Source organism: Paenibacillus sp. MMS20-IR301 (genome assembly GCF_032302195.1).
Lineage (GTDB): Bacteria > Bacillota > Bacilli > Paenibacillales > Paenibacillaceae > Paenibacillus_AQ.
In genome coordinates, this window is record NZ_CP135275.1 from 4266741 (window position 1) to 4324411 (window position 57671).

The window sequence follows — 57671 nt, forward strand, 5'->3', positions numbered from 1 at the left end:
ATACTGAACAAGGTAACCGCCAGCAATACCGCGTAAATCAGTTTGTGCTTCAGCATGTATGTACTTAATCTCTTGAAAGCACCCTTCTGCTTCACATTATCAGCTCCTTAAAATTCTGTTCCCCGCACCTTCGCATACACTTTGCTGTCATGGAGCTCCCCGTCTGATTCACGGGTACTGCTGCGCAGGACCCCGTCCAGGGTAAAGCCGGCACGTTCGGCAACAGCCGCACTCCGCAGATTCCTTGCACTGCAGCGGATTTCAATCCGCTCCGCCCCAAGCTCTCTAGCGGCAAAGTCCGTAATCCCGTTCACCGCTTCCGTAATAAATCCGTTACCCGCCTGCGAGCTTCTGATCCAGTAGCCGGCTTCGAAGCAGCGGGTCTCCCAGTTGATATGATGCAGGCCGATGTTGCCGATGAAGCTTCCGTCATATTTGCTGTAAATCTGCATATTCAGCATGGAGCGCTTGAGATAATCGATCCTCGACTCCCGGACGTATTGCTCGGTCTCTTCCACCGCCGGCAGGCTCTGGGCAAACGGCATCCACGGCTGCAGCTCGTTCAGGCTCTCCCCGATTGCCGCATTCATCTCCGCCCCATCCCCGGACTGCGCGGCCCGGATAAGCAGCCGCTGCGTTTCAAAGCTCTCTGGAATATCCAGCATAACCGGTATAAAAGATTTCTCACTCATAATGATTTCAGCCTCCGCTACATATCGGTTTAGGTACATACAAAATAATCCAATTTACCAATGTTATTATAGGGTGTCCTCCCTTTTTTGCAAATTAAGAAAAATACACATTAACTTCATAGAAATGGAATCTGTAAATGCAGTCACTCTGCTTCTTTTGCCCTTATCCCTCAGTTTACAGAAATAGGGTTAGACCTCTCAGCGGCGGGAGGCGGATTTGCCTCTCGGTCTTGAGGCTGAAAATGGGCCTGTATAGCTGGAACGCCGGATCTCATAAGAAAAGCTACCTTCCTTTTATTGCAGGAAGATAGCTTTTCAGCTTATTTACTACCGTCGATTAGCCTGTCAGGTTTACGGTTATTCCATATCAGCACCATAGAGTAAATGCAAAAACTGAAGATCAGAAACAGTACACTCAAGTCCTTTATAATAAAATAAAGGATACTAATCAAAATTAGTCCTAGTGCATTAATGGCAATAAGTCGTATAAAGAGATTGTTTCGTGATATTACTGCAACAGCATAGTTCAGGAAACTGATCACAATATGGAAAAAGAATAATAACAGAAAAAATAACACAAATACAACAGCCTGACCTGGATCACTAACGTATGGAGTGCTTGAGACTAATGAATTGTTAACATTTATGACCAATGCACTGTAAAAAGCACTTAGTATAAAAGAGATTAAACAGAGATTAAATATCAATTCCTTCTTTAGCCGTTCTATGAGAGCACCTCCAAACCATCCAAATCGGCCCGCTTTGCTAAATAACGCAGCACAGCATTTCCTTCATTCTGTGATGCGTTAAGTCCCCTCGTGATACAGCGGCAGCTTCATCCCTGTAACGGCAAGGGTTACCTTCTCCGGTAAAATATAATCCTTCTCCAGATTCACATCATGCGACATATGGGTGTATACCGCCCTGCGCGGCTGCACAATGTTTAGCAGCTCGGCTGCCTCTGTCATATCGTAAACCGAACGTGTGGACAGCTCCGCCGCTTCATAGTAAAAGCTGGTTCCCAGCACCAGCAGATCCGCGCCATGCATCCGCTTCGTTTCCTCCGGCCCCAGGGAAATTGAGTCCGGGCAGTAGACCCAGACATAGCCGTTCTTCTCCAGCCGGTAGGCATAGGAGTAGCCGTTCTTGCCGTGGTTGACCCGCCAGGTGTCAATCTGCCAGCCGTCCAGCACCAGGCCGTCATCGCAGGCAACCATATCGATGTGCCCGCTAAGCCACGGATATTGGCGCTGTATCACAGGGATGACCTCCGCCGGAGCATAGAGCTCCCCCCGGTAGCCCATCCAGCGGCAGCTGTCCGCCCATTCCGGCAGTCCGCCGATATGGTCGAAGTGGGCATGCGTCACCAGCAGCCTGCGCATGCCGCGGTGCCCCAGCAGCTCCATCTGCCGCCGCCAGTCCGGCCCGCAGTCAATCGCCAGGAAACTACTGCCGTTATCTATAAGCACAGAAGAGCGCAGCCGGATATTGCGTCCGCTGGTTCTTGCCTCCGTGCAGGTCTCACAGTCACAATACACCCGGGGTACGCCCATGGCATCCCCGGTTCCCGTAAATATCAATGTATCCATAAGCCAGCCCTCCTTAGTTGCTCTAATATAGTACTCTACGCCGGTATCTTAACCCATTTATTATAAAACAGCCGCTGTTCCTTTGCATCCCGTACCTCACTTCTATAACATATTCTGCCCGCTTCCCGCAGACAAATAAAGAGCTGTCCTGCAGCATCTCCACCGCAGAACAGCTCTTCTCATAATCATCATATTCAGATTCCCGCCAGCACCTGATACCAGATGCCGCGCTTAGAGTACAGCGTCGTGCGGACTTCTTCCCAGCCGCCAAGGTAGCTGATATCGAACAGGCCGTCAGGCACCGGATACTCGCTCTCATGCTCAGCATATACCTGCCCGTTCACCGGACGGAAGCCGAATTTGGCGAATACCTCCTGCGCCTCCGGTGTACTCAGATAATCCACCAGCGCCTCCGCCGCCTGGCGCGTGCCGTGCTTATCTGCATATTTGTCCACCACAGCAGCCGGATTCTCAATCAGAATCGTACTCTGCGGGATGATGACCTCATACTTGACCCCTTTGGCAATCCGGGCCAGCAGCTCATTCTCATACGTGACGATTACATCACCCACACCGTATTCGAAGGCCGCCATCGACGCCCGTCCGCTTTTATCCAGAGATTCCACGTTCGCATGTATACTCTCCAGGAAAGCCTTCGCAGCAGCCGGGTCCTTCTTTCCTTCCTGCTCCTCAGACAGCTTCAGCCCAGCGCCATAGATCGCATTGATATCCCACTGCGCGCCGCCCGAGGTCTTCGGATTAGGGTACAGCACCTTTACCCCCGGCTTCGCCAGATCCGCGAAATCATGAATCCCTTTCGGATTGCCTTCCCGTGTTCCGAGCGCGACAACCGAACGTGTCACCATTCCGGCCTCACCGTGCTCCTTCCAGCTTTTCTCCACCAGGCCTGCTTTGACGAGCTTTTCTACATCACCTTCCATCGCGAGCAGGGTGACATCCGCCTCGAAGCCGCCGGCAATAGCCCGTGCCTGGGTTCCGGAGGCCTCATAGGACTGCTGGAATATAATTTTCTGTCCGGTCTCCGCCTGCCATTTGTCCGCGAATAAAGGCAGAATTTCACCCATCGCATCCTTCACCACACTGTAAGCACCAATGACAAGCGTCAGATCGCCCTGCGGGGCACCCTCAGCCGGGTCTTCCGCCGTATTGCCGTTACCGCAGCCCGCTATAATCAGTACCAGTACAGCCAGCATTAAGACAGCCGGCCATCCGTGCAGTTGTCTGCTCCTTCTGATAAGCTTCATACCGGCACACATCCTAGACTCTTATATTTTTAAATAAATACAGGCATTGGATCAATTTTCAGCCCGTTCTCCTGAATCCAGCTCCGCTCATCATTGAACAGGTATGCACGGTGCACAAGCACAGATATCTCCTGTCCGGGAGTCAGCGTATCCTTCTCCAGCGAGCGGTAGGTTACCAGCTTATGGCCGTTCACCTCTACCTCCACCAGCCATTCACTGCCGCGGAAATGCAGATGCTTCACGATGCCCTGCTCGGTGGCTGAAGCCATTTTGAATTCATGCAGCTGGCCTACCTCGATATATTCCGGACGGATCAGCGCCTTCGTAGGCTGGCCGCCGCCAGCCCCTGCGAAGCCCTTCAGCTCCGAGGCATTCTCTATCAGCGTCGATTCCCCGATAAAGGTTGCCACGAACGGTGTCTTCGGCTCCTTATAAATATCCCAAGGCGTCCCCTTCTGCTCTAACCGGCCCTGGTTAATGATCATAATCTCATCCGCCACCTCAATCGCTTCATCCTGGTCATGGGTAACGAAGATTGAGGTAATGCCTACCCGCTCTATCAGCTCCCGCAGCCAGGATCGCAGCTCCTGGCGGATCTTGGCATCAATTGCCGCGAACGGCTCATCCAGCAGCAGCAGCTGCGGCTCTGGCGCAAGTGCCCGGGCAAAAGCCACACGCTGGCGCTGGCCCCCCGAGAGCTGATGCGGATAACGCTTCTCGAAACCCGTAAGACCGGTCAGCTCCACCAGTTCAGCAACGCGGTCACGGATATCGGCTTTGTTCGCTTTTTTCACCTTTAGGCCAAAGGCAATATTCTCGAACACCGTCATATGCTTGAACAGCGCATAGTTCTGGAAGACGAAGCCGATCTCGCGCTCCTGGGGCGGAAGATTATTCACTGCTTTGCCGTGGAAAATAATCTCGCCGCTGTCCGGGGTCTCAAGGCCCGCCAGCATGCGCAGGATAGAGGTTTTGCCGCCGCCGCTCGGGCCGAGCAGCCCGATCAGATGACCCTTGGTAATGCCGAAATTGACATCCTTCACCGCATGAAAATCACCAAAATGCTTATTCAGTCCACGGACCTCCACATGCATACTAATGCCCTCCCTTTCTTCTCTTGCTCCATTCCATTAACAGCAGCAGACCCGCGGAGAATGCGGCCAGCACAAGCGCTATCCCGCCCGCAGCCGTAACATTGAAATTCTCGACATCCTGATAGACAAGCGTGGTTGCCGTCTGGGTTTTGTTCATAATATTACCGGAAACCACCAGCACTGCGCCGAATTCGCCCAGCGAGCGGGCCACCGTCAGAATCACACCATAGATTACAGCCCAGCGGATGGACGGCCAGGTCACCTTCCAGAAGGTCGTCCAGCCGTACGCACCAAGCGTCGATGCCGCCTCTTCCTGCTGGGAGCCGATCTCCTGCAGCACTGGCATCACCTCACGCACCATCAGCGGGAACGTCACGAACAGAGTGGCAATGACCATTCCGGGAAAAGCATACACAATCTTGAATCCGATTTGCTCAAATAGCGCCCCGGCCGCACTATCCGGACCGAGCAGCAGAACAATCATCAGCCCGCCGATAACCGGCGATACGGCATACGGCAGGTCAACAATGCTGTTCAGCAGGCTGCGCAGGCGCCGTCCCAGCCAGTCTGCCCGCACCAGATACAAGGCCATCATAATGCCGAACAGCGTATTCAACAGCGTGACTACAACCACTACCGAACCTGTCATCAGCAGCGCATGCAGCGCCTCAGGCCGGGTGAGGGCAGTCCAGAAGCCGCCCCAGCCCGAGCTGAAGGTATTGACTGTCATTTTACCGAGCGGTGCAGCAATTAAAAGGAAGAAGACGAGATACGTTAGTCCAATCCACAGTTTTCTCATGATCTTCTCCCCCGCATCTGCAGCAGGCTGATCAGCCAGAGAATGAGGAAGGATAAGGTCAGGAGAAGGATAGAAACCGCTGCAGCACCCACCGGATTATCACTCTCTACCTCCCCGAAAATAAACACGGAGGATACCAGCGTACGTCCCGGGATATTGCCGGCCACGAGAACGACAGCCCCGAATTCAGCGAGTGCCCGCGAGAAGGCCAGCATCCCGCCGCTAATCATCCCGGGCAGCATGGATGGAAGAATGATCTGCAGGAACACCCGGCTGGGCTTCGCCCCCATCGTATACGCCGCTTCTTCTTCCGAAGCATCCAGCTCCTCCAGCAGCGGCTGTACCGCCCGGATCACGAAGGGAAAGGTAACGAAGACCATCGCAATGACAATCGCCGGCTGGTGAAACACAATCGGAAGTCCCAGAGACTCCGCCAGCCCGCCGATCAGACTGCCCGGACCCAGCAGCAGCAGAATCATCAGGCCGCCAACCGCTGTCGGCAGAGCGAACGGGAGATCTACGAGGCTGTTCAGCAATGCCTTGCCGGGGAATTTGTAGCGGATAAGCACCCAGGCAATCATCGTGCCGAGCAGTACGTTAATCAGCGTAGCAATCACTGCCAGCTTGAGCGTTAACAAGACGGACTTCCAGGCAATCGGATCGCCGACAGCCTCAGCGAAAGCCCCGAAGCCTAGCGAGAACGAATTGTAATAGACCCCGAGAATCGGCAGAACAATCAAAATTACGAAATACAGCAAAACAGTGGTACGGAATCCCCAGGTCCAGCCTTTGTGTCTAATTAGCGAATTCAATGGTTAAGCCTCCCACCTCCGGCTATCCGGTCGGTATACTCGCCTTTACGGTTATAATTATTCCTATTAATATACTTGGTTTAAAGTTATCATTACTTTACCAAAGACCGCTTGCTGCCGTCAATTACTTTATCAGCTTTTGGGTTAAAGTATATGTAGCATCACTTTCAGTTAAGTAAGAGAGGGGATTATAGAATGCTCCATACCTTTGAGATTACCACCAGTAAACGGGATGAATTGCGGGATATCACCCGAGAGGTTCAATCCTATGTGAAGAAAAGCGGAGTGCAGAGCGGGATCATTATCGTGTACTGCCCGCATACCACGGCGGGAATTGCCATTAACGAGAATGCCGATCCGGATGTGAAGCATGATGTACTGATGCGGCTGAATGAGGTCTACCCCTGGGAGCATCCCAAATACCGCCACGCTGAAGGCAATACAGCCTCCCACTTGAAATCGATTACTGCCGGGCCGTCCCAGACCGTCATCATTGATGAAGGAGTATTGCTGCTGGGCCGCTGGCAGGGCATCTATTTCTGTGAGTTCGACGGGCCAAGACGCCGGCAGTGTCATCTGAAGATTATCGCGGGTTAGTGTATTTTCTTGCAGAAAAGCAGCTTCGCAGACTTCTGCGGAGCTGCCCTCTATACTATTGATAGTTTCTATAACACTTTCACCAATCAATGTTATACCAATGCAAAGCTCTAAAGTGATAAGTGCTAAAAAAAAACAGCTTTTATAAACTGCGGCTTAGAACCTTGACATGAGTTAATGCAGCTTGCTTCACATCCTCAAACCGGACCTTATCCTGAATATAATAAGAGATAAATCCGTGGGCGGACAGGAACAGGGTCAGCGGAACGCTCTGCCAATCCTCGGACACATATCCCTCTTCCTTCATATGACGGCGTACAATGCCTGCAAAGAGCTCGAAACATCGGCCCTGTTCTGCTCGGCAATATGCCAGCAGCTCTTCATCACGGATCATGAACATAATCTCGTATTGGTAAGGATGATCCAGCCCAAACCGGATAAACTCGATAATCAGCTGTTCAACCCGGCTCATTCCCTCCTCCGGAGGCAAGTTCATCGCCTGATTCAGCAGCGTGGCCACATGATTGAAATCTTCAACAACAATTGCATAGAACAGCTCAGCTTTTTCTTTGAAATGATAATAGAGGGAGCCGTGGCTGTACCCCAGGTGCTGGCCGATGCTGCGCATCGAAATGGCACGGTACCCTTTGGTTATAAAAAGATGCCTCGCCGCCTCCAAGATTCTTTCCCTCGACAACTCCTGCTCCACTGCTCTTCTTGCCATAATTTATTCCCCTTCGCTGTAGTAAAGCCGCCGCCCTTCTGTAACCAAGGCCTGCCCCTCGGTAAGATCAGTTATCCATGCCATGAATGCATCACCTTCATCGTTCGCCGGAAGACACAGCAGCGTAACCTTATCCGTAAATAAAGTCTCCCCGGTCAAGACGCCTCTGCCCCGGAGCGCATTCTCCACCTTGCCCAGCCAGGTATACTCGATTTCCACGAATACCTCCCGCCGCAGCACACGGGTAATCACTTCTCCGGCTTCAAGTGCCAGCACTGCACCGTCCGTATATGCACGGATCAGACCGCCTGCACCCAGCATAATGCCTCCGAAATAACGGGTGACGACAATCGCGACATTTTTAACCTTCTGGCTGCGGATTACCTCCAAAATCGGTTTACCGGCCGTTCCACTCGGTTCCCCGTCATCCGACTGTCTTTGGATCTCATCTCTCTCGCCAATCATATAAGCAGAGCAGTTATGTGTAGCATTCCAGTGCTGTTTCTTGATATCTTCAATAAACTGCACCGCTTGCTCTTCATTGTTCACCGGCATTACGTGCCCGATGAAACGTGATTTACGGATTACGATTTCCCGCGAGCCGGGAGCACGCACCGTCCGGTATTGTTCCAGCATCTGTTGTCCATTCCTTAATCTACATGTGATGACTTGATATATATTAGGAGCAGCCCGCGGTATTGGTTACCTATGGACTGCTCCCTGATGACTTACGCTAGTATGAATGATCTGCGGCTATGGTTAGAACTATTCTGTAAGTCTGGCTTCCAGCTCTGCCTTTTCTTTCTCGTAGCCTGGTTTGCCCAGTAGTGCAAACATATTCTTCTTGTATGCTTCTACGCCCGGCTGATCGAACGGATTCACACCCAGCAGGTATCCGCTGATGCCGCAGGCTTTCTCGAAGAAGTACACCAGATAGCCGAAGGTGTAAGGCGTCTGGTCAGGAATAGTAACGATCAGGTTCGGCACCTGTCCGTCAGTGTGCGCCAGCATCGTTCCCTGGAAAGCCTTCTTGTTAACGAAGTCCATTGTCTGGCCTGTCAGGAAGTTCAGTCCGTCCAGATCATCCGGATCATTCTCAATCGTTACGTGATGCTGTACCTGCTCCACCTGAATAACAGTTTCGAAGATATTGCGGTTACCCTCCTGGATGAACTGTCCCATGGAGTGCAGGTCAGTCGAGAAGTCAACGGAGGAAGGGTAGATGCCCTTGAAGTCCTTGCCTTCGCTTTCGCCGTACAGCTGTTTCCACCATTCAGATACAAAGTGCAGGGACGGCTCGTAGTTCACGAGGATCTCTGTAGTCTTGCCTTTGCGGTAGAGGGCATTACGTACAGCGGCATATTGATAGCTCTGGTTGGTAGCCACATCCGGGTTGTTGAATTCATCGGCTGCTGCTGCGGCCCCTTGCATCATTTCTTCAATGTTAATTCCGGCTACAGCGATCGGCAAGAGGCCTACCGGTGTCAGGACGGAATAACGTCCGCCTACATCATCAGGAATGATGAACGACTCATAGCCTTCTTCATTAGCCAGCTTCTTGAGTGCGCCCTTCTCCTTGTCTGTAGTTGCATAAATACGTTTGCGCGCTTCTTCCTTGCCGTATTTCTTCTCCAGTGCTGCACGGAAAATACGGAAAGCGATAGCCGGTTCGGTAGTTGTGCCGGACTTGGAGATTACGTTCACGGAGAAGTCTTTGCCTTCTACCAGATCAAGCAGATGCGTGATGTAGGTAGAGCTGATGTTGTTCCCGGCAAAATATACTTCCGGAGTGCTGCGTTTGTCCTTCGACAGGTTATTGTAGAAAGAGTGCGAAAGCGCCTCGATTGCTGCGCGGGCTCCCAGGTACGATCCGCCGATCCCGATAACGATCAGCACTTCAGAATCGCTCTGAATCTTCTTGGCTGCCTGCTGAATGCGGGCGAACTCTTCTTTGTCATACGCTGTAGGGAGATCAATCCAGCCCAGGTAATCGGAGCCGGCTCCGCTCTTATTATGCAGCTGTTCATGAGCCAGCTTCACCGGAGCGGCGAAGTAATCAATCTCTGTCTGGCTGAAGAAGGAAAGAGCTTTGGTGTAGTCAAAATTAATCTTCTTGGACATCGGTAATGGTAGCCTCCTGTTAATCTCTTTAGATTTGACACCGTTTGTTGCAACATTATTATCTAGGATACTTTAATTTGCCTTGACTGGCAAGGTCTTAAGGCATATCACCGGCTTCCGTAACAGGATTGCAAAAGTTTATGGAAGCGGTTGAATGCAGGCACTGTGATCCAGTTCTGTGGAACATGCCTGGGGCTTCTGATAGAATGTAGGGAAACTAAGCTTCAGCACTATGATTCCAAGAAAGCAAAGGTGGAACAGAAATGAAACAAATCGGGTTTATCGGACTGGGAACAATGGGAGCGCCAATGGCATCGAACCTGTTGCGAAGCGGCTTTAAGGTTACGGTATACAACCGCACAGCGGAGAAATGCCTGCCCCTTAAGGAAGAAGGCGCACAGGTTGCTGCGACTCCGCAGGAGGCGGCTGAGGGCATGGATGTTATTATTACCATGATCAGCAATGATGATTCGATCCGTGAAGTATTCTACAGTGAGGCCGGCATTCTGGCTGTCCTTAAGCCGGGAACCACCGTTATCGATTCAAGCACCATTTCCCCCGGCCTCGCCAAGGAGATTGCGGCGGCGGTAGAAGAACGGGGCGGCAGCTTCCTCGACGCGCCGGTAACCGGCAGCAAGCCCGCAGCCATCGACGGCACGCTGGTGTTTATGGTGGGCGGCAGTGCTGAAGTTATTGAAGCGCAGCGTGATCTGTTCGACTCCATGGGCCGGCTGCTGCTGCACATGGGCGGCAACGGCAGCGGGGCTGTAGCAAAGCTGGCCCACAACGCTATGGTCGGCATTCATAATGTAGCACTCGCGGAGGGCTTCTCCATCGCTGTGAAATCCGGTGTTCCCGCAGATAAGTTCCTGGAACTCGTGAAGAACGGCTCAGCAGGCAGCAAGCAGGCCGAACTTAAGGGACAAAAGATCATCGAGGGTGATTTCAGCAACCAGTTCTCCCTGGCGCTGATGCTGAAGGATCTCAAGCTCGCTTCCTCGCTAAGCGACTCCACTGGCGTACCATCCCCACTGCTTGGCGTAGCCAAGAGCATGTTCCAGGCCGGCTTTAATCACGGCTACGGCGACGAGGATCTGTCTGCAGTAGTTAAATCCTACGAAGAGTGGATTGGACAGAAGATCGGCGGCACAGAGAATCAGAAGAGCTCCAAGTGACATTGTAATAGGTAATATAGCAAGACGCAGCCGGTACAGGCTGCGTCTTCTGATTATAATAGTTAACGTAATGATTCAAATTAACAAGGAGGAAGTACATATGTTATCGATTGTATTAGCTGAGCCCCGGGATGCGGATACATTAGCCGAGGTTCAAAAACGCACCTTCGACCATGATGCCAGAACATTCCAGAACAAACCGGAAGACGGGCCGCCGGGTTATGACTCCAGTTCCTGGCAAAGTGAGATGATGTCCAAATGCCAGTATTACAAGCTGCTCGCAGAGAACGAAATCATCGGGGGAATGCTTGTCTACGCTGCAACTGACAACAGCCCTGAATATCATCTCAGCCGGATCTACATTGATCCGCTGCATCAGAACCGCGGGTACGGGCAGGAAGCCTTCAGCTTCCTGTTCAACACTTATCCCTCTGCGCAGAAATGGACACTGGACACCCCTTCCTGGGCCGTAAGAAACCACTACTTTTACGAAAAGCTCGGGTTCGTGCAGACCGCTGTAGTTGTGCTCGAAGACAGCGGGGAATCGCTGATTCAATATGAACGGACAGAACAGCGCTAGTGCCGCAGATTGCTCAGATGCATGAAGACCGGCTCCCCCCATCTGCACAGATCCGAAACCCTATAAATTCTTAATTACAACAAGAAATCCCGCCAGCATAAGCTGGCGGGATTTCCTTATTCCTGCAACTGCGATTACAAAACCGGGTAAGAACAGCAATAATCAGTTAAAGCGAATACTTCCAGGGCAAATTTGGAGTTTCCGGGAACATGGAAGGTCTCTGCTCCGTCAATATCCTTCCACACCTCGGTGCCGGGAAGCAGCACTTTCAGCCTGCCGGACAGAATTTCCATCGTCTCAGGACCATCTGTGCCGAATTCATACACTCCAGGCAGCATAATGCCGAGTGTCACCTTTGTTCCATCCTCCAAAATGACGGTACGGCTGGTAACTTTTCCATCGTAGTAAATATTGGCTGCTTTTTGAACTGTAGCGTTAGTAAACTGACTCATGTGCTGATTCTCCCCTTTTGTTTAATATAAGGAACTTTTATTCCGTCTATTATAGCAGGGCTTTTACGCGGCTGACTACATTTTCTACAGTGAATCCGTATTCTCTGATTACAGTATCACCAGGAGCGGAAGCACCGAAGGTAGTGATGCCGAGAATGTCGCCCTGATCGCCTGTATAACGCTCCCAGCCGAAGGTTTGTGCCATTTCGATGGCCAGACGGGCTTTGACTTCAGGCAGAATAACGGAATCGCGGTAAGCCTTATCCTGCTTCTCGAACAGATCCCAGCTCGGCAAGCTGATTACACGGACATCAATGCCTTCTTCAGCCAAAGCAGCCTGTGCCTTCACAGCCAGCTGAACTTCGGAACCGGTAGCAATGATCTGCGCCTGTGGTGTGCCGTTCTTGGAATCCGATACCACATAACCGCCGCGTTTGATGTTCTCGCGTACGCCTTCTACAGTACCTGGCAAAATCGGCAGGTTCTGACGGGTCAGCACCAATGCTACAGGATTTGCAGTATTCTCCATCGCATAAGCCCAGGCTGCTGAAGTTTCGTTGGCATCGGCCGGACGAAGTACAGTCAGACCCGGAATAATCCGCAGGGAGGCCAGCTGTTCAATCGGCTCATGGGTAGGACCGTCTTCGCCGACAGCGATACTGTCATGTGTAAGCACATAAGTGACCGGCAGCTTCATGATAGAAGCCAGACGGACAGCCGGACGCAGGTAATCTGTGAACACGAAGAATGTGCCGCCGAATACTTTGAGACCGCTGTGCAGTGCAATCCCGTTCATTGCTGCAGCCATACCGAATTCGCGGACGCCGAAATAGATGTTGCGGCCGTCATAAGATTCGGAAGTGAACTGGGATAGGCCGTTCAGGTGAGTCATAGTTGAGCTCTCCAGGTCGGCGGAACCCCCAACCAGCTGCGGAATGCCGGCTGTCAGACCGTTCAGGGCACTACCGGAAGCCACACGCGTGGATACTGCTTTGTCTTCTGCTTTGTAGAATGGCAGATTGGCATCCCAGCCTGCAGGAAGCTCTCCGCTGATTGCTGTTTCAAGCTGTGCCGCAAGCTCAGGATAAGCTTGTTTGTAGGCGGCAAATTTCTCGTCCCAGGCTTTGTTGGCGGCGATGCCCTTTTCCTTCACTTCAGCGAAGCTGGCACGTACTTCATCCGGTACAAAGAAATCTTCTTCATAGACCCATTTGTAGAATTCCTTCGTAAGCTTGGCTTCATCCGCACCGAGCGGGGAGCCGTGGGTACCGCCGTGGCCGCCTTTACCCTGCTTGTTCGGGCTGCCGTAGCCGATTACAGTCTTCACTTCAATCAGTGTCGGTTTGCTGCTGTCGCCTTGAGCTTCAGCAATGGCTTTGCCCAGTGCAGGCAGATCATTACCGTCTTCTACGCGCAGAACCTGCCAGCCGTAAGCTTCGAAACGCTGTGCAACATTCTCGGAGAAGGCCAGGTTCAGTTTGCCGTCAAGGGAAATATCATTGGAATCGTACATTACAATCAGTTTGCCCAGCTTCAGGTGGCCGGCAAGCGAAGCGGACTCGGAAGAGATTCCTTCCATCAAGTCGCCGTCGCCGCAGATTGCATACGTATAATGGTCGATTACATCATGGCCTTCTTTATTGTAAGTAGCGCCCAGCTGAGCTTCAGCCATAGCCATACCCACAGCCATACCAATACCTTGTCCAAGCGGACCGGTAGTAGCATCAACACCGGCAGTGTGGCCGAATTCAGGGTGTCCTGGTGTCAAGCTGCCCCATTGGCGGAACTGCTTTAATTCTTCCATCGGCAGGTCGTAGCCGCTCAGGTGCAGCAAGCTGTACAGCAGCATGGAGCCATGTCCGGCGGATAATACGAAACGGTCACGGTTTACCCAAGTCGGGTGATCCGGGTTATGAACCATAGTTTTGGCAAACAGCTGATAGCCCATCGGTGCAGAGCCCATCGGCATGCCGGGATGTCCGGAATTTGCTTTTTCAATCGCATCAATAGCAAGTGTACGGATCGTTGTGATGGCCAGGTTGTCCACCGTTGAGTTTTCCGCTTTATGAATGGCTTGGTCTTTGGCTTGCTCAGTCATTAAAATAATCCTCCTCTAAATCAAGAATGTCATTTTGACTATTATTGTATCACGTAAGTGGAAGCAATTCCAATTGTTTTTGTAAACGCTATGTTCGAACAGCTTATATTTTGCGGGTTCACCTCAATGTATACACGCTCCTTATACTAAGTTAGCAGCCTGGCTTGGCATAGCCGGGCCTTAATCAGCTACTTAGCCTTAAGTCTAGTTTCATTTAAGACTAAAGTTTGTTTTACAAAGCCCGTTTATACAGTAAGATGGAGATACCTCTTTACCACTTTTACCGGATTATCCATTACTTCCAGCAGAAAGGGAATTCGAAGATGACTGCAAATAGAGATATCTATATTGTGCTTACCGGAACGGGTACAGCCTTCAGCGGTATTATTAAATGGTTCACCAAGGCAGAGCTGAATCATGCTTCAATTGCCTTTGACAGTGAACTGCGCGAGGTCTACAGCTTCGGAAGAAAAAGAGTGCACAATCCGTTTATCGCCGGACTGATCCACGAGAATTTCATTCATCCGTTCTACAGCAGTGCAGACTGTGCCATCTATCAGCTTAGAGTCAGCGCTGAAGAGTATGACACGATGTACAATCATGTTCAGGGCATGATGCAGAATCAGGAGCGCTACAAATATCACTTGCTCGGCCTGGTCGGCGTACTGCTGAATATCCGCATCGACAGGGAGGATGCTTTTTTCTGCTCTCATTTTGTAGCCTCCGTATTTGAAGAAACCACTATTCATCCGGTTGCCAAACCCTCCTGCTTCGTCACTCCGGAGGATTTCGCTTCCTCCCTGTGCGCGCATAAAATATTCAGCGGCAAGCTTTCCTACTATATGCGCAGAAACAGCCGGGTGGCTGTTTTGGCTCCGAACCTACATAATACCAGCTCGCCTGTTCCGGGAACTGTAGCCGCGCGTATGCTCCGGCTAAATGAAGAACGGACCGAGGGGATCGTCTGACGATCACCCTCCGCCCGTCTGCACACTTCGTGAATGGATAACTATAAACTCTGATCAAACACATATAGTCTGTTCCCGTTATTTTACGCGATGGCTCTGATAATAGTCGGCCCAGTCGCCGAGAATCGTTACGGTTACCGAATCAACCTTAGCGGTGAACTGATTGGTGGCGGTAAAGGTGAAGGTAACCGGTCCGTCCGGCAGCTGTCCGAACGAAGGGTCTGACAATTCCCCGGTCCAAGCTGTCTTGTCACTGCCTGTCGGGCTAAGCTGCACCGTATATCCGCCGGTCATCCTCACCTCCACGGTATCCGGCAATCCGGTTGCCGCAGCCTGCAGCACAAACTTTTCCCCGGCCCAATACACGTTATACCCCCGCGGGCTTTCCGCATTCCCGCTTTTATTCACATTGTAGGCCTGACGGTTACTGTTCCACTCCTCGGTGTGCCGGACAGCCCCCTTAACACTTAGCAGATTAACCATCATATATTTCCGCGGTGATACATTGCTCCAGCCGAACCCGTCAAATACCTCAACTTCAACAGCATATTTCTCGTTCTCCGCGAGTACTCCTTCTGGCACCTGCCACGCTTGTGCAGCAGATACCTGTTCGCCCGATTGGGCTTTTACGGTACCGCTGGCCAGATTAATGATCCGCACTTTGTACCGCTGCTGCAGATCGCCGTCATCATCCTGGTAGCTCCACTTGATTACAGGCGTGAGCGTATTCACTATTGCCGGACTGGCTGGACTGGTGCCCGTTGGATAAGTGATGTCCGCCGCCGGAACCCGGTTGACAACTGTAATCGTCCGCTGCAATTCCCGGATCAGCCCGAGAGAATCTGTAACCACCTGCCGCAGTGTGAAGGTTCCGTTAGTAGTAAACTGCTTGGTGAAGTCCGCCTCTATGCTGGCCAAGCCTTCCGCTCCTGCCTGTGGTTTCAGGTAATATTTATAGCTGATGGCATCTCCTTGCGGGATATCCGGGTCGGTTGCGGTGCTTTGAATGTTTAGTTTATCCGTCCGGTAGATTGGGACTGTTGCTGCATTGCGGCCGGTATCGGTCATCAGGGTAAACCCCGGCTGCGGCGGGTTATCGATGATGAAGGCTTTTTCATTGGAGTAGTCTGACCATTTCCGCTTCGAAAAAGCCCGCCCCTGCACGGTGTACAGCATGAACCGCTCCAGCGTGGAATTAGGCACCTGATATTGCCGCACAGTTCCTGTGCTGTCATTATTCTCAGCAGTGTAGGCCAGCAAACCGCCTTTTTTGAAAAATTCTAGCCGGTAGCTTTCCTGCGGATCGCCTTCAGTGTCAGCGTAGATCCATTTAATCAGCGGGTCACCCTCAAGCTCAGCATCGATGACCGTAGGGTTTGCCGCTGCACCGCCTGGAGAAACCAGCGTCATGGATGGAGGTTTATTCTCGATTACACTTACCTTCAACGAAGCAATATTGGATTTATCTCCGATCGGGTCCACTGCCCAGTGCTCCAGCGTGTATGTTCCCAGCTCATCAAAGGTCAGACTGATATTGGGCGTTTGGTACATCGTAATTTTATTGTTGCTCCCGGTTACTTTCCAGTAGTATCGCAAGTTCCCTTGATCAGCAGAGTCCTCGTCAATATCAGCCGATGTAAAGGTTCGTGTATCATACTGATTGACTGACGCCGGGCCAGTAATGGCTGCTGCCGGGACATGATTCTTCACGGTGAACATCTGGGTCGCGTACGATTTCAAGCTGCCATCAGATACATTCAGCCGCATTTCCCAGCCGTCTGAGATCACATTTTGCGGAGAAAGCCCATAATCATTGATCACATCCTGGACTTTAAACACCGGGTTACGGCTGCTCCCCCTCCAATAATAAGGATCCTCATTCAGTCTGGTGTACCAGCCGTATTGCAGCCTATCCCCGTCTTCATCCGGATCGGGAGTGAGGTTATTAATGCTGATCACGGTATCGCGATAAACCTCATTTGGCATAGAGAAACTGGCTGCCGGCGGATGGTTAATAACCTGCACGGTTTGGCTATAAATGTTAGACCATAGCCCGCGGTTATCATGCACCTGCAAATTAATCTGGTATGACCCTACTCCATAGGCCGCAATATTAGGCGGGACTACAGCACCTCCCCAGGAGGCCCACACTTGATTTACGCCATCTTTGATGACCGTCCAGTAATATATGTCGAGCGGATCATTGTCCGGATCAAATGATTTATCTGCGATGATTGTTGCCTTGCTGTAAGACACATTCACCGGGTCAACAGTAAATAGGGCCACTGGCGGCAGGTTGCCTGCATTGCCCACACTTTGCTGCATCCAGTCACTCCATACGCCATAGCCGCTCGGGCCATCGATGTCCCGGACGCGGAGCCGGATTTCATAAACATCTGCAGACGGTAGTATGGATGGAGGTGCTCCTTCTGTCCATATCTCACTTCCTGCCCTGCGCCATTGCCATTGCCAGGTAACCAGTCCCTTAGTAGGGCTGCTTGTATGGTCGAGATCATATGAACTGTCCGTGAGCTGCAGATAACCGTTAACCAGCTTGGCCGAGAATAGCGCAACCGGTTTGCGGTGTACCATAAATGTCATGCTCGACAGATTATCCCGGCTCCATAGCCGGTATGCATCCAGCCGGTTGTCCTGAACCGGATTATCCCTGGCTTGAAATGTAGCTGTATAAGCCCCTGTAAACGGAAAGGAAGGGTACTGGCTCGAACGCCACAGCCCGCTGTCCCAGATCATCCCCGGCGAATTATCAAAAATAGACGGATCCTGATCATAACGGTAGCGCTCGGCATACTTCCCGTCATTTTCGTAATCCGAGTAAGTAGTGCTGATATCAATCGGCGTATTGATCAGATAGAAGGCCTTATTCCTAAGCCGGTTGACGACATTAAATGAAGTCGAAGCTTCAGCCTTCAGATTAAACGGATCGATAACTTTAACATTGACCGTATGATGGCCTATGGGGATGCTCTCGGATATCACATCGATCGGAATGCTGAAGCCTCTCGAGGATGCGGTATGATCCAGCTGAAATCTTCTGTAATACACATTTGGAATCTCGACAACTACATCTACGACATCATTGTCGGGATCTTGTACATACCCCTCCAAGTAAAAGGTGCTGAAGCCGGGCTCATTCATGAACGTCTGTCCTCCCTGCGAGGTCAGCGTCAGATTTGGCTTTTTATTGGTGGAGAGTGGAATAAGGAGCTCATCATTAATTGTATAGGGATGTACAACGTTTGGACCGGGGTTCATTCTGTCTGTAGTGGAGTAATACTCTGACATCGACAACAATAATCTGACTGCCACTGGTTTCTTCGTATTCTCCAGCCAGTAGAATGTACCTTCACTGAAATTACGATATTGATAATTGTATTGCTTATACGAGCCATAGGGTGTGGTAACAATAGTGAACGGGTTAAACCTCATCGTCTGCATATCATTAATGTAATTCGCATAGCCTGACAGATCACCATTTCCATAATATGGTGAACTGCTTCCTCCTCCTAAAGAAGCTAAGTCTTCTTCGCTGCCGTCACTATAAACGACGCTAAACCTTTGAGCATAACCAAACACATATCCATGATAATACCGACTGCCAGATCTTGGTTGTGATCCTAATGCTTCCCGATATGCCTCAATTCGTGATGGCATATAATTATTAGTCATATCAAAATATAATAGACGATTAACTTGATCGAATTTCATTTTGAAGGTATTGGCCGGGATATCAATGTGCATCGTGCTTGCATACCAGTCCGGGTCTCCGCTATAACTTGCCGGCCGGGAGGCCGTGTAGCTTCTGGCCGGGACAGCATAATCATTATATTCAATGACCTCACCGGCGGCTGACACTTTCCCGCTCTCCGTTCCCATCCATGGTAAGAGGACAATGACAAGGATAACTGCCGTGAAACGCCTGATCCAATTTCTCATTTCTCTTCTCCTTTACTTACCAGGCCCAATCGACCACAGGTGCGCGGTTATATACCTCAATTACTCGTTCTGCCAGGGGCTGCGGGGGTATGCTACTGTAAGAATCCCTTGAATTCCGGTCTGCGGCCGAGACAAATGCCTCTATGGTCGGCTGATCAAATTCCTCTGTAACGGTTAACCGCACCTCATACCGCCCCACCTTGGACAGAGATAGAGTTAAGGCGCTCAGATTGGTGTCGCTAAAAGTAACCCAAGAATTGTTTGTAAAGTCGCCGTCATTTTCTGCATCGTACCGGTACTCCCATTTCCGGTGGCCAATAAAATCGTAATCTGGAGAAAAGGACATATCAGTTAAGGCCGCTGGTGCTATATTTCCGTTCGCAGGATCACGGTAAATTTTGTTTGGCGCAGAAAAATAGACTACCGGAGGCTCATCCGGAGCAACCTCAAATATTATACTAGCCACATCCGAATACCCCACATTATTTTCAACAGTTACCGTGGCTTTATAGGTTCCGGCCTTTTTAATCACTATGTCTTTATCATCGGTACCCGTAAGCGTCCCGCTATACTTGATACCTGCTGCAGTTCCGCCGGAAACCGCCTGAATGGTAAATTTTGTTTTACTCTCATCAATCGGAAAATGCTCTGCCAGATTAGTACTGGCATTATGAAGCGTAATTTTACGGTTCTCCTTCTTGGTGCCGAGAATGGTGATGGCTGCTGTCGGAACAGGCGCCGTCACTTCAAGCTTCGCAGACGTTGCATTGCCTAACCCGCCATTATCCTTCACCTGAAGGTTAATCGATTTCCGCTTCCCTACTTGCGAGAGCGGGTACCAGGTATACCCGTATTCCCCTGTAACCGGCTCCACCGCATCTGTGGTTGTATATTTGTAACTCACGATGACTCCATCCGGATCATACGAATCCTTGCCGTACACCAGAAATTCCTGCCCGGCCATCACGGAATCCGGAATATCGAGTACAGCCACCGGCGGCTTATTGCCACCTGATGGAGCGGTCGGCAGATCTGCCGGAGTTTTGGAGACACCTACTTTAGCAGTCATGGTCTTGCTTAAGGAGCCGACACTGCCCGAGGGAGTGGTAACTGGTTTGATGAACCGGACAGTTACCGTTACCGTGTATTCCTGTTCGAAATCCCCGCCGGCAAACTTCGCTTTGGGGATGACGAGATTATCAAATGCCCGGCTGCTGGATAGACTCTTGGTTCCATCCTTTTTGATATTGTCTTTCGTAACATTGCTTTCCCTCGCCTTAAACTCCCACTCCATGATGTTGGATGTGTCAGTATAAGCCAGTAGATCACCACTTATTTTCAGTGTTACAGGAATATCTTTGCCCTCATCCTTCGCAGGGTTCGGGCTGGGGGCGACTACGCTTACTCTGCCGTCTAGGGTGGGTTCTGTGGGTGGGGAGTAGCTGAAAGATATGCTGCCGCTGTAGCTGTAGGTGGGGACTTTGGCTTCTGCTGTGTAGTAATAAGCAGCTTTAACTTCATATTTTCTTCCTTCAGCATGCCCTACCAGTGGGTGCGATGCATCTGCAGCTTGGTTTGTATATGACTGCCTTACTGTTTGACCACTTGATTCTACTCTAAATGGAATAGCATAGTTGACAATTACCTTACCATTTTTAAACTTTGGTGTTTCTTTTATATAACTTGAAGATAGTTCTGAATAAAAATGTGGTGTGATTGTATTTGCTACTATATATTGTGAATCAATAATGCTAGTTTGTGAGCCATCATACCATTTTAAATAATCCATGCTTTGAAGTGGTGCTGCTGAAACGACAGTTCTAGGAGGAATTGTTGAAGGTATCACATTATCCTCCGCAGGTTTATCATAAGTTTTCATTCCATTTGTCGCCTCATCATACTCATTGATTTGCCAGCGTATCCCGTCAGAGTATCGCCAAATAGAGTTACTCGGATTTGTGATATAGTATGCTTCGTAAGATCCCCGATAACCAGAAACATTTGAAATCATCTTTGTATTGGCAACACCATTCAATTTAAAAACTATTTTGCCATTTTCGACTGTCGCATTTCCATTTAATTGATTATTTCCAGAATATTCAAAACTCCTGATATTAATTGAAGCAGTTGCTACTCCGCTAGGCAAATCAAGGCTAAAAGATTTTACGGCATTGTCGTTTCCAATTAGCCCTGTACTTAAGGGTACTGAAACAGTCGCACTTTTTACTTCCGCTGCTACTGCTTCCCTATTCTCAGCAAAGGATGCAGTAAGAAGAGCGACCACAAAGATTAAAATCAGAATTTTCTTCATTCAGAAACCACATACTTTTCGATGAAGTTTTTTCCATAAAGCATTCGGATAACAAAATAGTCAAATTCACTTTCATAAGCATAAGCAAGATAAGAGGTGATTTTTTCACCTGGTTTTAAATCATAGGTCCACAACGCTTCCTTGCTATTCGTTTTTGATGCTAATTTTTCCGGCCAAAGCGCATCAGTTATCTGACCAGTTTTAAAGGTAAACGGAATCGTTATTGTGATGTCATTGCCGCCACCATGTAATTTCTTTTTAGTACCATTCTCCAAAGTCACTTTTGTCCAGATAAAATACTTTGGCTTGTCAATAATACTTGTGGAATTTTGGAATCCATAAAGCTGTTGTAATTTTTTAACTTCTGGAGATTTAAAATCATAAATCATAATCTTATGAAGCGTGTACTTCAAACCCTCTGACTCCAGCGTAACCGGCAAATTCATTCCCTTCTTTAATCCATATTTAGCCAGGTTGTCCGTCATAATTGGAGCCGCCGTCGGCTTCACCTCCGTTGCACCAACAGATCCCACATTCCCTACAATCGATCCTGCTAACAGCGAAGCTGCCAAAATTGCTTTCATCACTTTTTTCATATCAATCGCTCCTTTAGTAATTGGTCCAGCAATCAACGATTCAGCTTGTACTCCTGAACAGCCGGTACGGTGATGGCCTCCTGAACTTTGTTTCTTGTGATCAAAACCGGATGCTCCGTTTGAATGACGGCGATGACTGAGGGGCCTTGTATGTATTTGGTGATGCCGTAAGTATGGTCCTCATACAGAAACGGAAACGCGTCACCCGTTCCTTCATCCACAATGTCGAACTTAACGATCTTTACTTGAGCCCGGAGCCGGCTCCCCGTCAGGGGGGATAAGCCGTCGTCCAGTCCCAGATTGCTCTGCAGCGATTGGCGGAAGGTGGCATAAGCCTCATCCCGGTCGATGATCAAACGTCCTTGCGCCCGCGCTGCTTCATTCAACTCCTGTGATGCATCATGCACTGCCATATTGTTCGCATCCTTAAGCATGGTGCGCATGATGTCCCATTCCTGATTCTGAATCTGAAAAAACCACGAATAAATAAAGATCAGCAGCACAAACGCCAGCTTAATAATGTAATCCATAGATTGGCTTCATCCCTTAATTAATCGAGATATTCACTCATGATCGAGCCATGTCCATAATAACGTGCCGGCTGGGTAACTCCCGAGAAATTGTACGGAAACAGATGTACCCGGGGAGCTGTGATGTACACATCCAGCCGCTGCTTACGCTCCAGAATCACTTCCGTACTGCTGGTAATTTCAATGGAATTGCCCGGAAATCCGGCCGCCCTCAGGTTAGCGATAACCTCACTTTTCATAGCAGCAGTCACCATTCCTTCAGTAGCAGCCTTTTGTGTGATATAGGATGTGTTGGCTTTGACCTGCAGATCAAGTAAATAATCGATGTACGTAAAAATCGGCTGCAGAATAATAAACAGCACCAGCCATAGAAACAACGCCCGGAGGACGGTTGCCTTCAAACGCAGCGCCTCCTTCTAATACTGCTCTACAGCTTTGACATGGGTAATGATATCGTCCTGGCTGCTGCCTATAATGCTTGTAGCTCCTGCAATGAATATACCGGCGATAACAAAACCAATAGCCAGAAACAGAGCAACCGAAATTGAATCCTTTTTCATCCCGTTAAACCAGGGGAAGGTTAACCGTAAACTTTGCCAAGTCAGCCCCGGCTGGTTGAACCATGCCCACTGTTGGGATCACAGGTCTGTTATCATCTGCATCATTGACTACGTCCTGTACCAGCGGAACCAGAATTGCAATTACCATAGCTACACACAGGAATCCGATAGCGATAAACAAACCAGTGGAAATAGCGTCTTTTTTCATTGTTAATATCTCCCTTTTCATTTTATATTTTAAAATGCTGTTTGAATATACAAAAAATCCCTCTCACTGAAACATTCCTACACCGTTAAAATTGCCTTTAATCAGCATAATGTACTGCATTGCCAGCGAAACAATCATCAGGAAGGTCGCGATGGACGGAATTACATTGATGATGGTGGAGATGTCCCCGACTAAGGACCATTTTTTCAAATATTGATCACTGGAAATCTTGGTGATGATCTTGCCCTGCTCCCGCAAATAATTCGCCGCTTGCGTGTCATCATCCATCCCCTCTGTCGCCAGCAGAATGGAACGGATATCGTTAATGAAGGGATGATTATCCGGAAAAGTCCCGCAGAACCATTCAATCGCCCGCTCGGTACCCTCGTCCACTGCTTTTTCCGAGAGCTCATAGAGATCCTGACGGATATAGTTGAAGTGGCTCGCGGTCCCTGAGCAGAAGGCTCCAAACTCCACATACCCCCGCTTGCGCAGCCGGTTGTTCTCGTAGAGGCGGATGAAGGAGATCAGCTCACCGTCCTTTTGAATAAGTGTCTTCTGATGCAGCCAGAGAAGCAGCCAGCCTAGCGGCAGAAACCGCTGTGGACTAGTAATCAATAGGATAAGCACGGCTATCAGCAAGTCATAGACAGCAAATGGCTCTGAACGCACGAAGTCGCTTGCGGCTTGTATCAGTAAATAGATCAGTGCTGCCGAGTAACGGAACAGGGTAAGCTTCGCTGCTGAAATTGCCAGTCCGCTTTGATTCAGCAATTGCTGCAATCGTTCATTCTGCACCCGCTCCCCGAAAGTTCTCCACTTCACACCAAGACTGAGCATATAACGTTCCTGCCGGCTGCTGCTGCTGATAAATACTAATAAGGCAAGATACACAACACCTGTTACAGCGGTCAAAAGCAGTAATCTATCCATTATTCATCACCTTAGTGGTAGTCCAGCTTGGGTCTGGCGAGTATGGTACTGATCATGAACGAGACGAACAATCCCGCAATGATGATCATCATAAAAGTAAGGCCTACAGTTGTTTCAAACTGCAATTTGAAATAGACATCCGGCTTCAGCATGTACATAAACGTTCCGACAGAAGAGACCAGCACAATCAGATTCCCGTACAGTCCCAGACTGATCGCATCCCTGCTGCTTGCCTTAACCGTCAGAATGGTCTCCCGCTGCTGCTCCATTGAGCGGTTAAGCATCATCAGCGAGCCTTTGAGATAACGCGTGCCCTCCTTCTCGGAGTAGAGCAGATCTGAAACAAATTCAACAGCAAACGTCGTGCCGATCGCTCCGGCAAACCGCCCTGCTTCCATGTTCAGCTCCCGCTCATTGCTGTAATTGGCAAACGCCGCACCAAGCAGCTTCAGCGGAGTTTTGAGCACATTCTCATCAGCCAGTAAATCACTGGTCCGCGACAAAATCGAATCAGCTGAAAGATGCGTAAATTTGGTGGCGATTTTGATCACATCGAGCAGATCGTAGCTCCCCCTTACCTTCCGCTGTGCGTATCTGTATCTCAGGCGCAAATACGGAATGCTTGCCGTAATCACGGCCAGAAACAGCGGGAGCCTCCAGGCGCCCCGGACTGGCGTGCCTTCATTCAAGCTAATCCCCTCCAGGAAAGGATTGCTAAAGCTCATATGCCCCGGCAGCTCGCGCAGCGTCAGCAGACCCGAGATAAAAACAGCTGCGAACAACAGACCCGAACGGCTGACAAAGCGCATTACACTAATGCCCGGCTCATATTTCCTGTGGGCGAAATACAGCAGATCATCCAGGTGGCGGTACAGCCACATTTTTTTGTTGACCGTACTGACCTTTTTACCGAACAGGCTGATCCGCAGATTCATCTTGAAATCCAGCTTTTGGCCCCATTGCCGTAAATGCCGGTGGGTGAGCGGCTTCACCAGCAGCCATAGCCCGCAGGCAACCAGGAGATGAGCGGCAAATTGAAAACAATAGTACAGTAGCCCCACAGGCTTCTCCCTCCTTCATTCGTTCAAAACAATCTTGGATTTCAGACTTTCCTTCAGCGGATTATCCATCGGCTTCTGTGCAGCGAGATGTCCAAGCTCATTCAGCAGGCGCCGCGCTGCCCGGGCATTTTTTTTGAACATTTTCTGCATTAATGCCGGGGTAAGCTTATCATTATAGCTCCAGGCCGATTGCTCCGGCTCCCAGCGCATAATATCACTGGCAAATACCGAATTGCCGGCCTCTTCATAAAACACCTCGGAAATCCGCGACAGCCGCTTCTTCCCCTCCGGTACACTTTCCAGAATAAATACCAGCTCACAGGCTTTCAGCGCAGAGATCAGATGCCCCTTCAGACTGCCGCCAATCCGCGTCGATACGGCAAATGCGCCCTGGTAGGGAATATCCTCCGAATCCACCGTATGGAACGTACCCGTAATGCCGTCATACCCCTTCTCGCCGCTCCACAGATAGAATTCCCATTCGTTATAACGCATTTCAGTCATGTAGAGAATGTTCGGGTCATGCCGCAGTGACTCTACGCCGACTTCCATCAGCTCTTCATTGGAGGCCTGGATCGGAATGATCCGGTGCCCCTTAATCTGGTACGGCAGAATGGACTCCGGATGCTTCTCAATCATCACCACACCCATGCATGAGGAAGAGCCCAGCAGCTGTTCACCGACAATCGTGTTGGCAAAAGTGGTTTTACCGGAGCCTACCGCCCCGGCGATAATCGTGTTACGGAATGTGCCCGTAAGCGCACGGATCAGCTCAATCGCTTCCGCAGGGATACATTCTGTACCCGCCTGATCATCCAGGTCGAGAAATTCGACTACCTGCCGCCGCAGCGATATGGTGGTGAATCCGTCCCAGACCCGCGGAGAGACCCAGATAGCGAGACGGATGAAGCGGCCGGGCCAGAGCGGATCATCCATTTTGAATTCCACGGAAGGATTATCCTTGTTCAGCTTCTTGTTCGGATCACTTTTCAGAAGAGAGCGCTTAAGCTGCTCTACCCGGTCCAGTGAAGGCATCTCATAAGGATAGGCGACAAAGCGGCCTTGATGGTTATAAAAAATCTGCCGCCCGATCATCTGCAGGCCCGTAGATTCGCTATAAGCCCGGTCGGTGAACCAGCGGTACGCAGGCCCGAAGCCCTTCCATTCATGAAACAGCGCTTCAGCCGCTGTACGGTACGCTTCCGGCACCTTGCCTGTAAACGGGGTATGGCGCAGATACTTCTCAATCCCGTTCATGAAAAAGCTGACGGCCTGCGGATCACCGGTCAACGCTTTGGCATTCAGCTCAAAGTAGCTGTCATCCTCCCGCTCCAGTCCGGCATTCATTTCATTTTTCATTTTGTGCAGAAAAGCGAAGAAATCCTCTTTGCCGGGTTTGCTGGTACGCAGCAGGCTTCGCTTCAGTGAAAACAGCGGTTTGGATTCCGTAATCTCCGCTTCTATTATTCCTGATGGTACAACTTGCCCTGCCAGTCTTCCTGCTCCAGGATTCTGCGGGGTCCAGCCTGACGGAAGATGTCCCGGCTTAAACGGCCAGCGTTCTTCCAGCTTCTCGATCATTGAAATATCCCTCTCTTCCGGACTTCCAGCGCAAGTCCCAGTGATACAAGCAGCGCATGTACCTTATCATCCACATGCTGCAATTCTTTCTTGCCAAGCGGCAGACTCTCCATGAACGGCTGATAATAAGGCAGCTCCAATAAAATCTCACTGCCAAAGCGCAGCGCCAGATTCTTGGAAGAGGTCAGCTCCTCCACATTGCTGCGGTTAATCACCCACTGGAAGTCCTGCGGCTGCAGATTCATATGCCCGGCCAGCTCCAGCAGGGGCTGCAGCCGGTATTCATGACGGGGATGCGTAACAATCATCCGCAGTACGGATTTCTGCATGCCCACATACCACGCGGCACTCTCGGGGATCGAGCCGAAATCGGCAATAACCACATCTGCACTCTCACTGGCCCGGGCCAGTAAATATTCAATCTCCTCCTCCTGGTAATCCTGGGCGCTTAAATAATCGAAGTTGCCCGGGAGATACGCATACCCCTCCTGCTTCAGCAAACTGTCGAAATCCTCATCATGCAGCATCTTTCCGGTAATCCGCGGCCGCAGCCTGTCCAGGCTGACAGCTGTCTTCCGGTCGTATCCCGGATCATAAAGATCAAGCCCAAGTACGATTACCCGCAGGCCCGAAGCGGCAATTCTTCTGGCGAACAGCTTGGCTACACTGGTACAGCCGATGCCCGGGCCGGAGCCGAAGAAACCGACCAGATTGCCGCGCTCCTCATGCTCTTCAAGAAGTATAAAGCGCAGCTTATCGACGATGGCGGATGAAGTGAAGCGCGGCGGCATGAAGAATGTCCCTAGACTCTCGCACTGCATATGAATGGCCTGATAGCCCCTCACTCCCTTGTGCAGATAGATATATAAAATGTAGGTGTCCGGGTATTTCCGGCGCAGGCCGCTTAAGTCCGCTACCTGCGCATGCTCACTCGTTATCATCAGCAGCTGTCCTGCAGCATGCGCCGGCTCAGGCAGCACAGTTTGGACGATAACTGTAAATCCGGCGAGCTTAATCTCATTAACTGTCAGCTGCTCCATGCCCAGACTGAATATTTTCAACTCGGTCTTCCCCCTTTACTCCACTCTTACAATCCACAGCTTCTTGCCTTGCTCCAGATAAGCGCCCAGCAGCTCACCGTCACTTTTCTTCAGCTTCAGCTCCGGCACTGCCACTTTACCCGTTGATGTGAACCGGTTATTGTTATTGCCGTTCTCCGAATCCAGCACATCATTGTTGTCCTCTGTGCGTACATAGTTCACTGTGACTCCGCTAAGGAAGACTTTGCTTGCCGGAACCGGGATTAGACTCTCTTCTTCCGCTGCTATACCCGGCATCTGCCCTGATCCGGCCACTCCTCCTGCAATGTCAGCACTCGCTGCCCCGGTAGCAGTTCCTTCCGCATATCCTGCAGTCCGCTCTTTATTCCGTGAATCTCCCTCTACCAGGTAGATGTCCACCTTATCCCGGCTGCGCAGCGAGCCGTTAATCGCATAGATCGCCTCTTTGGGAATAGGAAAAATCCCTTCATCCTGCTGCGGCTCCAGGTCACTTACATCTACTAGCGATTCGGTCAAAATGCTGCCGTCCATCAGGTTAACATTGGTAATCTTCTGCTGCACCGAAGCGATGCTTCTGATCACTCCAGCCGGAATATCCTTGGTCTGTACGGAATCAAGATACAGATCCCCTGCCTTTAGCTCATAATTTTTGGGCAGGAATCCTCCACCCTCCACCTTAATTTTGACTACGGTTTGAGATAATACGTATGGCTTAAGGTAGAGATCATATCCGAGCAGTCCGCCAAATCCGGCAATCAGAATGAGCGAAGCAAACAAGTAATTGCGTTTCAATAAATGTCCGCGCTGCGTTGCCAAGCCTTTTACCCCCTTTGAATGTGATTTCTGCACATAGCAAAATACACTTTGGCGCCTGCGTCCAAAATGCCGGTAAAATGCTTTTTTACCTTTTAGTGGTGAAGAAGTGTATTTGATTAGTTCTGTGAGGTTGTCTGGCTTGAGGCTGCGGGAGGAACTCCCGGCTGAAGAAGGGTTCCGGTAAAAATCAGGCGAAGCCGATGCTGAATGCGGCCCAGATATCCTGACTTTTACCGGAGTGGTTAAACAGGCTGAACGTTAATTAAAAACTACTGTCTTATTGTGATGGACGAGGATTCTGTCCTCAATATGCCATTTGACGGCACGGGCCAGAACCACCCGCTCAATAGTGCGTCCGATCCGCTTCAGCTCATTCACATCATCGCTGTGGCTGACGCGCTGGACGTCCTGCTCGATAATCGGGCCGCCGTCCAGCTCCTCGGTCACATAATGCGCTGTAGCGCCGATAATTTTGACCCCGCGCTGATACGCCTGGGCGTAAGGCTTGCCGCCAACGAATGCAGGCAGGAAGGAATGGTGGATATTAATAATCCGGTGCCGGTAATGCTCAATGAACGACGGGGAGATAATCTGCATATACCGGGCCAGAATAATCACATCAATATCCTTACCGATGACCTCCAGCTGGCGTCTTTCTGCTTCCCCCTTCGTCTCCGCCGTAACCGGAATATGATGGAACGGAATACCGAAGGACTCCACATAAGACTGCATATCCGTATGGTTGCTGACCACGAGGGCAATATCCGCATCCAGATCACCGGCCTGCCACTGCCAGAGCAGCTCTACCAGACAGTGGTCCTCTTTGGAGACAAAGATCGCCAGCCGTTTCTTATGGCTTACCTTGAAGATCTGCCAGTTCATCTTGAAGCGCTCAGCTACACCGCCAAAGATGCTGCGAACCTCTTCCAGCCGTTCATCGAGCTTCGGCAGATCGAATTCGATACGCATAAAGAACATGCCGCCGTCCGGGTCCATCGTATATTGATCAGACTGCACAATGTTCGCGCCGTGCTGGTACAGGAAATGCGATACAGCCGCTACGATACCCGGGCCGTCAGGGCAGGAAATAAGCATCCGCGCCCGGTCCGGATATTGTCCGCCTGATGAATGATCTCTTTTCACATGTAATTCCATAATTCTCCGTCCATCCTCTCATCTGCTTGCGCATTTCAGTTGTTTGACTTAAGCGTTCACGAGCAGCTGTTTGCCTGCCAGCCAGGCGATCAGCCGCTGATTAACAGCTTCTTCACTGAGCTGCGGGAATAGTCCGGCGGCAATTACCTGATCATACAGACGCTCCAGCGGTTCACGGGGATCAGCCTTCTTAGCTTTGGCATCATTCTTCAGCAGCTCCCATATATCAAGCACATAACGGCGGGAGTCCAGCTCCTGCTTGGCAAAAAAAGCATGCAGCTCTTCCACCTGAGACAGGAACTCCGCTCCGAAACGCTCAGCGACAGTGCCGCGCAGCAGCGCGATCTCAATCTCGTACATCGGGCGCAGCTTCTTCGCGTCTTTGCCGATCCATGGTGTCTCCAGAATAAACGGAAGTCCGACCAGCGCTTCATGATGCACCACATTGTTGATTGTCTCAAAGCCGATGTAGCCTGAGCCAATCGGAGTATGGCGGTCTTTGCCTGCTCCGCGCGGATTCTTGCTGTCATTGATATGAATTACACCAAGCCGCTTAAGGCCGATGATATCGTCAAACTTCTTCAGTACACCATCCAGATCGCCGACAATGTCGTAGCCGGCATCATGAATGTGACAGGTATCGAGGCAAATAGATAACCGCTCATTAAATTCCACCTTATCAATAATGGAGGCAATCTCCTCAAAGCTGCGGCCAATTTCGGTTCCTTTACCAGCCATCGTCTCGAGGGCAATATGCACCTCTGTCTCGTCCGTACCGCCCAGCACTTCGTTAAGTCCGTCAGCGATACGCTGGATACCGAATTCGGCATCCTTGTCCGTAAATGCACCCGGATGCAGGACGATATGCTTAACATCTAGCGCATGGGTGCGGCGGATCTCTTCCTGCAGAAAATCAACTGCCAGCTGGTAGGTGCTTTCCTTGTAAGAGCCCAGGTTAATAATATAAGGAGCGTGAACGACAATCTCTGCGACGCCGTTTCTCTTCATCACCAGCTTCCCTTCCTCAGGGAACATCGATTCGATCGGCTTACGGCGTGTATTCTGCGGTGCCCCTGTATATATCATAAACGAGGTTGATCCATACTCATTTGCTTCATTGGCCGCGCTCAGGAGACCCTTGTCCGCGCAGGACACATGTGAACCTATTTTCAGCATGCCTATTTCCCTCTTTCCTTCACGAATTAACCCTTATTCTACCGTGATCGGGACAATAAATCTAGGCAAGCCCCCGGCAACGGCTTTGGCTTCGCAAAACTCAGGAAATACGCTATACTTTAGGTGAGTAGAAGGTTTGTGACAATCATCATTGTCAAAGGCGGTGTAAATATGCATTTTCATTCACCCTCAAGCTTATTATCTGCGGCACCAAGTAACTGGTTTATGAATTCCATTGCCTTTTGGACCTTCCTGCTGCTGGGCTGCATGTGCATCGGCGGCTATTTCATGTTCCGCAAATTCCTTAAGGTGCTGCCCAAAGCTGACGGCAAATCCAAGCTGGATTGGCAGAATTATTGGGTCGAGCGCAGCCGTCCGCTATGGAGCGACGAGATGAAGGCTTTTCTGGATCAGCTGGTACAGCCTGTTCCCGGCCCGTTCCGCGACATCGCCAAGCATTCCATTGCTGCCGAGATCGGCAGGATTGCCGTGGAGAGCAGTGCGCCTGAAGTAACCCGCGAGCATTGCATTGAGGGATATATCATGGCAACACCGCGGCGGGATAACCGGTTCCTGCTCACCTTTCTGGAGAAGAACGGTATCGACTACACTCCTTACAAGCATTTGGTCAAGTAACTACAGGCAATCCTTACCCCCTATTAATCCTTGCGTCCCGGACAGGAGCAGACTCTATGAAATATATTATTTGCGGCGGCAGCGGCTTCATCGGCAGTGAATTAACTGAATACCTGCTCCAGGGAGGGCATCAGATTATCACCATCGGCCGGAAGCTTCCCGGGAACAAGGTATCACATCCGGGTCTGAGCTATCTGACCTGGGACAGCCTGAGATCAAACCCGGAAGCGGCGGAAGGTGCAGATGCCCTGATTAATCTGGCCGGAGCTTCGCTTAGCCAGCGCTGGACCCCAAGCGGCAAACAGGCAATTATGCAATCACGGCTCGAAACTGTGGCCGCAGCCGGGAAGCTGCTGAGTTCATTTCAGAATAAGCCCCAGGTCGTTATCCAATCCTCTGCCGTTGCCATTTACGGCACTTCGCTGCAGGATACCTACAATGAATCTTCACCCGCCCGCGTAATCGACTTCCCCTCAGAAGTCGTCAAAACTTGGGAGGAAGCAGCAGATGAAGCTTATCCGGGTGTCCGGCTCGTCAAGCTGCGCACAGGTGTCGTTCTCGGCAATGAGAGCGGTGCTTTTCCCAAAATGAAGCTGCCCTACTCCCTCGGCTTCGGCGGCAGAATCGGCAGCGGCAAGCAGTGGCTGTCCTGGATTCATCTCACGGATATGGTCCGGCTGATCGAATTCTGCGCCCTTAATCCTGAGATGGAAGGACCCGTCAACGCTACAGCACCACAGCCGGTTACGAATGAACAATTCGGCAGAATGCTCGGCAAGGTGTATCACCGCCCGCACTGGTTCCCTGTTCCCGCATTTCTGCTGAAGGCTGCTGTAGGTGAGCTGTCAGCAATCCTGCTGGAAGGCCAACGTGTGCTCCCCTCTAAGGCGGTCAACCATGGCTTCACGTTCACTTACCCGACTCTGCAGCCGGCACTGGAACAACTGAAATCCAGATAGTGCTTGATTTAAACCGTATGAAACGTATAGCTGCCCTTCACTATAGTAAACACGGTCCCTTCGGCCAAAGGATATTCCTTATACGGAACCATAACCTCGCCCGCAAGCAATGTCCCGTTTCTGGAATCCAGATCCTTCAGGATATACCCGCTTGAGCTTCTGGAAATTTCGGCATGCACCCGCGAAGCCCCTTCAGACTGCTCAATATACTGGGCAACCTCTGAGGAACGTCCGATAATGAAGCTTGGACGGTCAAGCTCGATGCGCTCAGGAGCTCCCCCCTCCTCTGTATTGATCCGTTCCAGATAAGGTGTTGCAGTTCTGCTGCGGGGAACTGCTGCTGCCGTATCGGGACCAGGCTCCCTTACAAGCAGCGCGGTTGCAGCTGGTTCCTTCACCTGTGGACGGCTCTGGCCAAATCCCATATTCCCCTCCTGCCTGTCCGCAGCCAACCCTGCAGAAACCTCTGAATCTGCTTCCGCTTCCCGGCCTAAGCGCTGAGAGGCTGGTGCTGAAGGCCTGAGCGGCACCACCGGATTCCTGCCGAAATCCCACTCCATATCCCCCCGCAGCCGCCGGGCCGCACTTTGCCTTCCATTAATCTCCTCGGGTTCTGCCTCCTCTTCCTCTGACTCTCCCGAAGACAGCCTGCCGCTCCAAATCATCCAGCACAGCAAACCTAATCCTAAAGTTGCTGCAGCAGAGACTGCCAGCCAGAGTGTCTGCGGATTATTGAGGTAAAGAAACTTCCATAACAATGCGTCACACAATACCGCACCCAGTATGATATAAGTCCTGTATGGCGAAGGCTGATCTGTATGCTGCTGTGTGCTTCCCGGCGGAACGCCTGCAGGCTGTCCGGCTGCCGCAGCTTCCTTGCGCTTAAGAAGCGGGGTACCGCTTAGCCATGCCATTTGTTCGGGAGCCTCGGCAGCCGCTTCCGGCTCCTTCACTCTGGAATCCCAAACGAAAGGCAACCTCCCCGGCATTCCCGCCGCTGTTGTTTCAGGAATATGTATCAGCGGCGGCAGGGGTTCCTGCACTTTACCTTCTGCCGGCGGAACAGCTGCTCCGGCATATCTCTTGAGTGGAGTATGTTCCGGCGCTTCAGTGTACGGCCTGTGATTCTCTGCTCCGGTCAGTAGTTCCGCCAGCAGCTCCTTTAGCCCGCCAGGGCTGAAGGCCTCCTCCCCGCAGTACTGCAGCAGCCTCCGCATACCGTCACCAGACAGCTCATGAATCGCGGCCATGAACACCATAATCAGTGATTTCAGTGACTCCCCGGGTCTTACCGCCGGCTCTGTATTCTGCAGGGGGAGATACGTCAGGAACACCTTGCCGCTGCTTAGCGGCCCTTCAATGAATATATAGTCCTCATGCAGCGCATATTGCTCTGTACGCAGCATGTACAGCCGTCCTTCCTCCATGCCGGCTGCAATCTGCAGCATCAGTCCGAAAAAATTCTTCATGCTGAGCCGCTCACTCTTGAGCAAAGCCCCCAGCATTTTCCGCCTGGATACAGCATATTCCAGTGTCACCTGCAGATCGATCTCTCTGAGAAGCAGCCGCAGATGATGCGGAATGCCGGTATTGATCAGCATGCGGGCCTGCACCATATTAAGCTCCTCTGCCGCCAGCCCCCCTGGCTTGCCAAGCAGCATGGTTATCCCGTCCTGCTGCACGAAGTCACGTTCCAGTCCAAACAAAGCTTTCCACCTCCTGAACGGTTAGAAATAATAATACGCACAGATGAATCCCGGATACACTGCGAGCATAAAAGGAAACCTGAGCAGATTACTGCTCTGTCTTGCAGCAGCCATGCCTGTAGTGCGGAGCAGCAGAAATCCCGCTGTCCGGCTGAGCATGGTGCGGATCTTCTGGCCTGCTCCCCGCCTGAAGAATAGAATCCCCCACCCGACGACCGCCCCCAACAGTATGGAATATACTATCACCTGCAGTGTAAATACCGTACCGGTCCATGCCCCGATTCCGGCAAACAGCTTCACATCGCCGGCCCCCACCGCCCCGATGAAATACATGATCAGCAGCAGCGCAAATCCTGCCGCTGCACCGCAGAGTGAAAAGATCAGCCCAGGCCAGCCTTTGACAGCAAGCTGCAGGCTCATTCCTGTAACCAGCACAGGCAGTGTAATCCAGTTAGGAATCCTCAGCCAGCGGATATCAGTAAATAATGCGATGGTCAGGGCGGCCAGACAGCCCCAGAATGCCCAATCTGTCATATCATTCCCCCGTTCTATTCATCAATCATTTGATTACGGTAAAGGTTGCCTCCAGTGTGGTGCCGTCTCCCAGGGTAATTACAAAGGACCAGGTACCCGGTGTTGTGTTTACACCTATCTTCCACTCCCACTCGATATACCCGTTCTCATCAGCCTGCTTCCAGCCCAGATATTTGGCTGTGCTCTGGCCGCTCTTGTAAAAGATCGACAGATTGGCAGATGCACCGGGCGGCACTTTAACTTTGATGATTCCCTGGCGGTTCGCCACTCCCGGATTAGGCTTCTCAAGGATGATTATGGTCCCGGATTCCTCCGCAGGCTCATCTGTTCCGCTACCGCCGGCTGCATCGCTATTTCCGATCCACAGTCGTTCAACGGCACTTGCTTCCAGCACAATCTTCTGATTCAGGAACGGCACTCTCATCGGCAGATCATAGCTGACTACCAGTCCGAAGTATGGATGTATCCCCTTATTCAAATCCGGAACTGTAACGTTCGAAACATGAATCCGGCTATATTCCAGCCAGTCAGAGGACAGATAAGGCTTCAGCACAGGCTTAAGCGCCAGATCGAGCACCGTCTCGGAGGCCCCGGCCTGCAGCTTCTGCAGCGGTCCTTCACCTTCCCGGACTGCAGCTCTGACCCATGTCTCCATAGGCTGCGGAAGCTCCTCCACAAAGCTCTCGCTCCACTCGGAAAGCGACAGACGCGGTACACTCCATACACTGGAGGAATTCGAGGTCTCCTTCGTAGAGGCATCCTCCTGATCCGCTCCGTTCCACTGCTGCGCGGCTAAGGCGGCTGGATAAACATGCGTGGAAATCATCTTAACGGTATCAGAAGCTGTACTCTGCAGTGCTGTAGAATATAAGGTCATTTGCACAATGAAAATAAGAAACAGGATGAATAGCAGAAATACTGGCAGCACCAGCGCCGCCTCAACCACCATGCTGCCTTGGTCACGCCGCTCCCCTCTGCTCCGCAGCCACTGCTTCATGCCTGTACTCCTCCTTCAATACGAAAAGTCAGCCCGGGCCTTCCGGTAATACACTTTGCCCCGGACATCACCAGAGAGTCCCGCACCATAACCAATCAGCTTCACCACCCCGGGGAGAAACCACAGCGGCATGCCCAGGGTAAGCTCTGCTGAAGCATAGGTGAATTGTCCGGCCGGATTAATGCCGGATTTCAGGCGGATCAGAGCAAGCATCCGGGCCAGCTGTTCTTCGCCCCCTCCATGCAGCAGGAGAAACAGCCGGAGGAAATCACGGTAACTAAGCTGCGCCGGCAAATACTTGGATAACGGTAATTCGCCATCCCGGCTGAGCAGCAGCATATCCTGAACAGCCATCTCCACTCCGTACAGAAACCCTGCCGCGAGCACAGCCAGCGGGTTGCCGAGACCGGCTTTCTCAATTAGTCCTTCCATAGTTCTGACAGCCAGCCGTAAAGCAAAGATCTCACCGTAGGCCGCAGCTACATTCCCGGCAGGATTATAGAAGCCGTACAAAATATATTCCAGCTCCTGAGCCTGCGGGCCGAGCTGTTCCCCTGCCAGCTCCAGGATCCCCGGAGCGGTACCGTTATCAGCCGGGGCAAACAACCGGGAGAGGTCAAAATGGGTAAAGTACATGGCCGAATATTCCGTCTGATACAATCTGTCCCTGGCCCCTCCCAGAACACTGCTTATAGCGGCATACAAGCCGTCCATATTCTTCATCGGGGATTTCCCAGGTGCATATTGCTCCTTGCTGTCAGAGGCTGCTGCCGCTTCCTGTACTACACCATTATTGAAAGCAACAATCTCCTGGTAGTACTGCCGCAGACTACGAAAATACTCCATAGCCTCTCCGGCGCGTTCTCCCAGTCCGCGAAGCTCATCAAGCAGCTTCATAGCATCCCCCAGCTTTACCTCTGCCTGCTGTTCCACCTCCTTGCGCTGGCTGTCTGAGGTCCGGCGGCTCTCGATTTGGGCTGCCTCCGCCGTAATAATAGACCCATATTGCCGGTACTGGTTAACTGCTTTGGCCGCACTTAGAACTCCGGCCATCATCAGTTCCTTATCGGCTGTCAGCTTCAGTGCCCCGCCTAACAATTCCGGCAAAGCCTGCACCGGCAGCTCCATTGGTAAGGCAGCATTTCGCTGTGACTCTATATTGTTCTCCAGTGTACGGATTTCACTTGCCGGAAGTATAAGAGACTCTGCTTGGTTCTGCAGCTCCTTGAGCGAGCCGGCATACACTTCTTCTCCGTCAGCCGGAATATCCCAGTTCCGGGCCGGGTCCTCTGCCGCAGCGGCATCCCCCGCCTCTCTGGACTGGACAAGTATGGCCTCCATCTGCCCGTTCAGCTGTACAGCCTCCTCCAGTGCAGCTTCTGCTTCACCAAGAAGTGCTGCATTCTCTGCCTGGAAAGCAGCCAGCTTGAGGGGGATTTCCTTAATGATTTCAGCAGCACCGGTCTCATAAAGAACCATATCGGTGGCAGACTGCGAATCATTATCCGAAACGCGCAACGGATCAGCTTCATTCTTCTGGAGATAATCGGTGTACATTGCCGGGATATCAGCAGCTGAAGCAAGCTCGTCTATCCGCACCGGCTCAATAGAATCCGCAGGAGGGTCCATTATCAGTTTCAGCAGCTTCGCGGCACTGACTGCCGCGTCCCGCCTCTTCTGCAGCATCCGCCCGAGCGCTTCCTCCCGCCGGTCGTACAGCGGCTGCAGCTCTCCCAGCACCTGTGTGGTCCGCGATGCTTCTGCCATCGCCGCCGAGAGAGGTTTAAGCTTACCTGCCAGCTCCAATGCAAAGTCAACCGGGGCTTTATATTTCATCTCTTCAATGATCTGCCTCCGGAAGATTTCATAGCTGCCCAGCGGACGGCTCCATTCCAGTAAAGAGGAATCCATCTTCACCGGCAGCAGATTAAATGCATCTGAACGTCCGCTCTCATAGAGGTTATCATTCAGTACTTTGGATAACAGCTGATCCCCGTCATCCCCGCCGAAAGCAAACAGTCCATAGCTGTCCCTGAGTCCGATATCGTAGGAAGACATTACCGAGCGGAGTGCCGCTCTCGCCAGCCGTTCCTGCTGTACATTCACAGCTGCAATCCGTGCGTAATCAATGAGCACCGATGTGAACAGAAATACGAATGCTAAGATCATGATCAGAAAGATAGAAACAGAGCCTTCCTCCCGGCCCGGCAGCCTTCCGGCCTTAAAACCCCTCATCCGCAACACCTTCCGCTAATCTCGTCCCTGGAGTCAGTCCCAGTTGAACCCGTGCAGCTTAATTCAGCTTACCCAGCATACTTGCAGCCTTCTTCTTATCCATCCCCCGGCCGGTCTTGCCGCTGCCTGGTGAAGCATCCCGGAATTTCGCCCCATAGTAACGCATCAGATCGACTGTCCTGATAAACTCTGCCGGTTCAGTAACATAAGAGCTTACGGCCACTGCCGGTTCTGCACCGTCAGCCAGCAGTCCGTCCAGAACCGGCAAATGCAGCACCTGCTTCAGCCCGGCATCAATTCTGCGTCCAGTCAGGCCGAAGCTGTAAGTGAGCTCCCCGCTCAGATTTCCCGGCACCATCTGTGCTGCCTGCTGCAGCTTCACTTCCGGCAATGAACCTCCTGCCTTGTCTTCTGCGCCTCCGGGAAGCATAACTGCAGTGCTGCCGTTTCTGCCATCCATTCCAAACAAAGAGGATAACAATCCATCCTCGCTTATCCTCCAGTAGAGCGGATCATAATTACCGGCCTGGAACTCCCCTGAAGCATTCCGGTTGCTGTTCTCCCAATTATAGGCGGCACGCTCAGCCGCAGCTGAGGCTATCTGCAGCAGCATCGCCTTCTGGTAGGTGTACAGGCTGAAGAACAGCAGCAGCATGGTAATGCCCATAAGGATTGGCAGAAGCAGCGAAGCCTCAACCGTGAAGCTGCCCTCATCCTCCTGCAGGGCATTCACTCAAAAACTTCCTGGCTCTTATCACCGGCAGTAGCAATCAGCTTCTCAACTACCTTGACAATCTCTTCACGGAACACCAGCACTACCGCAATCAGTACAGCAATAATCAGGATCATCTCCAGTGTTCCCAGCCCGTCCTCGTCGCTCCAAAAGCGCGTAGCTCCTTGCGTATTCTCTGTCATCATCTGCTTTCCTCCTCCTACATTTTTAACATCATCAGCGCGGGTGAACCCACCAGCACAATTACTATCAGAAAAATAACCACCATCGGAAAGACCAGCTTAGATGAAGCCTGTTCCCCGCGTGTCCGGCTGACCGCCTTCCGCTTCTCCCAGAGCATCCGGGAGAGATCCCGCAGCGACAGGACAAAGTCTGCTCCGCCTCTGCGGTAATTAAGCAGCACGGTTGTTGTGAAGATAGATACCTCCTGCACCGCGCAGCGCCTGCTGAAATTCTCAAATGCCTGCTGAAATGAATATCCGCCCTCCCATTCAGCTGTCATCTTCAGCAGCTCCGCGTACAAAGGATGGGCAGCATCCCCTTGCCGGCCCTGCACACAGCGGAGGATCGCCCGCTGCACCGTCTCTCCGGCCCCAACAAGGAGCACCAGACTATTCAATAGCTCCGGCAGCTCAAAGCAGATGCTCTGCTCTCTTATCCGAACTTTCTTGTGCAGGTCACTGACCATCGCCGCCGGAATCACAGCCGCCAGCAGCCCACCGATGGTAATTCCCGCAGCATCCCTGCTAAGCAGGGTAATTACACTTCCGCCTGTCATGAACAGCCAGCTGAAGCTGAGCATCTCACCCATGAACAGCAGGGTACGCTCCGCACTGTAGCGCATACCGTAAATCCGTTGAAGCGAGCGCTGGATCCTGAACATTACTGCCGGAATGAGGCGGCTGATTCGGCCCTGCTCTATAAGCAGCAGCAACGGCTCCCCGAGCCGCCTAAACCGCAGCCCTTCGACCTGGATTTCCCGCAGCGCAGCGTAGCGTCTGCCGCACTTGAAACGCAGAACCAGCCAGCCGATCATGAATATTAGCGTTATCGCGCTGCATAACACAGACATTCCGTTCACCCCTTTCTTTAAAGCGGAATATCCATAATCTTGTTCGTCCAGAGATAACATAAGAACAGTGCAATCAGCGCCACGGTAGAGATAGCTATCCCGGCCCCGGTATACATCGGGTCCATATACTCTCCGGCTGTCAGGCTCATGAACATTACCATCATCAGCGGGGAGACAAGCAGGGCCTTGGCTTCAAATTTCTTCTGGGCAATACTGACTGCAATATCCTGTTGAATGTCCAGCTTCTCGCCGATAACGGACGAGGTCCGGCGCACGATTTCCACAAGATCCCCGCCTGTCCGCTTGCAGACTGTGAACACATCGGCAAACCGCTCAACATCCTCCATCGCCGCCCTTCTGCTGAAATCGTACAGCGCCTCTTCTACCGGTTCCCCGTATTCCATGCGGGCACAGATGATATCCAGCTCAGCCAGCATATCGCCGCTCCCTTCCGGATCAAGCATCCGCAGATCAAGCACCGCCTCGCGGAAGGCATTCTCCACCGACCGTCCGGCAGACAGCGATGAAGAGAGTGAGAACAGCATCTGCTTGAACTGCAGGGTAAGTGCAGCCCGGCGCCGCTGAAGCAGAAGCCCCCGCAGCAGCCGCGGCCCGTAAGCACTGCCCGGTACCAGCAGCAATGCCAGCAGCAGCTGGTGATAGAACAGATAACCGGTGCCGTAGAGCAGCAATCCGCCGGTTATAATCGCCATGTTCCTTTGCAGCGGAGTCAGGCTGTACACCGTATAATCCGGGAGTGCCGGATGACCCGCAGCTGATTCTCCCGTTGATATTCTGCTCGCAGAAGGCGTCCTATTCGTCTGCGGCAAACGCCGCCCCCTCTTCTTCAAAGCGATCAGGGTACAGCCCCCTCTCTGCTGGAATTCACTGCGATTCCCCGCAGCAATGTATAATCAGTAACTCCGGCCATCTGCAGCTTAGCCTTATGCTGCAGCGGATGACCGGTGGGCTTAAGGCTTCCCAGCACCCTGCCGGCTTCTTCCCCCGTCTCCTGAAACACATATAACGGGTTCAATTCCACCTCGCCGTCATGCAGGCCAATCACCTCACTAATCTCCATAACCCGGCGCGAGCGGTCACGCAGCCGTGATAAATGTACGAATATATCTACTGCCGAACTGATTTGCTGGCGGACTACTGGCACCGGCAGCTCGGCAGCACTAAGCACCATCGTCTCCATCCGGCTGATCATATCGCGGGCACTGTTGGAATGCCCTGTCGATAAGGAGCCGTCATGGCCTGTGTTCATCGCCTGCAGCATATCGAGGCACTCTGCCCCCCGGACCTCCCCGACAACGATGCGGTTAGGCCGCATCCGCAGTGAAGTGCGGATCAGATCGCGGATTGTGATCTCGCCGCGCCCTTCCGTATTGGCATTCCTCGTCTCCAGCGAGACCAGATTGGGCACCGTGACAATCTGCAGCTCAGCGGAATCCTCGACCGTAATCACCCGCTCCTGCGGCGGGATGAACTGGGACAGGGCATTCAGGAAGGTCGTCTTCCCCGACCCGGTGCCGCCGCTGATGAATATATTGAACTTAGCCGCAACCAGGATCTGCAGCAGCTCTGCCGCTTCCGCACTAAGCGCTTCACGCTTCACCAGTTCGTTCATTGTCAGGGGAGTCTCCGGGAACTTGCGGATCGTCATCGCCGGCCCCTTCAATGCGGCCGGAGGCAACACGATGTTGACACGGGATCCGTCCTGCAGTCTGGCATCAACAATCGGTGACGACTCATTGACCACCCGGTTCACGCCGGAGACAACGGTCTGGATAATATCCTCCAGCCGGCTCCGGGATTCAAAGGCCAGCGGCAGCCGGCGGATCATCCCCTCCTCTTCTACAAAAATCTCCTCATGGCTGTTAATCATAATCTCCGTAATGGCCGGATTATCGACCAGAGGCTGCAGCACATCCAGTCCCCGGAAGGAATCAAACAGTTTCTTGACTAATTCATGCTTCTCCTGGGCAGTCAGATAACGCAGCTGTTCCCGGCTGAGTATGATCCGTTCTATGAAAGCAGCGAGCTCAATGTTCCCGATAGCCGATGTAACGTCCAGTCCTGCCCGTATATCACTGCGCAGTGCCCTGAACATCTCCTCATTCATGCAGAACTCCCGGTGAATACTCCCGGCAGCGCCGGTTCAACAACCGTTCTGCACAGCTGCTGCACTGCCGCTATGAATTGGGGTGAGCTAAGGCACAGCTCTCCGTAATGCTGCGTGCCCCAGGAGGGAATGTACGGCAAAATGCCCTCCAGCCTGATACCCGCTGCCGCCGGCAGTTCATTTCCTGTCTCTGTGCAGCAGTTCAGCACAAATCTGCTTCTGGCCCGCATTTCCGGTGTCATGCCGGAGTGCGGACTTCCGTAGTAGGCCAGCCAGCGCTCCGTCTTATACAGGCTTACCTGCTCATTCTTCAGTATCCACAGCAGGCTGCCGCATCTGCGCAGAACAGCCTGTGCCCGCTCCTCCTCAATACTGCCCGTATCTGCAATAACTACGTCATAGCTTCCCGCACCGGCCAAGCCGTCCAGGATGTCCAGCGTGTCACGCTGTGACATCTGAAGCATCTCCTTGAAGTTCTCAACCGGCCTGAATGCATCACATCTCAGGACCTCATGCCTGAATGCATAATCCGCCCAGGCGGGCTTGCCTCTCCCGCCGTTCGACTCTCCGCCTGCCTTAAGCTCATATAGCAGGCGCTCCAGACCCGGAACATTACCGCCCGGCATCCGCAGATACATTCCGCTGCTGTCCACACTTTCCAGATTGAGATAGAACACAGATAACCCGAGTGCACCGAGCTGCTTGGCTATATTCAGGGCAACGGTTGTTTTGCCGCTGCCCCCGCTGGCAGAGACTACACCAAGCAGCAGTGTCTGTTCCTTGGGCACAGCAGCAGTCCTGGCCCGCTTCAGATCACACAGCTGGAGAATGGATTCCAGCAGGGAGGGCAGCGCCTGATACTTGGCAATCACCCTGCCGCCCGCCGGGGAATTCCTGCTATCCGGCATTTCACCGGCTTCACTTAAGACCGCCCACGGAACACTGCTTCTCCCTTCCACCAGCCAGGCCTCAATAAATGAGGCATCTCCCGCCACGGCATCCGGCAGTTCATTCCCTTTCATAAATTCCATAAATGTGTCCAGTCTGCTAAAGGCCGTAATCCGCAGCATTTCCCCGTAGCTGCTGTGGTGCAGGTAATGAAGCAGCGGTTCAATATACTGGCTCTCACGGACCGCAAGCACAATTCTTGCTGTCATGAAATCATTCTCCTCTCTGCAGGTGATAGCAGCTGGCATCCGGTGCAGGAGCAGCCGCCTTCGGAATAAGGGCAACAAAAAAAGCACCGCCAATAGCCGTAAGATACGGTTATTGAACGGTGCTTCCGTTACTATTCCTTTAATTTACAGCTATAGTAGCATATATATAAAGGCTCAGCAATAGCTTTTTTACCATTATCCGAGTAATCTCCATAAATCCCCTATTCTCACATGTCCTGCAGGGGATATGTAATCACTTTCATTTCTCCTATATAATACACATGTACATAAAAAGGGAAATTATACATTATTGAGAGGAGTTTTACACAGATGAAATTAATCCCCGGATTCCTTGCCGTACTCGCTCTATCCGGTGCAGTCAGCTTATCCGCTGCCGCTGCAGACAAGCCTATCACCGTAACCGTTAACCAGCAGACGCTTAATCTCAGCTCCAGCTCCCCGGTCAAGGATAACGATACAATCCTCGTGCCAATGCGTCCTATCTTCGAGAAGCTGGGACTCGCGCTCGCCTGGGATGCCAAGACCAGTACCGTTACAGCCAGCAAAGAAGGACTGAGCATCAAGCTGCAGATCGGCAGCAAGAAAGCCAGCGTCAACGGAACCGTCAAGCAGCTGTCCGCTGCTCCGCGGATGATTAATAATGTCACCTACGTCCCGCTGCGGTTCGTTAGTGAAGCTACCGGTAATGAAGTCAGCTGGGATGCCAAAGCCAATACCGTTGCAATCACCAGCGCTGCAGACAGCAGCACAGCCGCTAAAGAAATCGCTGCCCTGTTTGACAAGTATGCGGAGTATTCCAACAGCGAGAATATCAAAGGCTTCATGTCGCTGATTGATCCGAAATCTCCGCTGGCCGCAATCGGCCCGCAGCTTGAAGAGCAGAACGCGAAGTACGACACGAAGAATACCATCGAGCAGCTTAATATCATCGATTTGCAGAAAGACGAAGCAACAGTACAAACGGTAGAAAACTCCGAGAAGCTTGGCGGTGCTTTTATACTGAACAGCAAGGCTGAATATATCTATTCCCTGACTAAAAGCAGTACCGGGTGGCTGATCAGCAATCTGCAGATTAAAGCCATCCAGTATTCACTTCCGGCAGGCACACTCGAAGCGAAGGTAACCGTTCCCCAAGCCGATGAAGACCAGATTAACGCCGTAATTCAGGCTAATGTGGATTACACCAACAAGGAGAATATTGACGGCATTCTCTCTACGATCGACGAAGCTTCTCCTGCTTATGCCCAGACCAGACAGATCTATACCCAGGTGTTCCAGGCCTATGACCTGGAATCCGCTATTGAGTCTTCGAAGATCATCGACTACACAGCCGATGAAGCCTCTGTATACATGGTGCAGACAACTAAGCGGTTAAGCGGACCTGCGCTTGCCGATACCCGCTCCACTACAGTTACAACGGTGAAGAAGGCAGCAGACGGCAAGTGGAAGCTGGTTCAGAGCTATATCATCAAGACCGAACCTCTTACTCCGTAACAGCCTGTTCAGGCATCCTAGATAGAATCGTGACTCAAATACCTGTATGCCAAAAAGCAGTGCCGCCCTCCCCCGGCGGCACTGCTTTTTTTTACACAAATTACAGAAACCGCCGCTTCAGCTCTGGTGAAGGAAGCAGACACTGCTCATCACGGCCGAACCAGCGGTAACGGTTCCTGGCTACCAGCCGGTATACAAAGTTGCGCAGCGGAGCCGGCACCAGAATGAACACGTAAGCAGCAGGCCATGGAAACCTCAGTCTGCGGGCAATCCGCAGCACAGCCGCCGATTCTGTATAATTGACGCCGCTTTCCACGAGCACGACTGTATTCAGCGTATCTTCCAGCAGCCCCCCCGCTCTCAGCAGCTCACGGGCAGCTTCGCTCTGCAAGGAGGCAAACATGAAGAGCTCTTTAGGGTCACGGGGAATAATGAAGCGGACCAGCCCCTGGCACAGATGACAGACACCATCAATCAGTACTATAGATTTACCCTGCATTTCTCCGCGCTCCTCAGCCATTCCGCCAGCCCCTTCCTCTTAGCATAGTGTACCCCTCAAACCAGCTTTTGAAAAAAAACATGAACTGGACTGAATCGGCCCCCATTAAGAAAGTAGCCAGTCGCGTAACGGTTGTTCATGTGACTAGCTAAACGTTACGGACAGGAGAGACCTTAAGCCTGCGGAAAGGTACCTGAGTGTCGGTCTTACGGACATGAGCGCCGTTATTTCACCGAAAAAGCGGAGTTAGCCCATGAAAAGCGGCCGATAAGGGCCATGGTGTCCGCAAGACCGCCCAAAAAGCCTATTTTGAGCAAATAAGAGCTGTGGTGTCCATAAGGAGGCGGAATTGGGTTAGGTCAACATCCAGCTTTCCAGTTCAAGCTATACAGCATCCACCTATGCAAAAAAAACGCGGGATAGCTCCCGCGCCTGCAACGTCCGTTCGTTAAGTTATTCAGCAATTGCCTTGTTGATCCACTCGTCCCCGGTCATTTGCTGTTCGAAATCAGCAGTGAAGGATTCCATGCATTTGCAGATAAAGTCTTTGCGGCATACCGGACATGGAGTCTTGAGCAGGCGGCTGATGTTCGTCATTTTCCATTCTGGAAACCGGTTGTAGAACGCGCGGCACTCCGTTCCGTCAGCAAGCTTGATAATGAACTCGTACAATCCTTCCTTATCATTGCTGCTGGCCTTGGTCACATTCGTAATATTCGGTCTATAAGACATCTTCATCACCCATTATTTAAATTTTTGGTAGTAAATAGCACGCGCGACATTAACAGATACTTAGACATATTAAAGAATTTCCGGGGTGATGTCAACCAATGTACAAGCTCCCGCCTGCTATTTATTGCGCTTCTCTCCTTATAAGACTCCATTTAGCCATTATTCCCAGGTTTGCTCTTAATTACCCTTCCTTACTGCAGCTCTGCACAGCATAAAGACCGGACATCAACTGGCCGGCCTTCAGCTATACTTACATTATTAAATGGAACATCACTGTTCTCTAGAGCACATTTAATTCAACCTCAATATTACCGCGGGTCGCCTTGGAGTACGGGCAGAAATCATGGGCTTTCTTCGCCAGATCCTCCGCCGCAGCCCGCTCAACTCCCGGCAGCTTCACATCCAGCCTCACAGCAAGCTTAAAGCCGCCATCGCTGTCATCCTTGCCAATCAGCACGTTAGAGGTAATCTCCACATCCTGCAGCTTCACGCCTTCCTTACGGGCGATATTCGCCAGGGCACTCTCATAGCAGGCTCCATAACCTGCCGCGAACAGCTGCTCCGGATTCGTTCCCGCCCCGCCGGGGCCGCCGAGCTCCTTCGGGATTTTCAGGTCATGCTTAAGCGCACCGTCCGAGGATTCCACCGAGCCTTCGCGCCCGCCGTGTACCGTTGCTGTCGCTGTATACAATGCCTTCAATGCAGTCATGTTTGATCTTCTCCTTTTTCCGGTAAATTTATTACAGACACATCTTTTACTTAAACAACAACCGTATTTTGAAACGATGATGCAAGTTTGTCACAACCTGAAGGTTTGCTTCCGGAGATAAATAGTGTACAATTGAATTGCGATAAATTAATGTTCGGGAGGAATCATTCATGAGTGTTTATGATTATGAAGCTAACACCCTGCGGGGCCAGGAAGAATCACTCTCCAAGTACAAAGGCAAGGTACTGCTCGTCGTGAATACAGCCAGCAAGTGCGGATTCACCCCCCAGTATAAGGGTCTCCAGGAAGTGTACGATAAATTCAAAGACCGCGGATTCGAAGTACTAGGGTTCCCCAGCAACCAGTTTGCCGGACAAGAGCCGGGGGAGAGCGGAGAGATCGCCGAGTTCTGCGAGATTAATTACGGTGTAACCTTCCCGATGTACGAGAAGATTAACGTCAACGGCAGCGAAGCCCACCCCCTGTTCAAATATCTCGCCAAGGAAGCGCCGGGTGTCCTGGGCTCTAAGAGCGTCAAATGGAATTTCACCAAGTTTCTGGTGGATCAGGAAGGCCGTGTCCTGAAACGGTTCTCCCCGCAGACAACGCCGGATCAGATTGAAGCGGACATCGCGAAGCTGCTGGACTAATTGAAGCTATACTACTGCAAACGTTGAACCCCCCTTTTACACCGGTAATATCCGGACAGAAAGGGGGTTTTTGCAAGCTTTTATAACTAAATGAAGAGGTCTATGTATTTGTTCGCCCAAGCCGCATTCCGTCACGCACCTCCCGCCAGGAGATCAGCTGAATACCTTCGTCAGCCACAAGCTTCCGGAACTCTTCGTCCATGCATAGTCTAAACTCCAGCTCTCTTTTGGCGGAGTGCGGGGTGATGGTGCGCATTTCGGCGGTGTCCCGCGCGGGATGGACTACCAGCTCCGTAATCCCTGCTCTCATATCCCGGATTGCCTGCGATAATTGCCGCTTCACAGAAGGATAATCCTCTCCCGGCTCATGCTCGTAAGGCAGAATTATCAGCTCATCTATCAGCGGGATACACCGGCGGTCAGCCGAATCAATCCTCTTGCGGAATAGCTTCCGCTGCTGCCCGCTGAAGAAGGGCTGGTGCACAATATTACGCGGCAGCTTGAACGGCAGCCGGTATTCCTCACACAAATCGAACACCAGCTCAAGGAAGTCACGTCCGTCCGCCAGCCCGAGTAGACTGCCTTCATGGCTGTCCAGATGGGTCGGATCTATCCCACTCTGTATGGCTGCTTCAATTTGGCTGCGTATTTCTGTGCTGACCGCCTGATCGCTGGCCTTCTGCAGGAATCCGGATTTCAGCGTAAGATGAATTCCGATGTTCGCATCACGGTGCTGAGCAGCGTATTCTGCTGCCTGCCCGGCCCAGGCTTCCGGCATCATAATTACACTGGAAGTAATAGCCCGGGCCTCCCACAGCTCGATTATCGCTTCATTCATTGAGCGGCACAGGCCGAAATCATCGGCGGTAATGATCAGATAACGCTCATTAGACATTATTCTCATCTCCCTTGTAATAAAAGAACAACAAAAAACCTGAAATCCCTTATGATAAGGAATTCCAGGTTTCTTGTTGATATCATATGCGGTAGAGAGGACTCGAACCTCCACGGGTATACACCCACTACCCCCTCAAGATAGCGTGTCTGCCATTCCACCACTACCGCGCGGTGTGTACAACGTTAAAGCTTTGTTTGAGGCCAACATTCAATATTATAAATCGGTTGCGCCCAAAAGTAAAGATGCCTGCTCAAGAATTTTCGTCCATTTCCTTCCGCTTGCGGTACTCCGTAAACTCGATATATTCCTTGATGAATTCCTTCTCCTTCGGCAGCAGCTCATCCGTTTGGCAATTCAATTGCCGTATTTGGCCAAAAAAATAATCCTCTCCGCTTTCCTTCACTGTTTCGGTCTGCTTCCCCAGAATAAGCCAGTCGAGGCTGACATGAAAAAATGCAGCAATCTCAATCAGCTTATGCGTGCCCGGTGTAGACTTCCCGCGCTTCCAGTCTCCCAAATTCCCTGTACTGATACTGAGCTGCTCACAAAAGTGCTTCTTGGTAATTCCCTGCCGTTTGATCAGAGTTTCAATTCGTTCGTAAATGGACTGCATCGGCCAACCGCCTTCCGTCAGAAATAAACACACGTAAATACGTAATTTTTATTGTAAAATGACGTAAAAAAGTATATAATTAACTATTATTATGTCTTTTCTTATTATATCATAGCGGCTGGATAGTCGATAAGAGGTGAGCGATCTGAACAGCAAACGCCCCATCACTCCGTATGGCTGGGCCATCAAGCAGCGGCTGACAGAACTGCATCTGGATCAGAAGAAATTCTGCGAGTTACACGGTATTCCTCCATATCGGCTATCCAACCTGATTCACGGCACACGCAAAGCCGACCGCTACCGCCGTCAAGTCGCCGAGCTGCTGAATCTGCCGCCGCCTTAACTTACCCATCCTGTACTCCAAGGAGCGATACCTATTGCCGCATAGACTTTCAGCATCCCTCATCCAGTCCCTGAATAGCCTCCGGCATAATGCGCTGCTTGTCAGCAGCGGCGCATTCATTCGGTTCGCTAATAGGCAGTGGGACATCTACAATCAGCTGTATGGCTTCTCCGGGACAGCTGGCTGGCGGGGAGAGAATGTTGCCGGGCTGTTTGGGGAACGGCTGGCTGACCCTCAGGGGCGTATGAAGCTGGAGCTGCTGCTAGGAGATGTTTTTCAAGGACGCTGCCTGGCTTCCAGCACTGAACTGGAGATTATGACTAAGCATAACGGTCAACGGATATTCCGATTCGATCTCTTTCCGCTGATTACCGGCACGACACCGGACTATCCGGCGGCAATCCTTACTCTGAACGACACCGGACACACTCCTGCTTCACAAGCGCAGTCCAATCCCGATAAGATAAGCCCAATAACCTCTTCCGCTGTTCATCCGGATCACAGAAACCATTACCTTGTGCCCATCTGCGCCGCCTGCAAATCCATCCGGACCGTGCAGGAGGAATGGATCCCGATTGAACGTTTCCTCCAGCAGCAGCTCTCCCTGCAATTCACACATGATATCTGCCCGGGCTGCATCCGGGCGCTGTATCCGAAATACGCAGCCGCACTGAAATGGTGATCTGAGGTATAATGCAATCATAACAGTTACTCTTTCCTTATTATTCTGGTATACGGAGAAATGAACAATGGCCGACAAACTCTCCACTTATATTGCCCACACGGACAATCCGATTACTGCCGGGAACGGCTATAAGCCTCCAAATCTCCACCGGTGGGGCCCGGGAGTCCGGGATGTACATGCTCTTCATTATATTGTAAATGGCCGGGGATTTTACGAGGTTAACGGGGTGACTTATACTTTGGAGGCGGGAGAAAGCTTTATTATTTTCCCTGATACAGAGGTTTCCTACTACCCTGATCCAGAGGATCCCTGGGAATATGTTTGGGTTGAATTTAAAGGAACTGAGGCCGTCAGGTTATTATCCATGACTAATTTTACCGCTCAGGCTCCGGTCGCTCCGGGCACTCCGCAAAGTCTGGAGCCTCTGTTCAACGTAAGCAGCTCCAGTGCCATTTCCCTTTTTGAGCAGGAGCGCTCTAACGCCAGGCTGTATTTATTATTGACCTACTATATTGAATATTTCTCTTCTACCGGCGCAATCTTGAAAGCCGACTATCTAACCTCAGCCCGGGAATATATTGAACGGAATTTCTGGAATTCCAGCCTGTCGGTGCTTGATATTGTCAGTTATGTGAATGTGGAGCGGAGCTATCTGTTCCGGCTGTTCAAAGACAAGACCGGGATGTCTATATCAGGTTATCTTACTGCATTTAGAATACAGCGGGCCTGCGGATTATTAAGCTCAACATCATTGTCTGTAAAATCGGTCGCCGTCTCTGTGGGCTATACAGATCCTTTATATTTCTCAAAGGTTTTTAAGAAAGTAACCTCATTAACCCCTTCTGCCTATAAAGGATCTGTAACCCGTATATCCGGTCCCGGCTAATCTGCTTTGCGGATTCTCCATATTTGGCTTCGGAAATCCCCGTGCAGATGGAACGGAACCCTCAGCCCGGTATACATTAATTCATCGCCGCCGTAGACACGCTCTTCGCCATTTATCCTATAATCCGCCCCGGCAATCAGGCCCTGCAAATAAAGTGTACGGAATCCGGGGTTGGGCTCGGCCAGCACACGGCAGTAAAAGACATACGCCTCAGCAGCGTCTTCCGCCACAATCATCCAAGCCGCTTCATTCCCTTCAAAAGGGTTCAGCATTCTGTATAAATCCCCGCGCAGCATAAGCTCTCTGATCTCCTTGTAGAATTGCACCTGCTCCTTCACCAGCTGCTGTTCTGCTTCTGTGAATACCGTCAAGTCCAGCTCATAACCAAACGCACCGGAAAAAGCTACATGCCCTCTGGTCTCAAGCGGAGCAACCCGGCCCACCTGATGGTTCGGCACATCCGAGACATGGGCTCCGATCGTGCTAACCGGATAAACTATGCTGGTTCCGTATTGAATCTTCAGCCTGCTGATGGCATCGGAGTTGTCACTTGCCCAGGTCTGGGGCATATAATACAGCATCCCGGGATCGAAGCGGCCGCCACCGCTGGAGCAGCTCTCAAACAGCACCTCCGGGAATGCGGAGGTCAGCTCTTCCAGCACGGCATAGAGTCCCAGAATGTAGCGGTGTGCCGTTTCCCGCTGGCGTTCCGGAGGAAGCCCGGCCGAGCCCGCCTCGGTCATATGGCGGTTCATATCCCACTTTACATAAGTAATGGGAGCACTCCGCAGAATCCGGGATACCCGGGAGACGATCGCTTCACGAACCTCCGGCCGGGAGAAATCAAGAATAAGCTGGCCGCGGCTGGTTGTCCGTGAACGCCCTTCGGTATGGATGCACCAGTCCGGGTGGGCCCGGTACAGCTCGCTGTCCACAGATACCATCTCAGGCTCGAACCATAAGCCGAATTGCAGGCCCTGCCGGTTCACCCGTGCTGCCAGATCTTCCAGACCTTCCGGCAGCTTCTCCCGGTTAACGAACCAATCCCCAAGGGAGCTTGTATCATCATTTCGCTTTCCGAACCAGCCATCGTCCAGGACAAACAGCTCTATGCCCAGCTCTTTTCCTTTGACCGCAATCTGCTCCAGCTTCTCTGCGTTAAAATCAAAATAAGTCCCTTCCCAGTTGTTAACCAAAACGGGCCGGACCTCATCCCGGTATTTCCCGCGGCATAGCCGGGAACGGTATAACCGGTGATACTTGCGGGACATGCCGCCTAACCCCGCTGAAGAATAAATCATTATAGCTTCCGGAGTCTGGAAAGACTCACCCGGTTCAAGCAGCCAGGCGAAATTAAAGGGATTGATGCCCATGGAGACCCGTGCAGTATCATAAGGGTCCACTTCAACATTCGCTAAGAAGTTGCCGCTGTACACCAGATTAATCCCGTACACATCACCTGCGGACTCATCAGCACCTTTACGCATCAGGGCAATAAACGGGTTATGATGCGGGCTGCTTGCTCCCCTGCGGCTGTCTACTGACTGGTTTCCCTGAACGAGCTGCCGTTTGATCATGGTCCGTTCCTTGGCCCAGGCACCCGATAACTGCAGCAGCTGATAATCCGCATCCCCGAAGTCAACATTCAGGCTCGCTGCACGAAGCAGGCGGATGCTCTCATTTGTCCGGTTCTCGAATCTGACCGATCTTGCGATTGCGTTCCATGAAGCCAGAACAGTATAAGTAAGGATGATATACAAGTCTAATACCTCATCCTTCAGTGTTAGTTCCAGTGTCTCTGCTTCATCCCCTTCCTCTACATATACAGCCGGCAATCCGGCTAATGCCGGTTTACCGCTCATGATCCGGTGGCTAATATAACGGAGGTCACTGACCGCAGCGCCATTCCCCTGTTCGATTTGAAAGGCTGGTGTACGCAGGTCGCTCCCGCCAAAGCCCGGATATTCCTGCGGCAGCTCATCCAGCGAGAAGGAACGGTCGCTTGGATCAGGATTAGGCGACAGAGGCCGGTGTACATGAAGAAGCTGATTAGAATCCCGGAAATGATGAATACGTCTGCCCCAATACCGGTGAGCAAGATACCCTTCCCGGATAATCTGCATGATATAGCTGGTATCCGGGGTAAACAGATGAAAGCTCTGATTGTCCTCATTAAATACAATTGGCATTTGGATGCCTCCCAGTCAGTTGATAAAATCATATCCAATCTGTATTAAACCAGAACCGCACAGGTTTCCATATGGCCCAGCGTTGCTTTCACATGGACATATGTTGCTAATATGAACTGATAAATTTACAACGCTGTCTGGTTAAGCTAGAATAAGCCTATTACCTTCGTGTAACACGAAGGTAATAGGCTTATCAATAACGTTTACTGGAGGCTTACATGTATACAGTCAAAGAAGCAGCAGCACGGCTCAATCTGACAGAGCACACCGTCCGTTTTTATACAGATAAAGGCTTAGTACCTAATCTGCAGCGTGATAAAAACAATAACCGTATCTTTAACGAGGATGCTATAAATTGGCTGACCGGCGCGAAGAACCTGAAGCAATGCGGCATGTCTATAGAGGATATAAAAAGGTATGTGGATCTGTGCCTGAAGGGAGACTCTACCATTGAGGAGCGCTATGAAATCATCCAAAAGCAAAAGGCTCTGGTATTAGCTCAATTAGAAGAAGCTAAAGTAACGGCAGAATTTATAACCCGTAAAGAACAGCACTACCGCGACATCACCAATAGGATAATTCCTGATAACACGAACCCTTCCACATGGGAGGGTAAGGATGGCTCACTTCGGGTCTGCCCGGGCTCTTAATTATTGTGGAATGGTCAAAATAATCTTTCCGAAGTTCTCGCCTGCTTCCATTCTGAGCAATGCCTCAGGAGCCTGCTCCAGCGGATAGGTTCTGTCTATAACAGGGTGAATCTCATGCTCCGCTACGAGCTTAAGCATATCGGCGAAATCCTGCGGACTGCCCATCGTTGAGCCAATGACAGAGATTTCTTTTACAGTCATACTTGGCAAAGTAAAATTAGGCACCGGTCCCCGGGTGGCCCCGAAGCTGACAATCCGGCTTCCAATCTTACCGAGTACCGGCAGGGAGCCGAATGCTTCGCCGCCGATACTGTCAATGGACAGATTGATTCCGCCTGTCAATTCCTGCAGCTGCTCCACCCAATCCTCAGCTTTATAGTTAACACCTCCAATTGCACCTAGGCTCTCCGCCTTTGCAATCTTCTCTGCTTGGCTGGATGTCACATACACGTTAGCACCAAGCGCAGCTGCGAATTGAACGATAAAGGTGGCTACGCCCCCGCCCGCGCCGGGGACCAGAACATTTTCTCCTTGCCGTACCTTTCCCTTTGTTACCAGCGCACGGTAGGCAGTCAGTCCGGCGAGCGGAAGCGCTGCGGCTTCTTCCCAGGATAAATGGGAGGGCTTCGGATATGCATTGTCTGCGGGCACCTTCACATACCCGGCATACGTTCCATTGGCAGGCATTCCCAGAGCAGTAAAGCCAGCATCTTTTCTATCCATATCACTGCCCCAGTTCAATCCGGGGTTAATAATAACTTGGTCACCGGGAGCAACCTGGTTAACCTCATCTCCTGCAGCAACAATCACTCCTGCACCATCTGAGCCTGGAATCACAGGCAACTTGATACCCGGATACCGTCCATGGATGACCAACAGATCCCTGCGGTTAAGTGCAGCTGCCTGTAATCGTACTACGACCTCTTTCGGGCCCGGGCTTGGCGTATCAACTTCCTCCAGCTTCAGCTTATCCGGTCCGCCTGTTTCTCTTAACATCATAGCCTTCATGTAGAAATCCCTGTCCTTTCTGCCGCTGTTGACAAAATGGTGATTAAATATCGAATTTCCAGTTCGCGAACTGCTTCACAACTGCCGGATCATTTTTGGAAGGAAATAAGCTTTGCTTGGTATCTAGTGTGGTAATCCTGTCCATATTCTCCTGGCTCAATGTGAAGTCAAAGATGTTAAAGTTCCCGTAAATTCTTTCTTTATGAACTGACTTGGGAATGACCACGACGCCCCGCTGTGTAAGCCAGCGCAGAACCACTTGAGCAACTGATTTATTATGCTCCTCAGCTATTTTTAACAAGACTTCATTCTGGAAAATATTATTTTTCCCTTGAGCAAGCGGCCCCCAGGACTCGATCTGCACGCCATACTCCCTCATCACTTGTGCACTTTCTGTCTGCTGGTAGTATGGATGTGTTTCGACCTGGTTTACCGCCGGAACTATAGTATTGTGACTAATCAGGTCCACAAGCCGGGCAGGTTCGAAATTACTCACTCCGATCGCCTTTATTTTACCCTCCCCGTATAGCTCCTCCATAGCACGCCAAGAGCCATAGATATCTCCAAAAGGCTGATGTATCAAATACAGATCCAAGTAATCTAAATGCAGTCTGCCGAGTGATCTAGCAAATGCTTGTTTCGTGTTGTCATACCCTGCATCCTGGACCCAGAGTTTGGTTGTAATAAAGATTTCCTCTCTAGGCACACCGCTGCGCCTAACCGCTCTGCCGACAGCTTCTTCATTCACATAAGCGGCAGCCGTATCAATCAGCCGGTACCCGGCCATGAGCGCATCGTACACAGCTTGTTCACACTGATCCGCATCAGGTACTTGCCACACCCCAAATCCAAGGACCGGCATTCTTACACCGTTATTTAAAATTACATATTCCATTCTCTATAATCCTCCTCGTCCGCCTGAAATGATCTGCGAGCCGTTTCTGATTGAATCCTACAGGATGCCTCGTCCGGGCTATCGCAAGTCTACTACCTTCGTGTAGCACGAAGTCAACACTTCTGATAAGGATTTTCTTATAACACTTTTTTGAAGCGATCTCCCCGTTACATGTTCTTTGAACAAACCGCTGCCATCTCTCCGGTTCAAATACAACCCAATCCTGCCCCTTGTGGACATCACAGCCCTTATTTGCTCAAAATAGGCCGTTGGCGCGGTCTTGCGGACACCACAGTCCTTATCCACCACTTTTCATGGACTAACTCCATTTTTCCGGTGAAATAACGGCGCTGATGTCCGCAAGTTCGGCACTCTGGCGCCTTTCCGCAAGCTTAACGTCTCTCATGTCCGTAACGCTTAGCCAGTCACTTGAACAACCGTTACGTGACTGGCCGCTTTCTTAACAGAGGGCCCATTCAGTCCATTTACCCGGGCGGCAGCTCATTGTACATGTCTTTCCGCTTAAAGGTAAGACTTCCGGTTTGCTCGCGGCGGTGAACAGCGCATCGCCTGCTCCGGCAATTACGGTATTGATGCCTACCGAGAGTAATCTCGCTTCCACGCTTTGCTTCCCGTCATCCCGGTAATCGTTGATCGCATCCATGGTTTCTTCTATCGTTCCGCTAATGGCTCCCGCTGCCATCGATTTGAGTAAGGTCGGCGAGAACTTGCCTACCAGGCCTGGCGTCTTTACTCCGTTCAGAAATCTCATAGGCAGACCGATGCTGATGAAGGTTCCGGCTATTTGGCCCGCTTTTTTCCCGTACGGATCATCCATGGGATTCACATAGCCTTCCGGGGCCGGACCTGCAATCCAGTCCCCTAGCGTTCTTGGAATGCCAAATGCGGCCGTATTGATCGCCTGGACCATCATATTGCTTCCGCCCACCAGGATATTCGCCAGCGTCTGATTTCCTACTCCGCTTCTTGCCAGACGGTCTTTATCCGCCATTTCCTTATCCAGCTTCTCAGCTTCGCTGGTTAATTCCTTAATGAGTACTTGGGCCTTTAACAGCTCCTGCCCCTGGGATACCACCCCAGCCCGAGGCTTTCCCCTTGAACTGCAGATGCAGACGGTTTGTGTTCTGGCTGACCAGTCCAATCTTCGTACACAGGCGCTCTACTTCATCGACATTAAAGATCATTCTTGCGGAAGACGGTACCATCCCCTTTTTCTTCACTCTACATGTTCGATTCCAATCCCTATGCACTTATAACTTCAATAAATATCCAATATATGATTACATCCTTTATTATCTGTTCTATTCCACAATATTTTTAGTGATGTCCAGTCGCTATCATGGTCTGAACAGTAGAAAGAACATAAAAAAACAGGTCAAACATGGCAGTATATAACCATAATCAACCTGTTACTGTAACTGTATAATGTTATTCAGGTTATACTATTCAAGTATTACTGCACGTACAATCGAAATGACCGAATTCTTTTACAAGCATTACAAGGGTTAAATGAGCTATTGGTTGAATGATGAGTTCATTCGGCACCGGGTAACCCCTAAAAAAGCGAACATTATTCATTCAATTCTATCATCATTAAATATCGCTTCAAACTCTTCATTTGTATATTCTCTATTGCTAGATAAATGGTAGCGTTGAGGTATCCCGTTATGGTCTAAAACATGATCAACAACACCATCAACATCGGAAATAACAAAACTAATTTCATCATCGCCCTCATATTCCTTCGGTGTTATATCAGCCAACACAAGCCATGCACTTCCTATTATTCTATAAAATTCTTTGTAGAATTTCACGCTTTTATCAAAATCATCTTGTATAGTTCCATATAGATTATGTTTTTTCTGATAGTCCTTTGCTATTTGTATTGCTTGGCTAGCTGTTAAGTTTGCTTTCATTTCATCTCTCACTATTCGTCAAATCCTTTCCAACTTGGTGGAGGCCATTGTCCATTTCTTAACTTGAAGATGTATCTCTGTGCTTCGTAGATCTCTTCAGCATTAAACTTACTCTTATTCATCATAATTTCATTATAAACGAATTCTTCCTTTTCTAATGTAGATAGCTTGAGATATTTTTCTTTTCCAAGTTCTCTAAATTGCTTGGCATGGAAGGATTCATGAAGAGCGCTTAATATTGACGCGTCAGGTCTCAAAACAATTTGTCCTGTATTAGGGTTAAATCCACCCACGGCTTTTTGGGGTAAAACACTACCATTTTTGTCGATAATAACTTTAACATCGTTTGCATTCATTTCACTCTTGAATTTTTTCATATCTCGTATACTCATAA

Annotated in this window: 59 protein-coding genes and 1 tRNA gene (2 of these 60 cut by a window edge); 12 read left to right on the forward strand and 48 right to left on the reverse strand. The window is 51.1% G+C overall.

Annotated elements, in window-relative coordinates; all coding sequences use genetic code 11:
* The 7 genes from LOS79_RS18300 to cysT form a co-directional block, all read right to left on the reverse strand.
* Window positions 1-56 carry the 5' end (the start) of an ABC transporter ATP-binding protein gene (locus tag LOS79_RS18300; protein WP_315411494.1) on the reverse strand. It extends 1672 nt beyond the left edge of the window, so only the first 56 of its 1728 coding nucleotides appear in the window; the start codon lies at window positions 54-56; its stop codon lies off the left edge, out of view.
* A 51-nt stretch (window positions 57-107) separates the two neighbouring features.
* Window positions 108-692: a GNAT family N-acetyltransferase gene (locus LOS79_RS18305; protein ID WP_315411495.1), complete on the reverse strand. Its 585-nt coding sequence runs from the start codon at window positions 690-692 to the stop codon at window positions 108-110.
* Window positions 693-1498: 806 nt separating this feature from the next.
* Window positions 1499-2281, reverse strand: coding sequence for an MBL fold metallo-hydrolase (locus tag LOS79_RS18310; protein WP_315411496.1), 783 nt, complete (start codon window positions 2279-2281; stop codon window positions 1499-1501).
* Between the two features lie 194 nt (window positions 2282-2475).
* A complete protein-coding gene (locus tag LOS79_RS18315) occupies window positions 2476-3546 on the reverse strand; it encodes a sulfate ABC transporter substrate-binding protein (protein WP_315411497.1) in 1071 nt (356 codons plus the stop codon).
* Between the two features lie 29 nt (window positions 3547-3575).
* Window positions 3576-4640 (reverse strand): sulfate/molybdate ABC transporter ATP-binding protein, encoded by a 1065-nt coding sequence (locus LOS79_RS18320; RefSeq protein WP_315411498.1) that lies wholly within the window; start codon window positions 4638-4640, stop codon window positions 3576-3578.
* Window position 4641: 1 nt separating this feature from the next.
* Complete coding sequence (locus LOS79_RS18325; RefSeq protein WP_315411499.1) at window positions 4642-5439, reverse strand: sulfate ABC transporter permease subunit; 798 nt, start codon at window positions 5437-5439, stop codon at window positions 4642-4644.
* A complete protein-coding gene (gene cysT / locus LOS79_RS18330) occupies window positions 5436-6251 on the reverse strand; it encodes a sulfate ABC transporter permease subunit CysT (RefSeq protein ID WP_315411500.1) in 816 nt (271 codons plus the stop codon). Before cysT ends, LOS79_RS18325 begins: the two co-directional genes overlap by 4 nt.
* A gap of 195 nt (window positions 6252-6446) precedes the next feature.
* Here cysT and LOS79_RS18335 point away from each other — a divergent pair, with 195 nt between their 5' ends.
* On the forward strand, window positions 6447-6848 hold the full coding sequence (locus LOS79_RS18335) for a secondary thiamine-phosphate synthase enzyme YjbQ (protein ID WP_315411501.1): 402 nt from the start codon (window positions 6447-6449) through the stop codon (window positions 6846-6848).
* Between the two features lie 142 nt (window positions 6849-6990).
* Here the strand turns inward: LOS79_RS18335 and LOS79_RS18340 are convergent, their stop codons facing one another.
* The 3 genes from LOS79_RS18340 to LOS79_RS18350 form a co-directional block, all read right to left on the reverse strand.
* Complete coding sequence (locus LOS79_RS18340) at window positions 6991-7572, reverse strand: TetR/AcrR family transcriptional regulator (protein ID WP_315411502.1); 582 nt, start codon at window positions 7570-7572, stop codon at window positions 6991-6993.
* 3 nt (window positions 7573-7575) lie between these two features.
* Entirely contained in the window at window positions 7576-8208 is a 633-nt protein-coding gene (locus LOS79_RS18345; protein WP_315411503.1) for a YigZ family protein, read from the reverse strand.
* A 129-nt stretch (window positions 8209-8337) separates the two neighbouring features.
* A complete protein-coding gene (locus tag LOS79_RS18350; protein WP_315411504.1) occupies window positions 8338-9693 on the reverse strand; it encodes a glucose-6-phosphate isomerase in 1356 nt (451 codons plus the stop codon).
* Window positions 9694-9956: 263 nt separating this feature from the next.
* Here LOS79_RS18350 and LOS79_RS18355 point away from each other — a divergent pair, with 263 nt between their 5' ends.
* Together LOS79_RS18355 and LOS79_RS18360 are read left to right on the forward strand one after the other, a co-directional pair.
* A complete protein-coding gene (locus LOS79_RS18355; protein WP_315411505.1) occupies window positions 9957-10868 on the forward strand; it encodes an NAD(P)-dependent oxidoreductase in 912 nt (303 codons plus the stop codon).
* Between the two features lie 100 nt (window positions 10869-10968).
* Entirely contained in the window at window positions 10969-11448 is a 480-nt protein-coding gene (locus tag LOS79_RS18360; RefSeq protein ID WP_315411506.1) for a GNAT family N-acetyltransferase, read from the forward strand.
* Between the two features lie 134 nt (window positions 11449-11582).
* Here LOS79_RS18360 and LOS79_RS18365 read toward each other — a convergent pair whose 3' ends face one another.
* Entirely contained in the window at window positions 11583-11900 is a 318-nt protein-coding gene (locus tag LOS79_RS18365; protein WP_315411507.1) for a pyrimidine/purine nucleoside phosphorylase, read from the reverse strand.
* A 49-nt stretch (window positions 11901-11949) separates the two neighbouring features.
* Window positions 11950-13998, reverse strand: a complete 2049-nt coding sequence (gene tkt, locus LOS79_RS18370; RefSeq protein WP_315411508.1) for a transketolase — start codon at window positions 13996-13998, stop codon at window positions 11950-11952.
* Window positions 13999-14255: 257 nt separating this feature from the next.
* Between tkt and LOS79_RS18375 the strand changes: the two genes are divergently transcribed.
* Complete coding sequence (locus LOS79_RS18375; RefSeq protein ID WP_315411509.1) at window positions 14256-14966, forward strand: hypothetical protein; 711 nt, start codon at window positions 14256-14258, stop codon at window positions 14964-14966.
* 78 nt (window positions 14967-15044) lie between these two features.
* Here LOS79_RS18375 and LOS79_RS18380 read toward each other — a convergent pair whose 3' ends face one another.
* From LOS79_RS18380 to LOS79_RS18445, 14 genes are all read right to left on the reverse strand, one after another.
* Entirely contained in the window at window positions 15045-18923 is a 3879-nt protein-coding gene (locus LOS79_RS18380) for a glycoside hydrolase family 78 protein (protein ID WP_315411510.1), read from the reverse strand.
* Between the two features lie 16 nt (window positions 18924-18939).
* Window positions 18940-21234 (reverse strand): hypothetical protein, encoded by a 2295-nt coding sequence (locus LOS79_RS18385; RefSeq protein WP_315411511.1) that lies wholly within the window; start codon window positions 21232-21234, stop codon window positions 18940-18942.
* Complete coding sequence (locus tag LOS79_RS18390; protein ID WP_315411512.1) at window positions 21231-21830, reverse strand: hypothetical protein; 600 nt, start codon at window positions 21828-21830, stop codon at window positions 21231-21233. The genes LOS79_RS18385 and LOS79_RS18390 overlap by 4 nt, the downstream gene beginning before the upstream one ends.
* 32 nt (window positions 21831-21862) lie before the next feature.
* The gene (locus LOS79_RS18395; protein WP_315411513.1) at window positions 21863-22360 is read right to left on the reverse strand and encodes a hypothetical protein; all 498 of its coding nucleotides are present in this window, start codon (window positions 22358-22360) and stop codon (window positions 21863-21865) included.
* A gap of 20 nt (window positions 22361-22380) precedes the next feature.
* A complete protein-coding gene (locus LOS79_RS18400) occupies window positions 22381-22761 on the reverse strand; it encodes a hypothetical protein (RefSeq protein WP_315411514.1) in 381 nt (126 codons plus the stop codon).
* Window positions 22762-22776: 15 nt separating this feature from the next.
* A complete protein-coding gene (locus LOS79_RS18405; protein WP_157763991.1) occupies window positions 22777-22920 on the reverse strand; it encodes a hypothetical protein in 144 nt (47 codons plus the stop codon).
* Between the two features lie 4 nt (window positions 22921-22924).
* Window positions 22925-23128, reverse strand: a complete 204-nt coding sequence (locus LOS79_RS18410; protein ID WP_315411515.1) for a hypothetical protein — start codon at window positions 23126-23128, stop codon at window positions 22925-22927.
* Window positions 23129-23191: 63 nt separating this feature from the next.
* Complete coding sequence (locus tag LOS79_RS18415) at window positions 23192-24061, reverse strand: hypothetical protein (protein WP_315411516.1); 870 nt, start codon at window positions 24059-24061, stop codon at window positions 23192-23194.
* Window positions 24062-24072: 11 nt separating this feature from the next.
* Window positions 24073-25122: a hypothetical protein gene (locus tag LOS79_RS18420; RefSeq protein ID WP_315411517.1), complete on the reverse strand. Its 1050-nt coding sequence runs from the start codon at window positions 25120-25122 to the stop codon at window positions 24073-24075.
* Between the two features lie 15 nt (window positions 25123-25137).
* Window positions 25138-26703: an ATPase, T2SS/T4P/T4SS family gene (locus tag LOS79_RS18425; protein ID WP_315411518.1), complete on the reverse strand. Its 1566-nt coding sequence runs from the start codon at window positions 26701-26703 to the stop codon at window positions 25138-25140.
* Complete coding sequence (locus LOS79_RS18430; RefSeq protein ID WP_315411519.1) at window positions 26700-27764, reverse strand: CpaE/TadZ family protein; 1065 nt, start codon at window positions 27762-27764, stop codon at window positions 26700-26702. Before LOS79_RS18430 ends, LOS79_RS18425 begins: the two co-directional genes overlap by 4 nt.
* 15 nt (window positions 27765-27779) lie before the next feature.
* Window positions 27780-28580 (reverse strand): hypothetical protein, encoded by an 801-nt coding sequence (locus LOS79_RS18435; protein WP_315411520.1) that lies wholly within the window; start codon window positions 28578-28580, stop codon window positions 27780-27782.
* A 258-nt stretch (window positions 28581-28838) separates the two neighbouring features.
* A complete protein-coding gene (gene purU, locus LOS79_RS18440; RefSeq protein WP_315411521.1) occupies window positions 28839-29735 on the reverse strand; it encodes a formyltetrahydrofolate deformylase in 897 nt (298 codons plus the stop codon).
* 48 nt (window positions 29736-29783) lie between these two features.
* Window positions 29784-30911, reverse strand: a complete 1128-nt coding sequence (locus tag LOS79_RS18445) for a deoxyribonuclease IV (protein ID WP_315411522.1) — start codon at window positions 30909-30911, stop codon at window positions 29784-29786.
* Window positions 30912-31082: 171 nt separating this feature from the next.
* Between LOS79_RS18445 and LOS79_RS18450 the strand changes: the two genes are divergently transcribed.
* Together LOS79_RS18450 and LOS79_RS18455 are read left to right on the forward strand one after the other, a co-directional pair.
* A complete protein-coding gene (locus LOS79_RS18450; RefSeq protein ID WP_315422313.1) occupies window positions 31083-31547 on the forward strand; it encodes a DUF2621 family protein in 465 nt (154 codons plus the stop codon).
* 56 nt (window positions 31548-31603) lie between these two features.
* Window positions 31604-32506 (forward strand): TIGR01777 family oxidoreductase, encoded by a 903-nt coding sequence (locus LOS79_RS18455; protein WP_315411523.1) that lies wholly within the window; start codon window positions 31604-31606, stop codon window positions 32504-32506.
* Window positions 32507-32514: 8 nt separating this feature from the next.
* On the opposite strand, the gene LOS79_RS18460 is transcribed toward LOS79_RS18455, so the two are convergent.
* The 10 genes from LOS79_RS18460 to LOS79_RS18505 all read right to left on the reverse strand — a co-directional run bounded on the left by LOS79_RS18460 (window position 32515) and on the right by LOS79_RS18505 (window position 43068).
* On the reverse strand, window positions 32515-34212 hold the full coding sequence (locus tag LOS79_RS18460) for a DUF6382 and FHA domain-containing protein (RefSeq protein WP_315411524.1): 1698 nt from the start codon (window positions 34210-34212) through the stop codon (window positions 32515-32517).
* Window positions 34213-34233: 21 nt separating this feature from the next.
* Window positions 34234-34746: an A24 family peptidase gene (locus LOS79_RS18465; RefSeq protein WP_315411525.1), complete on the reverse strand. Its 513-nt coding sequence runs from the start codon at window positions 34744-34746 to the stop codon at window positions 34234-34236.
* Between the two features lie 25 nt (window positions 34747-34771).
* Entirely contained in the window at window positions 34772-35743 is a 972-nt protein-coding gene (locus LOS79_RS18470) for a TadE/TadG family type IV pilus assembly protein (RefSeq protein WP_315411526.1), read from the reverse strand.
* A gap of 15 nt (window positions 35744-35758) precedes the next feature.
* Complete coding sequence (locus LOS79_RS18475) at window positions 35759-37978, reverse strand: hypothetical protein (protein ID WP_315411527.1); 2220 nt, start codon at window positions 37976-37978, stop codon at window positions 35759-35761.
* 58 nt (window positions 37979-38036) lie between these two features.
* On the reverse strand, window positions 38037-38711 hold the full coding sequence (locus LOS79_RS18480) for a TadE family protein (protein WP_315411528.1): 675 nt from the start codon (window positions 38709-38711) through the stop codon (window positions 38037-38039).
* Window positions 38708-38896 carry a Flp1 family type IVb pilin gene (locus LOS79_RS18485; protein WP_315411529.1) on the reverse strand — a complete coding sequence of 63 codons (189 nt, stop codon included), beginning with the start codon at window positions 38894-38896 and terminating at the stop codon, window positions 38708-38710. Before LOS79_RS18485 ends, LOS79_RS18480 begins: the two co-directional genes overlap by 4 nt.
* A gap of 14 nt (window positions 38897-38910) precedes the next feature.
* On the reverse strand, window positions 38911-39783 hold the full coding sequence (locus LOS79_RS18490) for a type II secretion system F family protein (RefSeq protein ID WP_315411530.1): 873 nt from the start codon (window positions 39781-39783) through the stop codon (window positions 38911-38913).
* Between the two features lie 17 nt (window positions 39784-39800).
* Window positions 39801-40577 carry a type II secretion system F family protein gene (locus LOS79_RS18495; protein WP_397386800.1) on the reverse strand — a complete coding sequence of 259 codons (777 nt, stop codon included), beginning with the start codon at window positions 40575-40577 and terminating at the stop codon, window positions 39801-39803.
* Between the two features lie 62 nt (window positions 40578-40639).
* Complete coding sequence (locus LOS79_RS18500) at window positions 40640-41911, reverse strand: TadA family conjugal transfer-associated ATPase (RefSeq protein WP_315411532.1); 1272 nt, start codon at window positions 41909-41911, stop codon at window positions 40640-40642.
* Window positions 41908-43068: a hypothetical protein gene (locus LOS79_RS18505; protein WP_315411533.1), complete on the reverse strand. Its 1161-nt coding sequence runs from the start codon at window positions 43066-43068 to the stop codon at window positions 41908-41910. The genes LOS79_RS18500 and LOS79_RS18505 overlap by 4 nt, the downstream gene beginning before the upstream one ends.
* A 330-nt stretch (window positions 43069-43398) precedes the next feature.
* On the opposite strand from LOS79_RS18505, the gene LOS79_RS18510 reads away from it, so the two are divergent.
* Window positions 43399-44583: a copper amine oxidase N-terminal domain-containing protein gene (locus LOS79_RS18510; RefSeq protein WP_315411534.1), complete on the forward strand. Its 1185-nt coding sequence runs from the start codon at window positions 43399-43401 to the stop codon at window positions 44581-44583.
* Between the two features lie 100 nt (window positions 44584-44683).
* Here LOS79_RS18510 and LOS79_RS18515 read toward each other — a convergent pair whose 3' ends face one another.
* The 3 genes from LOS79_RS18515 to LOS79_RS18525 all read right to left on the reverse strand — a co-directional run bounded on the left by LOS79_RS18515 (window position 44684) and on the right by LOS79_RS18525 (window position 46514).
* A complete protein-coding gene (locus tag LOS79_RS18515; protein ID WP_315411535.1) occupies window positions 44684-45103 on the reverse strand; it encodes a thiol-disulfide oxidoreductase DCC family protein in 420 nt (139 codons plus the stop codon).
* Window positions 45104-45535: 432 nt separating this feature from the next.
* Window positions 45536-45814 (reverse strand): hypothetical protein, encoded by a 279-nt coding sequence (locus LOS79_RS18520; protein ID WP_315422315.1) that lies wholly within the window; start codon window positions 45812-45814, stop codon window positions 45536-45538.
* Between the two features lie 280 nt (window positions 45815-46094).
* The gene (locus LOS79_RS18525; RefSeq protein WP_315422317.1) at window positions 46095-46514 is read right to left on the reverse strand and encodes an organic hydroperoxide resistance protein; all 420 of its coding nucleotides are present in this window, start codon (window positions 46512-46514) and stop codon (window positions 46095-46097) included.
* Between the two features lie 179 nt (window positions 46515-46693).
* Here LOS79_RS18525 and LOS79_RS18530 point away from each other — a divergent pair, with 179 nt between their 5' ends.
* Window positions 46694-47173 carry a glutathione peroxidase gene (locus LOS79_RS18530; RefSeq protein WP_315411536.1) on the forward strand — a complete coding sequence of 160 codons (480 nt, stop codon included), beginning with the start codon at window positions 46694-46696 and terminating at the stop codon, window positions 47171-47173.
* Between the two features lie 100 nt (window positions 47174-47273).
* Here the strand turns inward: LOS79_RS18530 and LOS79_RS18535 are convergent, their stop codons facing one another.
* From LOS79_RS18535 to LOS79_RS18545, 3 genes are all read right to left on the reverse strand, one after another.
* The gene (locus tag LOS79_RS18535; protein ID WP_315411537.1) at window positions 47274-48068 is read right to left on the reverse strand and encodes a ChbG/HpnK family deacetylase; all 795 of its coding nucleotides are present in this window, start codon (window positions 48066-48068) and stop codon (window positions 47274-47276) included.
* 87 nt (window positions 48069-48155) lie between these two features.
* A tRNA-Leu gene (locus LOS79_RS18540) sits at window positions 48156-48238 on the reverse strand.
* An 83-nt stretch (window positions 48239-48321) separates the two neighbouring features.
* Window positions 48322-48684, reverse strand: a complete 363-nt coding sequence (locus tag LOS79_RS18545; protein WP_315411538.1) for a helix-turn-helix domain-containing protein — start codon at window positions 48682-48684, stop codon at window positions 48322-48324.
* 145 nt (window positions 48685-48829) lie between these two features.
* Here LOS79_RS18545 and LOS79_RS18550 point away from each other — a divergent pair, with 145 nt between their 5' ends.
* The 3 genes from LOS79_RS18550 to LOS79_RS18560 all read left to right on the forward strand — a co-directional run bounded on the left by LOS79_RS18550 (window position 48830) and on the right by LOS79_RS18560 (window position 50598).
* Window positions 48830-49027, forward strand: a complete 198-nt coding sequence (locus LOS79_RS18550) for an XRE family transcriptional regulator (RefSeq protein WP_315422319.1) — start codon at window positions 48830-48832, stop codon at window positions 49025-49027.
* A gap of 34 nt (window positions 49028-49061) precedes the next feature.
* Window positions 49062-49709 carry a hypothetical protein gene (locus LOS79_RS18555; RefSeq protein WP_315411539.1) on the forward strand — a complete coding sequence of 216 codons (648 nt, stop codon included), beginning with the start codon at window positions 49062-49064 and terminating at the stop codon, window positions 49707-49709.
* A gap of 67 nt (window positions 49710-49776) precedes the next feature.
* A complete protein-coding gene (locus LOS79_RS18560; protein WP_315411540.1) occupies window positions 49777-50598 on the forward strand; it encodes an AraC family transcriptional regulator in 822 nt (273 codons plus the stop codon).
* Here the strand turns inward: LOS79_RS18560 and LOS79_RS18565 are convergent.
* Window positions 50595-52787, reverse strand: a complete 2193-nt coding sequence (locus LOS79_RS18565) for an alpha-galactosidase (RefSeq protein WP_315411541.1) — start codon at window positions 52785-52787, stop codon at window positions 50595-50597. The two genes, LOS79_RS18560 and LOS79_RS18565, sit on opposite strands and share 4 nt — an antisense overlap.
* A gap of 218 nt (window positions 52788-53005) precedes the next feature.
* Here LOS79_RS18565 and LOS79_RS18570 point away from each other — a divergent pair, with 218 nt between their 5' ends.
* A complete protein-coding gene (locus LOS79_RS18570) occupies window positions 53006-53437 on the forward strand; it encodes a MerR family transcriptional regulator (RefSeq protein WP_315411542.1) in 432 nt (143 codons plus the stop codon).
* Here LOS79_RS18570 and LOS79_RS18575 read toward each other — a convergent pair whose 3' ends face one another.
* The 5 genes from LOS79_RS18575 to LOS79_RS18595 all read right to left on the reverse strand — a co-directional run.
* Window positions 53438-54445, reverse strand: coding sequence for a quinone oxidoreductase family protein (locus tag LOS79_RS18575; protein ID WP_315411543.1), 1008 nt, complete (start codon window positions 54443-54445; stop codon window positions 53438-53440). It abuts the gene before it with no gap.
* A gap of 43 nt (window positions 54446-54488) precedes the next feature.
* Complete coding sequence (locus LOS79_RS18580) at window positions 54489-55340, reverse strand: aldo/keto reductase (RefSeq protein WP_315411544.1); 852 nt, start codon at window positions 55338-55340, stop codon at window positions 54489-54491.
* 460 nt (window positions 55341-55800) lie between these two features.
* Window positions 55801-56436 (reverse strand): hypothetical protein, encoded by a 636-nt coding sequence (locus LOS79_RS18585; protein WP_315411545.1) that lies wholly within the window; start codon window positions 56434-56436, stop codon window positions 55801-55803.
* A gap of 499 nt (window positions 56437-56935) precedes the next feature.
* A complete protein-coding gene (locus LOS79_RS18590) occupies window positions 56936-57289 on the reverse strand; it encodes a hypothetical protein (RefSeq protein ID WP_315411546.1) in 354 nt (117 codons plus the stop codon).
* A protein-coding gene (locus LOS79_RS18595) for a zincin-like metallopeptidase toxin domain-containing protein (RefSeq protein ID WP_315411547.1) crosses the window boundary here: on the reverse strand, window positions 57289-57671 show its final stretch. The gene runs 409 nt beyond the window's last position; only the last 383 of its 792 coding nucleotides appear in the window; its start codon lies off the right edge, out of view; its stop codon occupies window positions 57289-57291. The genes LOS79_RS18590 and LOS79_RS18595 overlap by 1 nt, the downstream gene beginning before the upstream one ends.

Coding starts and splice junctions, on each gene's coding strand:
- LOS79_RS18305 (WP_315411495.1), bottom strand. CDS start 692: ATGAGTGAGAAATCTTTTATACCGGTTATGCTGGATATTCCAGAGAGC.
- LOS79_RS18310 (WP_315411496.1), bottom strand. CDS start 2,281: ATGGATACATTGATATTTACGGGAACCGGGGATGCCATGGGCGTACCC.
- LOS79_RS18315 (WP_315411497.1), bottom strand. CDS start 3,546: ATGAAGCTTATCAGAAGGAGCAGACAACTGCACGGATGGCCGGCTGTC.
- LOS79_RS18320 (WP_315411498.1), bottom strand. CDS start 4,640: ATGCATGTGGAGGTCCGTGGACTGAATAAGCATTTTGGTGATTTTCAT.
- LOS79_RS18325 (WP_315411499.1), bottom strand. CDS start 5,439: ATGAGAAAACTGTGGATTGGACTAACGTATCTCGTCTTCTTCCTTTTA.
- LOS79_RS18335 (WP_315411501.1), top strand. CDS start 6,447: ATGCTCCATACCTTTGAGATTACCACCAGTAAACGGGATGAATTGCGG.
- LOS79_RS18340 (WP_315411502.1), bottom strand. CDS start 7,572: ATGGCAAGAAGAGCAGTGGAGCAGGAGTTGTCGAGGGAAAGAATCTTG.
- LOS79_RS18345 (WP_315411503.1), bottom strand. CDS start 8,208: ATGCTGGAACAATACCGGACGGTGCGTGCTCCCGGCTCGCGGGAAATC.
- LOS79_RS18350 (WP_315411504.1), bottom strand. CDS start 9,693: ATGTCCAAGAAGATTAATTTTGACTACACCAAAGCTCTTTCCTTCTTC.
- LOS79_RS18355 (WP_315411505.1), top strand. CDS start 9,957: ATGAAACAAATCGGGTTTATCGGACTGGGAACAATGGGAGCGCCAATG.
- LOS79_RS18360 (WP_315411506.1), top strand. CDS start 10,969: ATGTTATCGATTGTATTAGCTGAGCCCCGGGATGCGGATACATTAGCC.
- LOS79_RS18365 (WP_315411507.1), bottom strand. CDS start 11,900: ATGAGTCAGTTTACTAACGCTACAGTTCAAAAAGCAGCCAATATTTAC.
- tkt (WP_315411508.1), bottom strand. CDS start 13,998: ATGACTGAGCAAGCCAAAGACCAAGCCATTCATAAAGCGGAAAACTCA.
- LOS79_RS18375 (WP_315411509.1), top strand. CDS start 14,256: ATGGAGATACCTCTTTACCACTTTTACCGGATTATCCATTACTTCCAG.
- LOS79_RS18380 (WP_315411510.1), bottom strand. CDS start 18,923: ATGAGAAATTGGATCAGGCGTTTCACGGCAGTTATCCTTGTCATTGTC.
- LOS79_RS18385 (WP_315411511.1), bottom strand. CDS start 21,234: ATGAAGAAAATTCTGATTTTAATCTTTGTGGTCGCTCTTCTTACTGCA.
- LOS79_RS18390 (WP_315411512.1), bottom strand. CDS start 21,830: ATGAAAAAAGTGATGAAAGCAATTTTGGCAGCTTCGCTGTTAGCAGGA.
- LOS79_RS18395 (WP_315411513.1), bottom strand. CDS start 22,360: ATGGATTACATTATTAAGCTGGCGTTTGTGCTGCTGATCTTTATTTAT.
- LOS79_RS18405 (WP_157763991.1), bottom strand. CDS start 22,920: ATGAAAAAGGATTCAATTTCGGTTGCTCTGTTTCTGGCTATTGGTTTT.
- LOS79_RS18410 (WP_315411515.1), bottom strand. CDS start 23,128: ATGAAAAAAGACGCTATTTCCACTGGTTTGTTTATCGCTATCGGATTC.
- LOS79_RS18415 (WP_315411516.1), bottom strand. CDS start 24,061: ATGGATAGATTACTGCTTTTGACCGCTGTAACAGGTGTTGTGTATCTT.
- LOS79_RS18425 (WP_315411518.1), bottom strand. CDS start 26,703: ATGATCGAGAAGCTGGAAGAACGCTGGCCGTTTAAGCCGGGACATCTT.
- purU (WP_315411521.1), bottom strand. CDS start 29,735: ATGGAATTACATGTGAAAAGAGATCATTCATCAGGCGGACAATATCCG.
- LOS79_RS18445 (WP_315411522.1), bottom strand. CDS start 30,911: ATGCTGAAAATAGGTTCACATGTGTCCTGCGCGGACAAGGGTCTCCTG.
- LOS79_RS18450 (WP_315422313.1), top strand. CDS start 31,083: ATGCATTTTCATTCACCCTCAAGCTTATTATCTGCGGCACCAAGTAAC.
- LOS79_RS18455 (WP_315411523.1), top strand. CDS start 31,604: ATGAAATATATTATTTGCGGCGGCAGCGGCTTCATCGGCAGTGAATTA.
- LOS79_RS18465 (WP_315411525.1), bottom strand. CDS start 34,746: ATGACAGATTGGGCATTCTGGGGCTGTCTGGCCGCCCTGACCATCGCA.
- LOS79_RS18470 (WP_315411526.1), bottom strand. CDS start 35,743: ATGAAGCAGTGGCTGCGGAGCAGAGGGGAGCGGCGTGACCAAGGCAGC.
- LOS79_RS18475 (WP_315411527.1), bottom strand. CDS start 37,978: ATGAGGGGTTTTAAGGCCGGAAGGCTGCCGGGCCGGGAGGAAGGCTCT.
- LOS79_RS18485 (WP_315411529.1), bottom strand. CDS start 38,896: ATGATGACAGAGAATACGCAAGGAGCTACGCGCTTTTGGAGCGACGAG.
- LOS79_RS18490 (WP_315411530.1), bottom strand. CDS start 39,783: ATGTCTGTGTTATGCAGCGCGATAACGCTAATATTCATGATCGGCTGG.
- LOS79_RS18500 (WP_315411532.1), bottom strand. CDS start 41,911: ATGAATGAGGAGATGTTCAGGGCACTGCGCAGTGATATACGGGCAGGA.
- LOS79_RS18505 (WP_315411533.1), bottom strand. CDS start 43,068: ATGACAGCAAGAATTGTGCTTGCGGTCCGTGAGAGCCAGTATATTGAA.
- LOS79_RS18510 (WP_315411534.1), top strand. CDS start 43,399: ATGAAATTAATCCCCGGATTCCTTGCCGTACTCGCTCTATCCGGTGCA.
- LOS79_RS18515 (WP_315411535.1), bottom strand. CDS start 45,103: ATGGCTGAGGAGCGCGGAGAAATGCAGGGTAAATCTATAGTACTGATT.
- LOS79_RS18520 (WP_315422315.1), bottom strand. CDS start 45,814: ATGTCTTATAGACCGAATATTACGAATGTGACCAAGGCCAGCAGCAAT.
- LOS79_RS18530 (WP_315411536.1), top strand. CDS start 46,694: ATGAGTGTTTATGATTATGAAGCTAACACCCTGCGGGGCCAGGAAGAA.
- LOS79_RS18535 (WP_315411537.1), bottom strand. CDS start 48,068: ATGTCTAATGAGCGTTATCTGATCATTACCGCCGATGATTTCGGCCTG.
- LOS79_RS18545 (WP_315411538.1), bottom strand. CDS start 48,684: ATGCAGTCCATTTACGAACGAATTGAAACTCTGATCAAACGGCAGGGA.
- LOS79_RS18560 (WP_315411540.1), top strand. CDS start 49,777: ATGGCCGACAAACTCTCCACTTATATTGCCCACACGGACAATCCGATT.
- LOS79_RS18565 (WP_315411541.1), bottom strand. CDS start 52,787: ATGCCAATTGTATTTAATGAGGACAATCAGAGCTTTCATCTGTTTACC.
- LOS79_RS18570 (WP_315411542.1), top strand. CDS start 53,006: ATGTATACAGTCAAAGAAGCAGCAGCACGGCTCAATCTGACAGAGCAC.
- LOS79_RS18575 (WP_315411543.1), bottom strand. CDS start 54,445: ATGAAGGCTATGATGTTAAGAGAAACAGGCGGACCGGATAAGCTGAAG.
- LOS79_RS18580 (WP_315411544.1), bottom strand. CDS start 55,340: ATGGAATATGTAATTTTAAATAACGGTGTAAGAATGCCGGTCCTTGGA.